The 54525-nt window shown below is 66.0% G+C and carries 59 protein-coding genes (1 of these 59 only partly in view); 17 read left to right on the top strand and 42 right to left on the bottom strand.

What is annotated here, in order from left to right; genetic code table 11:
• From atpD to MRBLST15_RS10545, 8 genes are all read right to left on the bottom strand, one after another.
• Nucleotides 1-1345, bottom strand: the 5' portion of a protein-coding gene (atpD, locus tag MRBLST15_RS10580; RefSeq protein ID WP_089237045.1) for a F0F1 ATP synthase subunit beta. 62 nt of this gene lie to the left of the window's left edge; only the first 1345 of its 1407 coding nucleotides appear in the window; it begins with the start codon at nt 1343-1345; its stop codon lies off the left edge, out of view.
• A 38-nt stretch (nt 1346-1383) separates the two neighbouring features.
• Nucleotides 1384-2247 (bottom strand): F0F1 ATP synthase subunit gamma, encoded by an 864-nt coding sequence (atpG, locus tag MRBLST15_RS10575; protein WP_089237047.1) that lies wholly within the window; start codon nt 2245-2247, stop codon nt 1384-1386.
• 95 nt (nt 2248-2342) lie between these two features.
• Complete coding sequence (gene atpA / locus MRBLST15_RS10570) at nt 2343-3890, bottom strand: F0F1 ATP synthase subunit alpha (protein WP_223496668.1); 1548 nt, start codon at nt 3888-3890, stop codon at nt 2343-2345.
• 44 nt (nt 3891-3934) lie between these two features.
• Entirely contained in the window at nt 3935-4462 is a 528-nt protein-coding gene (locus tag MRBLST15_RS10565; protein WP_230111829.1) for a F0F1 ATP synthase subunit delta, read from the bottom strand.
• A 2-nt stretch (nt 4463-4464) separates the two neighbouring features.
• Nucleotides 4465-4935 carry a F0F1 ATP synthase subunit B gene (locus MRBLST15_RS10560; protein WP_025877365.1) on the bottom strand — a complete coding sequence of 157 codons (471 nt, stop codon included), beginning with the start codon at nt 4933-4935 and terminating at the stop codon, nt 4465-4467.
• A 114-nt stretch (nt 4936-5049) separates the two neighbouring features.
• Nucleotides 5050-5352, bottom strand: a complete 303-nt coding sequence (gene atpE, locus MRBLST15_RS10555; RefSeq protein WP_025877367.1) for a F0F1 ATP synthase subunit C — start codon at nt 5350-5352, stop codon at nt 5050-5052.
• 64 nt (nt 5353-5416) lie between these two features.
• The gene (gene atpB / locus MRBLST15_RS10550) at nt 5417-6205 is read right to left on the bottom strand and encodes a F0F1 ATP synthase subunit A (RefSeq protein ID WP_025877369.1); all 789 of its coding nucleotides are present in this window, start codon (nt 6203-6205) and stop codon (nt 5417-5419) included.
• Between the two features lie 31 nt (nt 6206-6236).
• The gene (locus MRBLST15_RS10545) at nt 6237-6569 is read right to left on the bottom strand and encodes a hypothetical protein (protein WP_032952006.1); all 333 of its coding nucleotides are present in this window, start codon (nt 6567-6569) and stop codon (nt 6237-6239) included.
• Nucleotides 6570-7065: 496 nt separating this feature from the next.
• Between MRBLST15_RS10545 and MRBLST15_RS10540 the strand changes: the two genes are divergently transcribed.
• A complete protein-coding gene (locus MRBLST15_RS10540; RefSeq protein ID WP_089237057.1) occupies nt 7066-7884 on the top strand; it encodes a hypothetical protein in 819 nt (272 codons plus the stop codon).
• A 452-nt stretch (nt 7885-8336) separates the two neighbouring features.
• Here the strand turns inward: MRBLST15_RS10540 and lpdA are convergent, their stop codons facing one another.
• The 3 genes from lpdA to MRBLST15_RS10525 form a co-directional block, all read right to left on the bottom strand.
• The gene (gene lpdA, locus MRBLST15_RS10535; RefSeq protein ID WP_265952363.1) at nt 8337-10145 is read right to left on the bottom strand and encodes a dihydrolipoyl dehydrogenase; all 1809 of its coding nucleotides are present in this window, start codon (nt 10143-10145) and stop codon (nt 8337-8339) included.
• Nucleotides 10146-10252: 107 nt separating this feature from the next.
• On the bottom strand, nt 10253-11977 hold the full coding sequence (gene aceF, locus MRBLST15_RS10530; protein WP_367785875.1) for a dihydrolipoyllysine-residue acetyltransferase: 1725 nt from the start codon (nt 11975-11977) through the stop codon (nt 10253-10255).
• Between the two features lie 113 nt (nt 11978-12090).
• Nucleotides 12091-12660 carry a DNA-deoxyinosine glycosylase gene (locus tag MRBLST15_RS10525; RefSeq protein WP_312705845.1) on the bottom strand — a complete coding sequence of 190 codons (570 nt, stop codon included), beginning with the start codon at nt 12658-12660 and terminating at the stop codon, nt 12091-12093.
• 186 nt (nt 12661-12846) lie between these two features.
• On the opposite strand from MRBLST15_RS10525, the gene MRBLST15_RS10520 reads away from it, so the two are divergent.
• The 3 genes from MRBLST15_RS10520 (at nt 12847) to glpK (ending at nt 16633) form a co-directional block, all read left to right on the top strand.
• A complete protein-coding gene (locus tag MRBLST15_RS10520) occupies nt 12847-13482 on the top strand; it encodes an OmpW/AlkL family protein (protein WP_049464294.1) in 636 nt (211 codons plus the stop codon).
• A gap of 103 nt (nt 13483-13585) precedes the next feature.
• Nucleotides 13586-15070, top strand: coding sequence for a glycerol-3-phosphate dehydrogenase (glpD, locus tag MRBLST15_RS10515; RefSeq protein ID WP_367785874.1), 1485 nt, complete (start codon nt 13586-13588; stop codon nt 15068-15070).
• Nucleotides 15071-15133: 63 nt separating this feature from the next.
• Complete coding sequence (gene glpK, locus MRBLST15_RS10510; protein WP_367785873.1) at nt 15134-16633, top strand: glycerol kinase GlpK; 1500 nt, start codon at nt 15134-15136, stop codon at nt 16631-16633.
• A 141-nt stretch (nt 16634-16774) separates the two neighbouring features.
• Here the strand turns inward: glpK and MRBLST15_RS10505 are convergent, their stop codons facing one another.
• A complete protein-coding gene (locus MRBLST15_RS10505; RefSeq protein ID WP_367785872.1) occupies nt 16775-17569 on the bottom strand; it encodes a MetQ/NlpA family ABC transporter substrate-binding protein in 795 nt (264 codons plus the stop codon).
• A gap of 26 nt (nt 17570-17595) precedes the next feature.
• Nucleotides 17596-18567 (bottom strand): helix-turn-helix transcriptional regulator, encoded by a 972-nt coding sequence (locus tag MRBLST15_RS10500; RefSeq protein ID WP_025877388.1) that lies wholly within the window; start codon nt 18565-18567, stop codon nt 17596-17598.
• 81 nt (nt 18568-18648) lie between these two features.
• Here MRBLST15_RS10500 and MRBLST15_RS10495 point away from each other — a divergent pair, with 81 nt between their 5' ends.
• Nucleotides 18649-19251 carry a LolA family protein gene (locus tag MRBLST15_RS10495; protein ID WP_367785871.1) on the top strand — a complete coding sequence of 201 codons (603 nt, stop codon included), beginning with the start codon at nt 18649-18651 and terminating at the stop codon, nt 19249-19251.
• Nucleotides 19252-19358: 107 nt separating this feature from the next.
• A complete protein-coding gene (locus tag MRBLST15_RS10490) occupies nt 19359-20135 on the top strand; it encodes a DUF481 domain-containing protein (RefSeq protein WP_367785870.1) in 777 nt (258 codons plus the stop codon).
• A gap of 71 nt (nt 20136-20206) precedes the next feature.
• Here MRBLST15_RS10490 and hemC read toward each other — a convergent pair whose 3' ends face one another.
• From hemC to mdoH, 5 genes are all read right to left on the bottom strand, one after another.
• Nucleotides 20207-21118 carry a hydroxymethylbilane synthase gene (gene hemC / locus MRBLST15_RS10485; RefSeq protein WP_367785869.1) on the bottom strand — a complete coding sequence of 304 codons (912 nt, stop codon included), beginning with the start codon at nt 21116-21118 and terminating at the stop codon, nt 20207-20209.
• A gap of 559 nt (nt 21119-21677) precedes the next feature.
• On the bottom strand, nt 21678-22406 hold the full coding sequence (locus MRBLST15_RS10480) for a LytR/AlgR family response regulator transcription factor (RefSeq protein WP_025879008.1): 729 nt from the start codon (nt 22404-22406) through the stop codon (nt 21678-21680).
• Nucleotides 22407-22416: 10 nt separating this feature from the next.
• Nucleotides 22417-23433, bottom strand: coding sequence for a sensor histidine kinase (locus MRBLST15_RS10475; RefSeq protein WP_132826433.1), 1017 nt, complete (start codon nt 23431-23433; stop codon nt 22417-22419).
• Nucleotides 23434-23463: 30 nt separating this feature from the next.
• Complete coding sequence (locus MRBLST15_RS10470; RefSeq protein WP_265953523.1) at nt 23464-24123, bottom strand: alpha/beta hydrolase; 660 nt, start codon at nt 24121-24123, stop codon at nt 23464-23466.
• A 50-nt stretch (nt 24124-24173) separates the two neighbouring features.
• Entirely contained in the window at nt 24174-26099 is a 1926-nt protein-coding gene (mdoH, locus tag MRBLST15_RS10465; RefSeq protein ID WP_312705661.1) for a glucans biosynthesis glucosyltransferase MdoH, read from the bottom strand.
• Nucleotides 26100-26592: 493 nt separating this feature from the next.
• On the opposite strand from mdoH, the gene MRBLST15_RS10460 reads away from it, so the two are divergent.
• Complete coding sequence (locus tag MRBLST15_RS10460; RefSeq protein WP_367785868.1) at nt 26593-28629, top strand: TonB-dependent receptor domain-containing protein; 2037 nt, start codon at nt 26593-26595, stop codon at nt 28627-28629.
• Nucleotides 28630-28686: 57 nt separating this feature from the next.
• Here MRBLST15_RS10460 and MRBLST15_RS10455 read toward each other — a convergent pair whose 3' ends face one another.
• On the bottom strand, nt 28687-28857 hold the full coding sequence (locus tag MRBLST15_RS10455; RefSeq protein ID WP_162887695.1) for a hypothetical protein: 171 nt from the start codon (nt 28855-28857) through the stop codon (nt 28687-28689).
• 217 nt (nt 28858-29074) lie between these two features.
• On the opposite strand from MRBLST15_RS10455, the gene MRBLST15_RS10450 reads away from it, so the two are divergent.
• A complete protein-coding gene (locus MRBLST15_RS10450) occupies nt 29075-29461 on the top strand; it encodes a DUF2628 domain-containing protein (protein WP_025879013.1) in 387 nt (128 codons plus the stop codon).
• Between the two features lie 72 nt (nt 29462-29533).
• Here the strand turns inward: MRBLST15_RS10450 and MRBLST15_RS10445 are convergent, their stop codons facing one another.
• The 4 genes from MRBLST15_RS10445 to MRBLST15_RS10430 all read right to left on the bottom strand — a co-directional run bounded on the left by MRBLST15_RS10445 (nt 29534) and on the right by MRBLST15_RS10430 (nt 35230).
• Entirely contained in the window at nt 29534-32068 is a 2535-nt protein-coding gene (locus MRBLST15_RS10445) for a methyl-accepting chemotaxis protein (protein ID WP_367785867.1), read from the bottom strand.
• A gap of 235 nt (nt 32069-32303) precedes the next feature.
• On the bottom strand, nt 32304-33197 hold the full coding sequence (locus MRBLST15_RS10440; protein ID WP_089237087.1) for an NAD-dependent epimerase/dehydratase family protein: 894 nt from the start codon (nt 33195-33197) through the stop codon (nt 32304-32306).
• Between the two features lie 141 nt (nt 33198-33338).
• Nucleotides 33339-34112, bottom strand: a complete 774-nt coding sequence (locus MRBLST15_RS10435) for a LytR/AlgR family response regulator transcription factor (RefSeq protein WP_089237089.1) — start codon at nt 34110-34112, stop codon at nt 33339-33341.
• Nucleotides 34109-35230, bottom strand: coding sequence for a sensor histidine kinase (locus MRBLST15_RS10430; RefSeq protein WP_367785866.1), 1122 nt, complete (start codon nt 35228-35230; stop codon nt 34109-34111). Before MRBLST15_RS10430 ends, MRBLST15_RS10435 begins: the two co-directional genes overlap by 4 nt.
• 177 nt (nt 35231-35407) lie before the next feature.
• On the opposite strand from MRBLST15_RS10430, the gene MRBLST15_RS10425 reads away from it, so the two are divergent.
• Together MRBLST15_RS10425 and MRBLST15_RS10420 are read left to right on the top strand one after the other, a co-directional pair.
• A complete protein-coding gene (locus MRBLST15_RS10425; RefSeq protein WP_265953527.1) occupies nt 35408-35740 on the top strand; it encodes a hypothetical protein in 333 nt (110 codons plus the stop codon).
• Nucleotides 35741-35869: 129 nt separating this feature from the next.
• A complete protein-coding gene (locus MRBLST15_RS10420) occupies nt 35870-36166 on the top strand; it encodes a KGG domain-containing protein (protein ID WP_265953528.1) in 297 nt (98 codons plus the stop codon).
• A 46-nt stretch (nt 36167-36212) separates the two neighbouring features.
• On the opposite strand, the gene MRBLST15_RS10415 is transcribed toward MRBLST15_RS10420, so the two are convergent.
• From MRBLST15_RS10415 to MRBLST15_RS10395, 5 genes are all read right to left on the bottom strand, one after another.
• Nucleotides 36213-36563 carry a VOC family protein gene (locus MRBLST15_RS10415; protein ID WP_367785865.1) on the bottom strand — a complete coding sequence of 117 codons (351 nt, stop codon included), beginning with the start codon at nt 36561-36563 and terminating at the stop codon, nt 36213-36215.
• Between the two features lie 100 nt (nt 36564-36663).
• A complete protein-coding gene (locus MRBLST15_RS10410) occupies nt 36664-36864 on the bottom strand; it encodes a hypothetical protein (protein ID WP_099820555.1) in 201 nt (66 codons plus the stop codon).
• A gap of 83 nt (nt 36865-36947) precedes the next feature.
• Nucleotides 36948-37514: a Rossmann fold nucleotide-binding protein gene (locus MRBLST15_RS10405; protein WP_367785864.1), complete on the bottom strand. Its 567-nt coding sequence runs from the start codon at nt 37512-37514 to the stop codon at nt 36948-36950.
• 40 nt (nt 37515-37554) lie between these two features.
• Nucleotides 37555-38772 (bottom strand): CmlA/FloR family chloramphenicol efflux MFS transporter, encoded by a 1218-nt coding sequence (gene cml / locus MRBLST15_RS10400; RefSeq protein WP_367785863.1) that lies wholly within the window; start codon nt 38770-38772, stop codon nt 37555-37557.
• Nucleotides 38773-39002: 230 nt separating this feature from the next.
• On the bottom strand, nt 39003-39908 hold the full coding sequence (locus tag MRBLST15_RS10395; RefSeq protein ID WP_367785862.1) for a LysR substrate-binding domain-containing protein: 906 nt from the start codon (nt 39906-39908) through the stop codon (nt 39003-39005).
• A gap of 76 nt (nt 39909-39984) precedes the next feature.
• Between MRBLST15_RS10395 and MRBLST15_RS10390 the strand changes: the two genes are divergently transcribed.
• The gene (locus MRBLST15_RS10390) at nt 39985-41484 is read left to right on the top strand and encodes an MFS transporter (RefSeq protein WP_367785861.1); all 1500 of its coding nucleotides are present in this window, start codon (nt 39985-39987) and stop codon (nt 41482-41484) included.
• A gap of 87 nt (nt 41485-41571) precedes the next feature.
• Here MRBLST15_RS10390 and MRBLST15_RS10385 read toward each other — a convergent pair whose 3' ends face one another.
• The 5 genes from MRBLST15_RS10385 to MRBLST15_RS10365 all read right to left on the bottom strand — a co-directional run bounded on the left by MRBLST15_RS10385 (nt 41572) and on the right by MRBLST15_RS10365 (nt 44963).
• Complete coding sequence (locus MRBLST15_RS10385; protein ID WP_049466788.1) at nt 41572-42024, bottom strand: PA2169 family four-helix-bundle protein; 453 nt, start codon at nt 42022-42024, stop codon at nt 41572-41574.
• Nucleotides 42025-42231: 207 nt separating this feature from the next.
• Nucleotides 42232-42729 (bottom strand): Ohr family peroxiredoxin, encoded by a 498-nt coding sequence (locus MRBLST15_RS10380; protein ID WP_312705650.1) that lies wholly within the window; start codon nt 42727-42729, stop codon nt 42232-42234.
• Nucleotides 42730-42779: 50 nt separating this feature from the next.
• Nucleotides 42780-43547: an SDR family oxidoreductase gene (locus MRBLST15_RS10375; RefSeq protein WP_367785860.1), complete on the bottom strand. Its 768-nt coding sequence runs from the start codon at nt 43545-43547 to the stop codon at nt 42780-42782.
• 115 nt (nt 43548-43662) lie between these two features.
• Nucleotides 43663-44688 (bottom strand): LysR family transcriptional regulator, encoded by a 1026-nt coding sequence (locus tag MRBLST15_RS10370; RefSeq protein ID WP_265951961.1) that lies wholly within the window; start codon nt 44686-44688, stop codon nt 43663-43665.
• Entirely contained in the window at nt 44685-44963 is a 279-nt protein-coding gene (locus MRBLST15_RS10365) for a sigma factor-like helix-turn-helix DNA-binding protein (protein ID WP_367785859.1), read from the bottom strand. The genes MRBLST15_RS10370 and MRBLST15_RS10365 overlap by 4 nt, the downstream gene beginning before the upstream one ends.
• A gap of 123 nt (nt 44964-45086) precedes the next feature.
• Between MRBLST15_RS10365 and MRBLST15_RS10360 the strand changes: the two genes are divergently transcribed.
• The 3 genes from MRBLST15_RS10360 (at nt 45087) to MRBLST15_RS10350 (ending at nt 46973) form a co-directional block, all read left to right on the top strand.
• A complete protein-coding gene (locus tag MRBLST15_RS10360; RefSeq protein WP_367785858.1) occupies nt 45087-45566 on the top strand; it encodes a carboxymuconolactone decarboxylase family protein in 480 nt (159 codons plus the stop codon).
• Nucleotides 45567-45600: 34 nt separating this feature from the next.
• Nucleotides 45601-46008 carry a cupin domain-containing protein gene (locus tag MRBLST15_RS10355; RefSeq protein ID WP_367785857.1) on the top strand — a complete coding sequence of 136 codons (408 nt, stop codon included), beginning with the start codon at nt 45601-45603 and terminating at the stop codon, nt 46006-46008.
• Between the two features lie 83 nt (nt 46009-46091).
• On the top strand, nt 46092-46973 hold the full coding sequence (locus MRBLST15_RS10350; RefSeq protein ID WP_265951957.1) for an RNA polymerase sigma-70 factor: 882 nt from the start codon (nt 46092-46094) through the stop codon (nt 46971-46973).
• A 101-nt stretch (nt 46974-47074) separates the two neighbouring features.
• Here MRBLST15_RS10350 and MRBLST15_RS10345 read toward each other — a convergent pair whose 3' ends face one another.
• From MRBLST15_RS10345 to MRBLST15_RS10315, 7 genes are all read right to left on the bottom strand, one after another.
• Nucleotides 47075-48028, bottom strand: coding sequence for an alpha/beta fold hydrolase (locus MRBLST15_RS10345; protein ID WP_265951956.1), 954 nt, complete (start codon nt 48026-48028; stop codon nt 47075-47077).
• 91 nt (nt 48029-48119) lie between these two features.
• The gene (locus MRBLST15_RS10340) at nt 48120-49040 is read right to left on the bottom strand and encodes an MBL fold metallo-hydrolase (RefSeq protein ID WP_367785856.1); all 921 of its coding nucleotides are present in this window, start codon (nt 49038-49040) and stop codon (nt 48120-48122) included.
• Nucleotides 49041-49359: 319 nt separating this feature from the next.
• The gene (locus MRBLST15_RS10335; RefSeq protein ID WP_265951954.1) at nt 49360-50424 is read right to left on the bottom strand and encodes an alpha/beta hydrolase; all 1065 of its coding nucleotides are present in this window, start codon (nt 50422-50424) and stop codon (nt 49360-49362) included.
• Between the two features lie 77 nt (nt 50425-50501).
• The gene (locus MRBLST15_RS10330) at nt 50502-50801 is read right to left on the bottom strand and encodes a hypothetical protein (RefSeq protein WP_025879032.1); all 300 of its coding nucleotides are present in this window, start codon (nt 50799-50801) and stop codon (nt 50502-50504) included.
• Nucleotides 50789-51004, bottom strand: a complete 216-nt coding sequence (locus MRBLST15_RS10325) for a hypothetical protein (protein ID WP_117311982.1) — start codon at nt 51002-51004, stop codon at nt 50789-50791. Before MRBLST15_RS10325 ends, MRBLST15_RS10330 begins: the two co-directional genes overlap by 13 nt.
• Nucleotides 51005-51047: 43 nt before the next feature.
• Complete coding sequence (locus MRBLST15_RS10320; protein WP_367785855.1) at nt 51048-51305, bottom strand: hypothetical protein; 258 nt, start codon at nt 51303-51305, stop codon at nt 51048-51050.
• A 97-nt stretch (nt 51306-51402) separates the two neighbouring features.
• Nucleotides 51403-51630, bottom strand: a complete 228-nt coding sequence (locus MRBLST15_RS10315; RefSeq protein WP_367785854.1) for a hypothetical protein — start codon at nt 51628-51630, stop codon at nt 51403-51405.
• Nucleotides 51631-51797: 167 nt separating this feature from the next.
• On the opposite strand from MRBLST15_RS10315, the gene MRBLST15_RS10310 reads away from it, so the two are divergent.
• Nucleotides 51798-52100: a hypothetical protein gene (locus MRBLST15_RS10310; protein WP_089237115.1), complete on the top strand. Its 303-nt coding sequence runs from the start codon at nt 51798-51800 to the stop codon at nt 52098-52100.
• A gap of 17 nt (nt 52101-52117) precedes the next feature.
• Here the strand turns inward: MRBLST15_RS10310 and MRBLST15_RS10305 are convergent, their stop codons facing one another.
• A complete protein-coding gene (locus tag MRBLST15_RS10305) occupies nt 52118-52438 on the bottom strand; it encodes a hypothetical protein (protein WP_367785853.1) in 321 nt (106 codons plus the stop codon).
• Between the two features lie 195 nt (nt 52439-52633).
• Between MRBLST15_RS10305 and MRBLST15_RS10300 the strand changes: the two genes are divergently transcribed.
• Nucleotides 52634-53275 (top strand): glutathione S-transferase family protein, encoded by a 642-nt coding sequence (locus tag MRBLST15_RS10300; RefSeq protein WP_367785852.1) that lies wholly within the window; start codon nt 52634-52636, stop codon nt 53273-53275.
• A 170-nt stretch (nt 53276-53445) separates the two neighbouring features.
• Nucleotides 53446-53766, top strand: coding sequence for a hypothetical protein (locus tag MRBLST15_RS10295; RefSeq protein WP_312705639.1), 321 nt, complete (start codon nt 53446-53448; stop codon nt 53764-53766).
• Nucleotides 53767-53784: 18 nt separating this feature from the next.
• Here the strand turns inward: MRBLST15_RS10295 and MRBLST15_RS10290 are convergent, their stop codons facing one another.
• Nucleotides 53785-54390, bottom strand: coding sequence for a hypothetical protein (locus MRBLST15_RS10290; protein ID WP_367785851.1), 606 nt, complete (start codon nt 54388-54390; stop codon nt 53785-53787).
• Nucleotides 54391-54525: the final 135 nt, after the last annotated feature.

Genomic DNA, 54525 nt, shown 5'->3' with positions numbered 1-54525 from the left:
AGAACGCCTGCTCCGGCAGGTGGTCGTACTCGCCATCGACGATGGCCTTGAAGCCACGGATGGTGTCCTTCAGCGACACGTACTTGCCCGGCGAGCCGGTGAACACTTCGGCCACGTGGAACGGCTGGCTGAAGAAGCGCTCGATCTTGCGGGCGCGCGACACGGCCTGCTTGTCTTCTTCGGACAGTTCGTCCATGCCCAGGATGGCGATGATGTCCTTCAGTTCCTTGTACTTCTGCAGGGTCTGCTGGACGCGCTGGGCGGTGTCGTAGTGCTCGTGGCCGATGACCAGCGGGTCCATCTGGCGGCTGGTGGAATCCAGCGGATCGACCGCCGGGTAGATACCCAGCGAAGCGATCGAACGCGACAGGGTCACGGTCGAGTCCAGGTGGGCGAAGGTGGTCGCCGGCGACGGATCGGTCAAGTCATCGGCCGGCACGTAGACGGCCTGGATCGAGGTGATCGAACCATTCTTGGTCGAGGTGATGCGCTCCTGCAGGACGCCCATTTCCTCGGCCAGGGTCGGCTGGTAGCCCACTGCCGACGGCATACGACCCAGCAGTGCCGACACTTCGGTACCGGCCAGGGTGTAGCGGTAGATGTTGTCGACGAACAGCAGCACGTCCTTGCCCTTGCCGTTCTCGTCCTTCTCGTCGCGGAAGTACTCGGCCATGGTCAGGCCGGTCAGGGCGACGCGCAGACGGTTGCCCGGCGGCTCGTTCATCTGGCCGTACACCATCGCGACCTTGTCCAGGACGTTGGAGTCCTTCATCTCGTGGTAGAAGTCGTTGCCCTCACGGGTACGCTCACCCACGCCGGCGAACACGGACAGACCGCTGTGCGCCTTGGCGATGTTGTTGATCAGTTCCATCATGTTGACGGTCTTGCCGACGCCGGCGCCGCCGAACAGGCCGACCTTGCCGCCCTTGGCGAACGGGCACATCAGGTCGATGACCTTGATGCCGGTTTCCAGCAGCTCGGTGGCCGGGGACTGGTCTTCGTACGACGGAGCAGCACGGTGGATTTCCCAGGTGTCGCTGGCGGCGACCGGACCGGCTTCGTCGATCGGGCGGCCGAGCACGTCCATGATGCGGCCCAGGGTGCCAGCGCCGACCGGCACGGAGATGCCGCGCTCGGTGTTGGTGGCCACCAGGTTGCGCTTCAGGCCATCGGTGGAGCCCAGCGCGATGCAGCGGACCACGCCGTCACCGAGCTGCTGCTGCACTTCCAGGGTGATTTCGGTGTTGTCCACCTTCAGCGCGTGGTACACCTTCGGCACCGACTCGCGGGGGAATTCGACGTCGACGACGGCGCCGATGATCTGAACGATCTTGCCCTGACTCATTGCTGCATCCTCTAAATGTGTGCTTTTAACGAACGCGGTCAGACTGCTGCCGCGCCGCCGACGATTTCGGAGATTTCCTGGGTGATCGCTGCCTGGCGGGCCTTGTTGTAGACCAGCTGCAGGGTTCCGATCAGCTTGTTGGCGTTGTCACTGGCCGACTTCATCGCCACCATGCGCGCGGCATGCTCGGAAGCGACGTTTTCCAGCAGCGCCTGGTACACCAGCGACTCGATGTAACGCGTCATCACGTGCTCGAGCACGGTCGCGGCATCGGGTTCGTACAGGTAGTCCCAGTCGTGGTGCGCAACCTGCTTCTCGGCGGCCGGCAGCGGCAGCAGCTGATCGAAGCTGGCCTTCTGCACCATCGTGTTGACGAAGCGGTTGTAGACCAGATACACGCGGTCGACCTTGCCTTCGGTGAAGGCGTCGAGCATGACCTTGATCACACCGATCAGCGATTCCAGCTTCGGCGTATCGCCGATGTGGGTCACCGTGCCGACCATGTTCACCTTGACCCGGCGGAAGAAGGTCGATGCCTTCTGGCCGATGGTCACCAGGTCCACTTCGGCGCCCTTGTCCTGCCAGGCCTTGGCTTCGCCAAGCATCTTGCGGAACAGGTTGTTGTTGAGGCCGCCGGCAAGACCGCGATCGGAGGAGATCACGATGAAACCGACCCGCTTGACCTGCTCACGCTCGACCAGGAACGGATGCTGGTAGTCGGTGCTGGCCTGCGCCAGGTGGCCGATCACCTGCTTCATCGCCTGCGCGTACGGACGCGAGGTCTTCATCCGATCCTGCGCCTTGCGGATCTTGGAGGCCGAGACCATTTCCAGGGCGCGCGTCACCTTGCGGGTGTTCTGCACGCTCTTGATCTTGGTTTTGATTTCGCGTCCGCTTGCCATCTTTTATTCCCGTGGCGCGGGGCCTGGGCCCCGCGTTGTTCAACCGTTTGATCGTCTGGTCCAGCGGAGCATCGCTCCGCTCTACAGGACCTCGATTACCAGCTGCCGGTGGTCTTGAACTCGACGATGCCCTTCTTGAAGGCACCTTCGATGTCGTTGTCCCAACCGCCGGTGGCGTTGACCTTGCCGATCAGTTCGCCCTGGGTGTTGGCGAAGTGCGCGTGCAGGCCTTCTTCGAACGCCAGCAGCTTGCTGACCGGCACGTCGTCGAGGTAACCCTCGTTGACGGCGTAGATCGACAGCGCCTGGTTGGCGATCGACATCGGCGCGTACTGCTTCTGCTTCATCAGCTCGGTGACGCGCTGGCCGCGCTCCAGCTGCTTGCGGGTGGCTTCGTCCAGGTCCGAGGCGAACTGCGCGAACGCAGCCAGCTCGCGGTACTGGGCCAGCGAGATACGGATGCCGCCAGACAGCTTCTTGATGATCTTGGTCTGTGCCGAACCACCGACGCGCGACACCGAGATACCGGCGTTCACGGCCGGGCGGATGCCGGCGTTGAACAGATCGGTTTCCAGGAAGATCTGACCATCGGTGATCGAGATCACGTTGGTCGGAACGAACGCGGAGACGTCGCCGGCCTGGGTTTCGATGATCGGCAGCGCGGTCAGCGAACCGGTCTTGCCGGTGACCTTGCCTTCGGTGAACTTCTCGACATATTCCTCGGACACGCGGGCAGCGCGCTCGAGCAGACGGGAGTGCAGGTAGAACACGTCACCCGGGTAGGCTTCACGGCCCGGCGGACGCTTCAGCAGCAGCGAGATCTGGCGGTAGGCCACGGCCTGCTTGGACAGATCGTCGTACACGATCAGTGCGTCTTCGCCGCGGTCCATGAAGTACTCGCCCATGGTGCAGCCCGAGTAGGCGCTGATGTACTGCATCGCGGCCGATTCGGACGCGGTGGCAGCCACCACGATGGTGTGCGCCAGGGCGCCGTTCTCTTCCAGCTTGCGCACGATGTTGGCAACGGTCGAGGCCTTCTGGCCGATCGCTACGTACACGCACTTGATGCCGGTGCCCTTCTGGTTGATCACCGCGTCGATGGCCAGCGCGGTCTTGCCGGTCTGGCGGTCACCGATGACCAGCTCGCGCTGGCCACGGCCGATCGGGATCATCGAGTCGACCGACTTGTAACCGGTCTGCACCGGCTGGTCGACCGACTTGCGCCAGATCACGCCCGGAGCAACGCGCTCCACCGGAGCGGTCAGCTGGGTGGCCAGCGGGCCCTTGCCGTCGATCGGCTCGCCGAGCGCGTTGACCACGCGGCCCAGCAGTTCCGGACCGACCGGCACTTCCAGGATGCGGCCGGTGGTCTTGGCGACGTCACCTTCGCGCACATTCTCGTAGCCACCCAGGACCACGGCGCCGACCGAGTCGCGCTCCAGGTTCAGGGCCAGGGCGAAGGTGTTGTTCGGCAGTTCGATCATTTCGCCCTGCATCACGTCGGCCAGACCGAAGATGCGCACGATGCCGTCGGACACGCTGGTCACGGTGCCTTCGTTGCGCGATTCCGCGGCCAGCTTGACCTTCTCGATGCGGTTCTTGATCAGTTCGCTGATTTCGGAGGGGTTGAGCGTGGTTGCCATCGTCAAGTCCTAGTGCCGGCAGCGGGGCCGGACGTTAAATGAATTCAGTTAGCGAGCGCGGTCTGCAGACGGGCCAGCTTGCCCTTCAGCGAACCATCGATGACCACGTCGCCGGCATCGATCACAGCGCCGCCGATCAGCGAGGCGTCGACCGCGGTAGTCACTTCGACCTCGCGGTTGAAGCGCTTGCGCAGCGCAGCCTTGATCGCGTCCAGCTCGGCAACCGACAGCTCGGCCGCGGACGTCACCGTGGCCTTGACCACGTGCTCGGCCTCGGCGCGCAGTGCGTCGAACATGCCAGCGATTTCCGGCAGCAGCGGCAGACGATGCGATTCGGCAAGCACAGCCAGGAAGCGCGAGTAGGTCTCGCCGCGGGACTCCGGCGCCAGCAGGGCGACGGCGTCATCGCGACCCAGCTCCGGGTTGGCGAGCAGGGCCGCCACGCGCGGGTCGGCGGCGACGTGGGCGGAGAACGCCAAAGCGTCCGACCACGGCGCGAACGCGCCTTCGTCACGCGCGGTCGCGAAGGCGGCGCGGGCGTACGGGCGGGCAAGCGTGAGGGCCTGGCTCATCCTTAAATCTCCGAGGCCAGCTCGTCGAGCAGCGCCTTGTGGGCGTTGGCGTCGATTTCGCGCTTGAGCAGCTTTTCGGCACCGGTCACGGCCAGCGCGGACACCTGCTTGCGCAGATCTTCACGGGCACGGTTGGCGGCGGCGTCGATTTCGGCCTGGGCCAGGTCCTTCTGACGGGTGGCTTCGGCAACAGCTTCGTTGCGGGCCGCGTCGACGATCTGGTTGGCACGCGCGTGGGCCTGGTCGATGATCTCGTTGGCCTTGGTGCGGGCTTCCTTCAGCGCTTCATTGACCTTGTCCTGCGCCTGGGCCAGATCTTTCTGGCTGCGGTCGGCAGCAGCGAGGCCTTCAGCGATCTTCTGCTGGCGCTCTTCGATCGCGTTCATCAGCGGCGGCCAGATCTTGGTCGCGATGAGCCAGATCAGGGCGGCAAAGGCCAGGGCCTGGGCGATGAGGGTAAAACCGATATCCATGGGGTTCGCTCAGTCGGTTGTGACGGGATGGATGCGCCGCCACACGGGCGGCGCCTCCGAACCTTCATCCGCGACCAGGCGCCTGCGGCGCCCGGTCGTTTCGCTTTCGCTGGATCAGCCAGCGATTGCCGGCAGGCGCGAGACGAACTCGCCGACCAGCGGGTTGGCGAAGGCGAACAGCAGGCCCACGGCGACCGAGATGATGAAGGCGGCGTCGATCAGGCCGGCGGTGATGAACATGCGGACCTGCAGGACCGGGATCAGTTCCGGCTGGCGCGCGGCCGACTCCAGGAACTTACCGGCCATGATGGCCAGACCCAGACCGGCGCCCAGCGCGGCCAGGCCGATCATGATGCCGACGGCGAGGACGGTGGAGCTCTGAACTTGGGCGAGATTGGTCAGGACGGCGAAGTACATGGTTTTCTCCAGGAACTTGATTGCTAAGGGTTTAGAAACAAACGGATGAAGGGTGAAGCGAAACTCAGTGAGCGTCTTCCGACAGGCTCAGGTACACGATGGACAGCATCATGAAGATGAAGGCCTGCAGCGGAATCACCAGAAGGTGGAACAGCATCCAGCCGAAGCCGGCGAACGCGCCTGCAAACATGCCGGCGATACCTGCACCGCCCAGCACCCAGATCAGCAGGAACACGATTTCACCGCCGAACATGTTGCCGAACAGTCGCATCGCCAGCGAAATCGGCTTGCTCAGCCACTCGACGATGTTCAGGATCAGGTTGAACGGCATCATCCACTTGCCGAACGGTGCGGTCAGGAATTCCTTGGTGAAACCACCAATACCCTTGGCGCGCAACGCGAAGAACAGCATCAGGAAGAACACGCTGATCGACATGCCCAGGGTGGCATTGACGTCGGCGGTGGGGACCGGCTTCCAGTACGGCACGCCCATCAGTTCGAGCGGCTTGGCGATGAAGTCGGCGGGGATCATCTTGATGAGGTTCATCAGGAGGATCCAGAAGAAGATCGTGATCGCGATCGGGGTCACCAGCTTGCTGGTGCCGTGGTAGGTGTCCTTGGCCTGGCGGTCAACGAACTCCAGGCAGATCTCGACGAATGCCTGCCACTTGCCCGGCACGCCGGAGGTGGCCTTGCGGGTCGCCATCCAGAAGGCGACGACCATCACCAGGCCCATCAGCAGCGAGGTTACCAGCGTATCCACGTGGATCGCCCACGGGGTGCCATGACCTGCAGTCAGATTGTGCAGGTGATGCTGGATGTAGGAGGTGGGTGTAAGCGCCTCGCCTGCCATGTGTCCGGAACCTTAAGTTAAATGAATTCGATTAGCGCCTGGCCATGGCCAGGACCTGGAACATCAGCCCGACGGCGATACCGGCCAACAGCGCCAGTGCAGGCAGCTTGAAGACCAGGAACCCCACCATCAGGACACCAAAAACGAGCGCCCACTTGGCAACGATCGCAACGATCAGGCGTGCCATGGCCGAACCGGCCCCCAGCGCACCACCACCCAGCGCCATCCGTGCCGCCACCCAACCACCGGCCGAAACCGCCACACCGGATGCCAGAGCACCAAGGGCATACTTCGGCCCTACCAGCAGGAAGGCCAGAGCCAGGACAGCCACCGCGGCCAGCGGGTAGACCGCGGCGCGCAGCATCAGTCGCCGACCCGTTTCTACGGAGTTCAGCACAGGACGTCCCGCGTGGTTACAAGTGGATGGCTGAGGCGACTACAGCAGGGGGGCCTCTTCGAGCCGCCAAATTATAGCAATGGGACAATTTGCGAGACAACCGGTGCCTGTTCATATCGGATCAGCGCACGTTGCGGTAAGGGCTGCGGTTTTCCAGCCCACCACGGGGACAATGACATGTGCGCGATGTTGCGCCGCAACGTATTGAACTTTGGTCGCAGGCGACGGAACTTTCCGCCGACGGCGTGGGTCCGATCCTGCGACCTGCCTGCAGCTACCTCGTCGACGCTCCGCCTGCAGGTCCCCATGATGGCCCCGAAGCGCCGCTCCGGGGCCATCTTTTCGCACGGCACCGACAGCGCTGAACCGTCCACATCGCGTGGACCATACCTTCACGAATGGTGGACAGCGACGTCCGGCAAAGTGGCCTTCATTCCGATGAACCACTGCAAGGACTCTTTCGATGCGCTCCGTTCCCACCCTGCTCGCCCTCTCGCTTCTCGCCGCCGGCGCGTCGTTCGCCTCCGCCGCTCATGCCGCCGAAGGCGATGACCGCTTCGCCCTGCGCCTGGGTGCGATGAACATCGATTCGGACAACACCCTGCGCGGCAACACCAACGTCGCCGGCCAGGACATCGGCTTCTCCGAGGACTTCAAGCTGGGTGGCAAGGAATGGGAGCCGCGCATCGACGGCATGTTCCGCATCAGCAACCGTCAGCGCCTGCTGTTCAACTACTTCAAGTACGACAAGGACCGCCGCGAGACGCTGGGCCAGGATATTTCCTTCGGCAACGTCAACGTGCCGGCCGACAGCTTCGTCAAGGCTGAGCTGAAGTACCAGGTGGCCAGCCTGGTGTATGACTACTCGGTGGTGGACACCGAGAAGTTCGACCTTGGCCTGCAGCTGGGTGCGGAATACGCGAAGGTCAGCACCAAGGGCTACGCCGATCTGGGCACGGTGTACGAAGGCCAGTTCCTGGACGAGAAGACCGACGGCGTGGCGCCAGTGGTGGGTGCGCGCCTGAGCTTCACCCCGTCCGAAAAGTGGATGATCACGCTGCAGGGCCAGTACCTCAACACGCGCTGGGGCAGCTTCGACGACTACAAGGGTGACCTCAGCCGCGCCAACGCGATCGTCGATTACCGCTTCACCGACAACTTCGGCGTGTTCGCCGGCTACGACTGGTTCAAGCTGGACGCGGACAAGAAGGGCAGCGACGGCACCATCGGCCTGAAGCAGGAATTCAAGGGCCCGGTGGCTGGTATCAGCGTCACCTTCTAAGCCCTGCTCCCCTTCCACAGTACTCTCTCTCCTGGCGCGGCCTCCGGAACATCGGGGGCCGCGTTTTTTGTGGGTTTCTGACAGAAGAGCAGAAGCGGGTTGGTCGAGCGCTGGAGGGAGAGGGGGCTGCGTGCGAATGTCCCCCGGCGCCGGCCTGCGGCCGTCACCTCCTCCTTTACTTCGCACCCAGCCCCCTCTCCCTCCGCGTGTCAGGCATCCGGGCGGCTTTGGCACTGGCTTCTCGACTATCCGCAAGCCGAGCCGCTGCGCGGGCGGCAGGCGTTTGGACAAAGTAAAGGAGGAGGCGACCGCCGCAGGCGGGCGACGGGGGACATTTGTCGAAATGCCTGCCGCCCGCGCAGCGGCCCCACCGTTCGCAATCAGATTGATCGACACCCAACAAAAAAACCCCGGCAATGCCGGGGCCTTTTATTCGCAAAGGCGCGGACGCCTTATTTCTTCTTCGGCATGTACAGATCGGTGATCGTGCCGTCGTAGATTTCCGAGGCCATCGCCACCGATTCGCTCAGCGTCGGGTGCGCATGGATGGTGTGGCCGATGTCCTCGGCCTCAGCACCCATTTCGATGGCCAGGCCGATCTCGGCCAGCAGATCACCAGCATGCACGCCGACGATCGCGCCACCGATGATGCGATGGCTGTCCTCGTCGAAGATCAGCTTGGTGAAGCCCTCGGTGCGACCGATGCCAATCGCGCGGCCGCTGGCAGCCCACGGGAACTTGGCCACGCCGACCTTCAGGCCCTTGGCCTTGGCTTCGGTCTCGGTCACGCCGACCCAGGCGATTTCCGGGTTGGTGTAGGCCACCGACGGAATCACGCGGGCCACCCATTCCTTCTTGTGGCCGGCAGCCACTTCGGCCGCCAGCTTGCCCTCATGCGTAGCCTTGTGGGCCAGCATCGGGTTGCCGACGATGTCGCCGATGGCAAAGATGTGCGGCACGTTGGTGCGCATCTGCCGGTCGACCGGAATGAAGCCGCGGTCGGTGACCTGCACGCCCGCCTTGTCCGCGTCGATCTTCTTGCCGTTCGGCGAACGGCCCACGGCCACCAGCACACGGTCGAAGGTGCCCTGCGCCAACGCCGGCGTCTGCCCTTCCTCGGCAGCCTCGAAGGTCACGGTGATGCCCTTGGCATCGGCGGTCACGCCAGACGCCTTGGTCTTCAGGTGGACCTCGATGCCCTGCTTCTTCAGGCGGTCGGCCAGCGGCTTGACCAGGTCCTTGTCGGCGCCCGGCATCAGCTGGTCCATGAACTCGACCACGGTCACCTTGCTGCCCAGCGCGCCATACACGGTGGCCATTTCCAGGCCGATGATGCCGCCACCCACGACCAGCAGCGAACCCGGCACTTCGGCCAGTTCCAGTGCGTCGGTGGAGTCCATCACGCGCTTGTCGTCCCACGGGAAATTCGGCAGCTTCACTGCCTGCGAACCGGCGGCGATGATGCACTTCTGGAAGCGCAGCAACTGGGTGCTGCCGTCTTCAGCCGTGATCAGCAGTTCGTTGGCCGACACGAACGTGCCCACGCCCTGCACGTTGCGGACCTTGCGCTGCTTGGCCATGCCGGCCAAGCCCTTGGTCAGCTGGTTGACGACCTTTTCCTTGTACTGGCGCAACTTGTCCAGGGTGATGGTCGGCTTGCCGAACTCGACGCCGAAATCACCGGCGTGGGCGACTTCGTCGATCACCGCAGCGGCATGCAGCAGCGCCTTGGACGGAATGCAGCCCACGTTGAGGCAGACGCCGCCGAGGCTGGCATAGCGCTCGACCAGCACCGTATCCAGGCCGACGTCGGCGGCGCGGAAGGCGGCGGTGTAGCCGCCCGGGCCCGAGCCCAGCACGACCATCTCGCATTCGATGTCGGCGGCCTTGCCACTGGCCAGCGCCGGCTTCGGTGCTGCAGGCTCGGCCGGGGCGCGGTGCGACGGCGTCACCGGCGGCTTGCTGGCTGGAGCAGCCGCAGTCGGGGCCGGCGCGGCAGCCTTGGCCGGCGCTTCAGCGGCGCCCTCGGTCTCCAGCAGCACGACGACAGCGCCTTCGGACAGGGTGTCGCCTAGCTTGACCTTGATTTCCTTGACCACGCCGGCAGCCGAGGACGGCACTTCCAGGGTGGCCTTGTCCGACTCCAGGGTCACCAGACCCTGGTCTTTCTTCACCGTATCGCCAACGGCGACCAGCACTTCGATCACCGGTACATCGCTGTAATCGCCGATGTCGGGAACCTTGATTTCAATCGTGGCCATGGTGGGTTTTCCTCGTGCCCGACCGGCGTGGCCGGTGGGCTGTCACTGCGTTTCGACAGGCGGCCGCGCCAGGGGCTGCGGCCGCACGGTGGGGGCGAAGCGGTGCCTTACAGCAGCACGCGGCGCATGTCGGCCAGCACCTGCGACAGGTACGTGGTGAAGCGTGCGGCCAGGGCGCCATCGATGACGCGGTGGTCGTAGCTCAGCGACAGCGGCAGCATCAGCTTCGGTGCAAATTCCTTGCCGTTCCAGACTGGCTGGATGGACGACTTGGAGACGCCGAGGATGGCCACTTCCGGTGCATTGACGATCGGGGTGAACGCGGTGCCGCCGATGCCGCCCAGCGAACTGATCGAGAAGCAGCCGCCGCTCATGTCGGCCGGGCCCAGCTTGCCGTCGCGCGCCTTCTTGGCCAGCTCGCCGGTTTCCTGCGCGATCTGCACCACGCCCTTCTTGTCGACATCGCGGATGACCGGAACGACCAGGCCGTTCGGGGTATCGGCCGCGAAACCGATGTTGAAGTACTTCTTCAGGGTGAGGTTCTCGCCGCTGGCATCCAGCGAAGCGTTGAACTCCGGGAACTGCTTCAGCGCCGCAGCGCTGGCCTTGATCAGGAAGGCGAGCATGGTCAGCTTGATGCCGGCCTTCTCGTTCTCCTTGTTCAGCGCCACGCGCAGGCCTTCCAGGTCGGTGATATCGGCCTGCTCGAACTGGGTGACGTGCGGGATCATCGCCCAGTTGCGGGCCAGGTTCGCACCGGAGATCTTCTTGATGCGCGACAGCGGCTGCACTTCAACGTCGCCGAACTTGCTGAAATCGACCTTCGGCCACGGCAGCAGGTTGAGGCCACCGCCGGCAGCCACGGTGCCACCGGCAGCCGCCGGAGCGCCGCCGCTGAGCGCGGCCTTGACGAACTTCTGCACGTCGGCCTTGGTGATGCGGCCGCCCTTCTCGCTGCCGCTGACCTGCAGCAGGTCGACACCCAGCTCACGGGCGAACACGCGCACCACCGGCGATGCATAAGGCACCTTGGCCGGCAGCACGCCATCAGCGTTGAACTGCACCGGCGGGCTGCTCGGCGCACCGGCCGAGGGGGCGCTGGCGATCTCGCGGGCAGCCAGCTTGTCCGGCTGGGCCGGCACGGCGACCGGCTCGACCTTGGTGGCCGTCTCGGCGGCCGGGGCCGCAGCAGCGGCGGCCTTGCTCGGGGCCGGGGCGGCAGCGCCTTCGGCTTCGATGATGGCGACCACATTGCCCTGCGACAGATTGTCGCCGACCTTGACCTTGATTTCCTTGACCACGCCAGCGACCGACGACGGCACTTCCATGGTGGCCTTGTCGCTTTCCAGCGTGACCAGGCCCTGGTCCTTCTTCACCGTATCGCCCACGGCGACCAGCACTTCGATGACCGGAATGCCGCTGTAGTCGCCGATATCCGGCACCAGCGCTTCAACCGCACCACCGCTGGCAGCGGGGGCGGCCGGAGCCGGAGCGGCAGCGGGAGCCGCCTGGGTGGCAGCGGCCGGAGCAGTGGCCTTGGCCGGAGCCGGAGCCGGCGCAGCGGCAGCGGCCGGCTGCGCAGCTTCGCCGTCGGCCACTTCGATCAGTGCCACGACCTTGCCTTCGGACAGGCTGTCGCCCAGCTTGACCTTGATTTCCTTGACCACGCCGGCCACCGAGGACGGCACCTCCATGGTCGCCTTATCGCTTTCCAGCGTGACCAGGCCCTGGTCCTTCTTCACCGTATCGCCGACGGCAACAAGCACCTCGATTACCGGGATATCGCTGTAGTCACCGATATCGGGGACACGTGCTTCCTTGATTTCGGCCATGGGGAGAACTCCGGCAATCTGGTGTAGGGAAACGTCTATTGTGCGGCCAGCGGGGGCCTGCGCCAACCGTTACAGGTGTTTTCAGTACGCACGCAGCCGGGACACGCTGTTGCTCATGGCTCGCCGGCGCCTCCAGTCGGTAGCGTATTGTCCTGTCGATGTCCGCTTGATGTCGCCAGCGCGACGGCCACCGGCTGCCAGGCCTGGCGCAGGCGCGGCAGGGACCATGCTGCATTGGCCGGGCTGGTGGACGGCAGCGCCAGCACTGTCGGCGAGGCGGTCAGCAGCGGCTGCACCCAGCGCTGGAAGGCCTGCATCGCCGCGCCACCATTGCAGCCGATCAGCTGCAGGTCAGGCAACGCGGCGATCAGTGCGGGAAGTGCATTGGCCACTTCCGTGCCACGCACGATGTCCACATCCAGGCTGCCGCGTCGTTCGCAGCGGCCGATCACATCCCACAGGCCAACACCATTGGCCGCCAGCGCCTGCAGGCGCTGCGCATACGGCAACGACGGATCGAAGCCGCACAGGTCCCCGAGCAATGGCCAGAAGCGATTGCGTGGATGCGCGTAGTAATGCTGTGCCTGCAATGACGCGATACCGGGCATTGAACCCAGCAGCAACACCCGGCAATCCGGGTTCACCTGCGCAGGCAGGCCGATGCACAACGTTGCGGCGCTCACATCTTCTCCAACTGCATGAATATTCCGGAATGGCAGAAACCACGTGAAAACAAGCGTTTCGCGCTGTTCGCTGAACAATGCGAACTAATTTTTAACGCGCGTCGGACTCGATTCATGTTGGGGCGACTACGGTGTGCTCGCCCCGCAACCGGGGGCCCAAAACAAGAAACATTAGGAGATTCCCCCATGCGCTCCATCCGTATCCTGAGCCTCGCCCTGCTGACCTCCGCCGCGTTCGCACCGGCTGCCTTCGCGCAGGACAGCAGCACCACCGACACCGCTTCGGGCAAGCATTTTGCCGTGGTTGGCGGCGTCTCGCTGCTGCAGCCGAAGAATGACCCGATCGACGGCATCAAGAAGGTCGATGGCGGCCCGGCACCGACCGTCAGCTTCAGCTACTACATCAACGACAACTGGGCCGTTGAACTGTGGGGCGCTGCAGACAAGTTCGACCACAAGGTGAAGGGCCCGGGCAATGCCCGCCTCGGCAGCGTCGAGCAGCAGCCGGTCGCACTGAGCGGCCAGTACCACTTCGGCCAGGCTGACAACGTGTTCCGTCCGTTCGTGGGCGTGGGCTACTTCCAGTCGGCCTTCAGCAATGAAACCCTGGCAGACGGCAGCGACTCCGACATCCGCCTGAAGGATGCCAAGGGCGTGATCGGCACCGTCGGTGTGGACATGAACATCAACTCGACCTGGTTCGCCCGTGCCGACGCCCGTTACATGCGCTCGCGTCCGGACGTGAAGGTCGGCGGCGAGAAGATCGGCGAAGCGAAGATGGATCCGTGGACCGTCGGCTTCGGCATCGGCGCCCGCTTCTAAACGCTTCTGCGTCATTAGTTGTACCGCGACGGGCCCTTCGGGGCCCGTCGTCGTTTCCGTCACCCGCATTAGGTAGAGTCGACAAACCGGATGCGGAGGCGCGATGGACGAGGTCGACCTGCTGGTGATCGGCGGTGGCATCAACGGCGCGGGTATCGCCCGTGATGCCAGTGGCCGTGGCCTGAAGGTGCTGCTGTGCGAACAGCACGACCTGGCAGCGCATACCTCCAGCGCCAGCAGCAAGCTGATCCATGGCGGCCTGCGCTACCTGGAGCAGAGCGAGTTCGGCCTGGTGCGCAAAGCACTGGGCGAGCGCGAAGTGGTGCGCCGGCAGGCCCCGTTCCTGGTGCGGCCGCTGTGCTTCGTGCTTCCGTGGCAACCGCATCTGCGGCCACGCTGGATGCTGCGCCTTGGGCTCTGGCTGTACGACCACCTGGGCCGGCGCAGCTCCGCCTTCCCTGCGTCGCGCGGCGTGGATCTGCACGACGATCCGCTCGGCGCGCTGCTGTCGCCGCAGCTGCGGCAGGCCTTCAGCTATGCCGATGCGCAGGTGGATGATGCGCGGCTGGTCATCCTCAACGCGCTCGACGCCGCGCAACGGGGTGCACGCATACTGACCGGCACGCGCTGCGTGGATCTGCGACGCGAGCACGGGCGCTGGCGCGTTGTTCTGCAAGGCGCGTCCGGCGATCAGCAGACCGTGCAGGCACGGGCGGTGGCCAACGCCGCAGGCCCGTGGGCTGGCGGCCTGCTGGAGCGCATGCACGCCCGCAGCGGCGGACCTGCGCTGCGCCTGGTGCAGGGCAGCCACATCGTGCTGCGCCGCCCCTGGCCGAACGACAGGGCCTGCCTGCTGCAGCAGCCCGACGGCCGCGTGGTGTTCCTGCTGCCCTTCCACGACCATCTGCTGATCGGCACCACCGACACCGACTATCGCGGGGACCCCGCACGCTGCACGGTGCTGCCTTCGGAAGTGGACTACCTGTGCAGCGCTGCCAATGGCTACCTGCGCGATCCGATCGCAGCGGCCGAGGTGGTCTGGCAGTTTGCCGGCGTGCGCCCGTTGCTGGCCGCCCCCGACCCGCGCGCGGCGAAACTGAGCCGCGACTACCGCCTGCAACTGGACGCCGACGGTGCGCCTGCGCTGCACGTGCTGGGCGGAAAGCTGACCACGTACCGGGTGCTGGCCGAGGAAGCACTGGACCTGCTGCGCCCCCATCTGCCGCACGCAGGCCCGGCCTGGACGGCGGCAGGGGATCCGTTGCCCGGCAGCGACTGGGGTGATGCCGGGCAGGCCCGGCAGCACCTGCAGCAGCAGGCCCCCTGGCTCCCCGAGGCCACACTGCGGCGCTGGGCGAGCGCCTATGGCAGCCGCAGCGTCGATCTGCTGCACGGCGCGAACGCCCTGCTCGATCTGGGCGAAGACTTTGGCGCGGGCCTGCACGCACGCGAGGTGGCGTTCCTGTGCGACCACGAGTGGGCCCGCAGCGCCGAGGATGTACTGTGGCGACGGAGCAAGCTGGGGCTGCAGATGGATGCGGCGCAGGCGGCACGGCTGCAGGCGTGGATGGGTTCACATTGCCGGTAGTGCCACGCGCAACCCGGCACCGCCGATGCATTACGATTTCAACATCGCCACCGGAGACGCTGCATGACGCCCCGCTACGTGCTGGCCATCGACCAGGGAACCACCAGTTCGCGTGCGATCCTGTTCGATCGTAGCGGCGACATCGTCGGCAGCGCGCAGCGCGAGTTCGCCCAGGTGTTTCCACAGCCGGGCTGGGTCGAGCATGACCCGCGCGAGATCCTGACCAGCGTCTACGCCACGATCACCGAACTGCTCAGCCGCGAACAGATCGATCCCCGCCACATCGCGGCGCTCGGCATCACCAACCAGCGCGAAACCACCGTGGTCTGGGACCGTGCCAGCGGCCAGCCGATCCACAACGCCATCGTCTGGCAGTCGCGGCAGAGCCAGGCGATCTGCGAGCGGTTGAAGTCCGGCGGCCACGAAGCGCTGATCCGCGAGCGCACGGGCCTGCTGATCGACGCCTATTTCTCGGCCACCAAGATCCGCTGGATCCTCGATCACGTCGAAGGCGCGCAGCAACGGGCCGAACGTGGCGAGCTGCTGTTCGGCACCATCGACAGCTGGCTGGTGTGGAATCTCAGCGGCGGCCAGGCGCACGTGACCGACTACAGCAACGCCGCGCGCACGCTGCTGTTCAACATCCATACCCTGGAATGGGACGATGACCTGCTGGCACTGCTGGACATCCCGCGCGCGATGCTGCCGCAGGTGCGGGATTCCAGCTCGGTGTATGCGCACACGCGCCCGCAGTTCTTCTTCGACCACCCGATCCCGATCGCCGGCATCGCCGGTGACCAGCAGGCTGCGCTGTTCGGCCAGGCCTGCTTCCAGCCGGGCATGGTCAAGAACACCTATGGCACCGGCTGCTTCATGCTGATGCACACCGGCACGCAGGCCGTACGCTCGCGCAATGGCCTGCTGACCACCGTTGCCTGGGGCCTGGACGGAAAGGTGGAATACGCGCTGGAGGGATCGATCTTCGTCGCCGGCTCGGTGGTGCAGTGGCTGCGCGATGGCCTGCGCATGATCGATCGCGCCGCCGAGAGCCAGGCCTTGGCCGCACAGGTGCCGGACAGCGCGGGGGTGTATCTGGTGCCGGCCTTCGTCGGCCTGGGTGCACCGTACTGGCGCAGCGATGTGCGCGGTGCGATGTTCGGCCTGACCCGTGGCACCCGCAAAGCCCACTTCGTGCGGGCGGCGCTGGAGGCGATGGCCTACCAGACCCGCGACGTTCTGGATGCGATGCAGTCCGATGCGGGCATCTCGCTCAGTGAACTGCGCGCCGATGGCGGCGCGATCGGCAACGACTTCCTTGCCAGCTTCCAGGCCGACATCCTCGGCGTACCCCTGCTGCGACCGCGGGTGACCGAGACCACCGCGCTGGGTGCGGCCTACCTGGCCGGGCTGGCGGTCGGCTTCTGGGAGAGCCGCGAACAGATCGCGGCACAGTGGGGGCTGGATCGCCGCTTCGAACCGCAGATGGCGGTGGCCCGGCGCGAGAAACTCTACGCAGGGTGGCAGCAGGCCGTGGCCGCGACCCTCGCCTTCCACGTCGATTGACATTGTAGAGCCGAGCCATGCTCGGCTGCCGTTGGTGGAATGCCGAAAACAGCAGAGCCGAGCGTGGGCTCGGCTGTACAGGAAGGGCGGTGTCGACCAAGGTCGACACTCACCACGGGCATCGTCAGCGGATCAGCGCGGTCAGAACGCCGGCAGCACCGCGCCCTTGTACTTGGTCTCGATGAAGGTCTTCACCTGCGAGCTGGTCAGCGCCTTGGCCAGCTTCTGCACGCGGGCATCGTCCTTGTTGTCCGGGCGGGCAACCAGGAAGTTCACGTACGGCGAGTCCTTGCTCTCGATCGCCAGCGCGTCCTTGGTCGGGTTGAGGCCGGCATCCAGCGCATAGTTGGTGTTGATCAGGGCCAGGTCGACCTGGTCGAGCACGCGCGGCAGCATGGCCGAATCCAGCTCTCGGAACTTCAGGTTCTTCGGGTTGGACACGATGTCGCGCTGGGTGGCCAGCGCATTGGTCGGGTCCTTCAGCTCGATCACGCCGGCCTTGTGCAGCAGGATCAGCGCGCGGCTGTTGTTGCTCGGGTCGTTGGGGATCACCACATCGGCCCCGTCACGCAGCTCGGCCAGCGACTTGATCTTGCGCGAGTACGCACCGAAGGGCTCGATGTGCACGCCCACCACCTTGGTCAGGTCGGTCTTGCGATCGCGGTTGTAGGCGTCCAGGTACGGCTCGGTCTGGAAGTAGTTGGCATCCACCTGCTTCTGCACCAGCTGGTCGTTGGGCTGCACGTAGTCGTTGAAGACGCGCACGTCCAGCTCCACGCCTTCCTGCTTGAGGATCGGCTTGACCACTTCCAGGATCTCGGCGTGCGGCACGGCGGTGGCGGCCACCACCAGCTTCTGCGAAGGCTCGCCGGACTTGCCGCAGGCGGTCAGTGCCAGCGCAGCGGCGAACAGGGGCAGCAACAGGGTCTTCTTCATGGGCGCAATCGATCTCGGGGGAGGTGTCAGGATTTTTCGTAGTTGGTCAGGGCCAGTTCCAGCAGTGCCTTGGCCTGCTCGCGCAGCATCATCGGCTCGACGATCTCGGCATCGGACCCGTAATGCAACACGTCCATCAACAGTTCGCGCGACACGCTGTAAGGCACTTTCAGTTCGTAGCGGCCATCGGCGAGGAAGCGGCCCTGCTGCTTGGAGTGCCAGTGTTCGTCGGCCACCCAGCGCGCGGCCTTGGCGCTGAACAGGATGGTTGCCCAGCCCTTCGGCGCACCGGAGAAGATGCCGTAGCTGGCGCCCAGCTGCTCGTCCAGCTCGCTGTCGGCGACATCGCGGGCGGTGCTGTCGATCACCCGCGCCTTGTAGATGCGGTCCACCGCGAAGCTGCGCAGGGCCTCGCGATCATGGTCCCAGCCGTCCAGATACCAGTTGTCGCGGTAATGGGTCAGCCGCTGCGGCGATACCGTGCGCTTGGTCGCTTCGTCGGTCGAGCGGGCACGGTATTCAAAGCCCAGCTGCTTGCGCTCCAGCACCGCCGAGGCCACCGAACGGAAGCTGGCTTCATCGAACTTGCGGCCACGGTGCGGAATCACCCGGACCCGGTCCACCGGCCAGCTGGAAACACCGGCCTGGGCAGCCAGCAGGCTCTCGATGCGCTGCTGCAGCGGTGCCAGCACCGAGGACAGCACGCCGCCGCCGGTACGCGCCAGCAGGTGCTGCGAGGCCAGCAGGGCGTGCAGCTCCTCCGAGCTCAGCCACAGGCCGGGCAGCTCGAAGCGGTCGCTCTCGTCGGCCAGGTAGCGGAAGCCGGCCTCGCCATCGCCCTCGATCGGCGCCATCAGCGCATCGCGCAGGAACGCCAGGTCGCGGTAGACGGTGGCCCGGGAGCAACCGAGCTTGTCCTGCAGGGTCGCCACCGTCACCGGATAGCGTGCGGACTTGAGCAGACGATGCAGGGCGGTGATGCGTTCGTATCGGTCCATGCCCCCGATTATGTCCGAGTCTCGGGCGTTGTGGCGGACGATTGGGCTATCGTGGGCGCCCCCTGCCCTGCGGAGCGCCCGATGCGCCGGTTGTCTGTCCTGCCCCTGCTGGCCTGCCTGCTGCTGGCCGCCTGCGACCGCGCACCGTCGCCCACCGAGGCGGCGACGCCTGTCCCCGCTGCCGATCCGGCACAGGCGGTACTGTCTGCCAGCCAGCGGTTTGCCGCCCTGCGCAGCTTCCATGCCGAGCTGGAGGTGCTGGGTGCGCAGCGGCCGGTGCGCACCGCGATGGACTTCGTCGCCCCGGATCGCTTCCGGGTGCAGACCCCTGCCGGGCCGCAGGTGATCATCGGCGACACCATGTTCCTGCAGGCCGACGATGCGATCCGCCAGGTGCCGACCCCGCCGGGGCTGCTGGAACAATGGCGCAGCCCGCTGCCCGCCGATATCCCCGCCCAGGCCCTGCAGGCCGAAGACCTGGGCGAGCAGACGTTGGATGGCGTCAGCACGCGCCACTACGGCCTGCGTGGCGCCACCGCCGGTGAACGCCTGGAGTACTGGGTGGATGCGCAGGGCCTGCCACGGCAGATCGTGCGCAGTGGCCACAACAACGGCAAACCCTTCCAGCTGCGGCTGCGCTACTCGCGCTTCAACGATCCGGCCCTGCGGGTCGATCTGCCCTGAACGGGGCTCGCCGGCAACGCCTGCTGAAGCAGGCGGGACGGGCGATTCGGACGGTCATCACGCTTCCAGTATCATCACCGGCTGCCAACCGCTTCGGAGAAGCCTCGATGTCCCTGCGCGTGTCCCTGCTGGTCCCCTTGCTGCTCTGCGCCCCGCTGGCGTATGCGCAGGATGCCTCCGAACTGGCGGCGATGTCCTCGCCGTGGAGTGGCAGTGGTGGCGAACTCGGCTTCGCGTCGGCACGTGGCAACAGCAGCACCGAAAGCTTCAACGGCCGCCTGCGCCTGCGCTACACCGATGGCGACTGGGTACACAGCATGGACCTGTTCGGCCTGCGCTCCAGCTCCAAGGTGACCGAAACCAGCGACGATGGCACCACCACCCGCCGCAACAACACTACCGCCAACCGCTACACCGGCAGTGCAGGCAGCGCGCTGCAGCTGGGCGAACATCGCCAGCTGACCGCCACGGTACGTACCGAGCGTGATGATTTCGCCACCTACGATCGCCAGAGCTCGTTCGGTCTGGGTTACGGCACCCGGCTGTGGAACACCGAGCGCTTCTCGTTCGACGCGCAGATCGGCCCCGGTGTGCGCCGCACCCACAGCACCGAAGACGACCGCACCCGCACCGGCCTGATTGGTCGTGGCCTGTTCGACCTGAAGTACTCGCTGACCGACAACACCGACCTGATCAACACCCTGCTGGTCGAATCCGGTTCGTACAACACCTTCGGCCAGAACGATTTCGGTGTCTCGGTGAGCATGAACGAGCACCTGGCGCTGAAGGCCGGCTGGCAGGCCCGTTACAACAGCGACGTCGCCGTGGACAAGCGCAAGACCGATACGTTGACCACGATGAACGTGGTCTACAAGTTCAAATAAGCGAAACGGGCGCCAGGCGCCCGTTTTCTTTTCCGGTAGGTGCCCACCTTGGTGGGCACGATCCAGCGAACTCAGACGTTCAGCAGCTCGCCGGCGCCCGCCTCCAGCAGCATCTTCGCCACGCGCTGGCCCAGCGCTTCCGGGTCGCTGGCCGGGCCCACGGCGTCGGCACGCACCGCGCGGCCATCACTGGCGCTGCCGACCAGACCCTGCAGGCGCAGATCCTGCCCCTGCCACTGCGCGATTGCCGCCACCGGCACATGGCAGCTGCCGTGCAGCGCGCGGTTCATCGCCCGCTCCGCTTCCACACAGGCGCGCGTGGCGGCGTCATCCAGGCCTGCGAACAGCGCCATCAGCGCGGCGTTGCCGCCATCGCACTCCACCGCCACCGCGCCCTGCGCCGGCGCCGGCAGCCACTGCGGCGGCTGCAGGCGGGCGACGATGCGATTGCCCAGGCCCAACCGCTCCAGCCCGGCCACGGCCAGCACGATGGCGTCGTAGCCACCGTTGTCGAGCTTGGCCAGGCGGGTGTTGACGTTGCCGCGCAGGTCCAGCAGTTCCAGGTCCGGGCGCAGCGCGCGCAGCTGGGCCTGGCGGCGCAGTGACGAGGTACCGACGCGCGCACCGATCGGCAGCGCATCCAGCGACGCATACAGGTTGGAGACGAAGCCGTCTGCCGGATCGTGGCGGGTCAGCATCGCCGGCAGCGCGAACGGCGCATCCAGTTCCATCGGCACGTCTTTCAGCGAATGCACCGCGCAATCGGCCTCGCCCCGCAGCATGGCCAGTTCCAGTTCCTTGAGGAACAGGCCCTTGCCACCGATGGCTGCCAGCGAGCGATCCAGCACTTCATCGCCGCGGGTGCTCATCGGCACCAGTTCCACGTGCAGATCGGGATGTGCCTGGCGCAGGCGGTCGGCGACGTGTTCGCTCTGCCAGAGGGCGAGCGGGCTCTTGCGGGTGGCGATGCGGACGGTTTCCATCCGGTCATTATCGCGCCTATCGGCGGGATACGGCCAACGGCGGAGCCCCTCGTGGCTGAGAGCAACAGCCGGGCTTGGCCGGGCGGGGTGGGGCCGCGGGGGACGCCGTAAACCCATCCCTGGGGGCTTGGCCGCGGCATCCATGCCGCGGACACCCCCGCGCACCCACCCCGCCCGGCCTCTGACAGTTTCCGTGTGCGTCAGCCACGGAAGATCAGAAGAAAAAAGAAAAAAGCAGAAGCAGAAGCAACAGCCGGCGGCGTCCGGGGTCAGATCCCTCTTCCGCAGGAAAAGGGATCTGACCCCTCCTTCCCGCCCGATAACAACAATGCCTTTGCCGTCCGTCACCGGGAAATTCGCGAGGGTGAGGCGGGATGGGCGGGCGGGACCGTTGGCGCCATGGATGGCGCCATCGAGCCCCCAGGGATGGGTTTACGGCGTGTTCCGCCCGCCCATCCCGCCTCACCCAACACGCAACAACACAGAGCCGACAACCCGCTGTTGCTGTGCTGTTGCTTTTGATTTCGAAGCAGTCGCGGCCGCAGGCCGCGCGGAACACTCACAGATGCCGCAATTCCTGCTTCAGCGTCGCCACGCAGCGCCGACTCACTTCCAGCGGCTGCTTGCCATGCCGCAGCACGGCCTGCACCTGGCCACCACTGCCACGCCGCAGTTCCACCAGCTCATGGCGCGCCACCAGGCAGTTGCGGTGGATGCGCACGAAGCGGCTGGCGAATTCTTCCTCCAGCGACTTCAACGATTCCTCGATCAGGTCCTCGCCACGGGCGTGATGCACCACCACGTACTTCTCTTCGGCCTGCAGGTAGTGGATGTCGTCCAGCGGAATCAATCGCAGGCTGCCGCGCAGGCGGGCACACAGCATGCTGCGGGCCTGGCCGCCGGTGTGCTGGGGTTGGCCGTCGCGGCCAGCCAGGAACGTGCGGGCGCGGGCGATCGCCGCCGCCAGCCGTTCGGCGCGTACCGGTTTCATCAGGTAATCGATGGCCGCTGCCTCGAACGCCGACAGCGCGTGCGCATCGTAAGCGGTGCAGAACACCACGGCCGGCCTCGGCTCGAAACTGGCCAGATGGCGGGCCGCTTCCAGCCCGTCCAGGCCGGGCATGGCGATGTCCAGCAGGACCAGGTCCGGCTGCAGTTCGGCGCACGCGTGCAAGGCCTGCTCGCCGTTGCCAGCCTCGGCCACCACATCCACCCCTTCCTGCGCGGCCAGCAGGCTGCGCAGGCGCTCGCGCGCCAGCGGTTCGTCATCGGCGATGACTACCCTCACGATCGTCCCCTCACTGGATCGGCACTGTCACCTGGCAGGCATAGTAGCCCTCGCTCCAGCCAGCCGTCATCCGCGCGGCGCGGCCGAAGCGCCAGGTCAGGCGGTGGCCGATGCTGTGCTGGGCATGGCCCGCTCCCTGCGCCAGGGCCAGCCCGGGCACCTGCGGATCCGGTGCAGGATTGCGTACGCGGATCTGCAGCTCGCTGCCCACACAGGCCAGATGCAGCTCGATGGTGCCGCCTTCAGGCAGGCGCGAGATGCCGTGCAGCACCGCATTTTCCACCAGCGGCTGCAGCACCAGCCGCGGCATCGGCAGATCCCAGGGCAGGGGTTCGTCGCGCTGCCAGTGCACCCGCAGGCGGTCGCCCAGACGCAGCGATTCAATCGACAGATAGCGCTCGGCCAGTTCGCACTCATCGCGCAGGGTCGAATCGCCCTCGCCCGCCCCCAGCGCGGCGCGGAACAGATCGGACAGGTCGAGCACGGCACGCTCGGCCACCGCCGGGTCGCGATGCAGCAGGCTGGCGATCAGGTTCATGCTGTTGAACAGGAAATGCGGGCGGATACGCGCCTGCAGGGCGTCGGCCTGCGCGCGGGCATTGGCCTGCACCTGCGCCGCCCAGCGGTCGCTGACATAGAAGTAGCGCAGCGCCAACGCAGTGATCAGTGCCGTGGTGGCCGCGCTGCCCAGGGTGAAGCGCCAGAAGCCGATGCCGCGGGCGAAGTTGTCGCCCAGCACGCCATACAGGGCATGGATGATGCCCGCGCACAGGATGGCGATCAGCGCGGCCAGGCCGACGGCGGCGACGGCACCCAGCAGTTCCGGCAGCTTCGACAGCGCCTGCCGCAGCAGGCACAGGCTGGCGGTAACCGCCAGCGCCAGCCACAGTGCGAAGCCGCTGGCCGAGGCCAGTTCACCCATCGTCCAATGACGGCTGCCATCGGGCGCCAGCGCCAGCACCACCACCACCAGTTCGGCCAGGCCAAGCATCGCTGCCAGCCGCGGCAGGCGGCACAGTTCCGGCATCCACGGGGTGGCGGCGCTCGCGGCCATGGCTCAGGCGACGCCCAGGCGTGCCTGCAGCCAGTCGCCCAACGCGTCGATTTCCTCGGCGCAGACCTGGTGGGCCATCGGGTAGCTGTGCCACTGCACGTCCAGCCCGAGCGTGCGCAGCGTCTCGGCGCTGTGCGCGGCCACCGGCTGCGGGATCACCGGATCGCTGCTGCCGTGGGCCATGAACACCGGCACGTCCACCGCGCCATCGACGCGCGACGCGCTTTCCGCATCCGGCAGGTAGGTCGACAGTGCGATCAGGCCGGCCAAGGGTGCAGTACGCGCCAGTGCGGCACTGAGGATCACCGCCCCGCCCTGCGAGAAGCCGGCCAGGAAGATGTGATCGGCGGCGACGCCGCGTTCGATCTCGCGGGCGATCAGCGCATCCAGCTGTACCACCGACTCCTGCACGCCGGTCATGTCGGCGCGCGAGCGGAAGTCCATGCCGACGATGTCGTACCAGCCGCGCATCGGCACGCCGTTGTTGATCGTGATCGGCCGCACCGGTGCGTGCGGGAACACGAAGCGCAGCGCCGGCCAGTGCGGGCGCACCAGTTCGGGCACGATCGGCGCGAAGTCGTGGCCGTCGGCACCGAGGCCGTGCAGCCAGATCACCGACCACTGCGGCGAGGCGCCGGTTTCCTGTTCCACCGTTTGCAGCATGTTGCGGCTCCTGTACGTTCGAGCCGCATTATGCCGCTGGCACGGTGCGATCAGTACAGCGGCGGTTGCTCGGCCGCTTCCCGGCGCAGCTGTGCGGCCCGCACCAGCACCGGCGGTGGGATGTTCTCTTCGGGAATGTCGAGCAGGCCGAGACGATGCAGGAAGGCACCCGGCCCGCGCAGCGAGGTCAGTGCCACCACCGGCACCGCCAGCACCATGCCGATCACCACCGGCGCCATCCAGGCTGCCAGCGACGGCGACACCGCCCACGCCAGCACGCCCATGAAGGCGCCGAACACGCCCAGGCCGCCGTAGCCGCGCACCAGCGAAATCCACGAGATGCCACCGTCGTCGCGCTGCTGTGCATCCCAGCCCGAGTCACGGCCGGACAGCACTTCAGCCACGCCGCGCGACTGCACGTACATCACCACCGGCGCCATCAACGCGGCCAGCACGGTTTCCACCAGCATCGACAGGAACGCCCGGATCGCACCACCGCAGCCACGGCGTTCAACCGGGTCGAGCAGCATGGCCAGGTACCCCAGCACCTTGGGCATCAGCAGCACCGCCATGGTGGCGGCGAACAGGCGCACCACCTGTTCTTCATCCTGCGCGCGCCAGTACACGCTGGGCGACAGGTGCAGCAGGGCATTGAAATCGATGCCTTCCTGGAACAGCGGGATGGCGATGCCGATCAGCATCAGCATGGCCCACATCGGTGCGGTGAAGTAATGGCCGATGCCGATCATCATGTGCACGCGGCTGATCCAGTGCAGGCCACGGCTGCCCACCACCTTGCCATGCTGCAGGTTGCCCTGGCACCAGCGGCGATCGCGCACCAGCAGGTCGGTCAACGTCGGCGGGCCTTCTTCGTAGCTGCCGCCCAGGTAGGGCACCATGTGCGCGGCCCAGCCACCACGGCGCATCAGCGCGGCTTCCACGAAATCGTGGCTGAGCACATGGCCGCCGAACGGCTTGCGCCCCGGCAGCTCCGGCAGGCCGGCGTGGTCGGCGAAGGCACGGGTGCGGATGATCGCGTTGTGGCCCCAGTAATTGCTTTCAGCACCGTGCCACCAGGCCACGCCACGGGCGATCACCGGGCCGTACACGCGCCCGCCGAACTGCTGCATGCGCGAGAACAGGGTGCGCCCGCCGATCACCGATGGCAGGGTCTGGATCAGGCCGACGTCGGCGTTGTGCTCCATGCCGGCCACCAGGCGCACGATGCTGTCACCGGTCATCAGGCTGTCGGCATCCAGGATCAGCATCTGCGGGTAGGCACCGCCGAAGCGGCGTACCCAGTCGGCGATGTTGCCGGCCTTGCGCGCGCTGTTGTCACCCCGGCGGCGATAGAACAGCCGTGCCTGCCCGTCGGGCACCAGCTCGCGCAGCTCGGCGAACACCTGCTCTTCGGCACGCGCGATGTCCTCGCGGCGGGTATCACTCAGCACGAAGAAATCGAAACGCTGCAGCTGGCCGGTGGCCGCCACCGATTCGTAGATCGCGCGCAGGCCAGCCAGCAGCCGGCGCGGGTCTTCGTTGTAGGTGGGCATCAGCAGCGCGGTGCGGCTGTGCACGGTCGGCAGCGGCTTGTCCGGATCGATGCCCAGGCGGTAGCCGCGGTCGAACACGGCCGTCAGGAAGCCGGCCACGGCACTGGCGAAGGACAGCGCGATCCACGCGAACAGGCCGACGAACAGCACCAGCAGGCACGCCTCCAGCACGCTGATGCCGTTGCCGGACAGCACCCGCCACATCATCCGGGTGGCCACGGCGGTCATCGCCACCGTGCCGCCGAGGATGTACAGGCGGCGCAGCCCGATCATGCGCGGCGAGGTGCGATGGCGCCGGACTTTCAGCGCACCCTGGCGCAGCGTCTGTTCGGGCATCAGCAGCGGTGCTTCCGCCGGCAGCAGGGCCCAGCCCGCGTCGGGACCGGCCGTGACCGGTTCCGCGTCGATGGTTTCACTCCCCATGCCCGCCTACTCCCTGCAGGCCGCAGGACCGGCCGTCCCGGCCGGGCTGCATGCACCAAGGTTCCTGGCACGCATTCCCGGCGTCCGCACTTGTCCTGTCTGCCACGGCGTCACGCCGCGCAGTCGATGTCTGTCACTACCGGAACCCACACGATCTCCAACGGGCGGAATCGAAAAATGCGGCTCAGTCTATGGCCCCGAATGTAAGCCGGGTGCGAAGGTCTACGCCGGGAAATCTCCCCATTCAGCAGTCAGCAGGCGAACCCCGGCACGCAGCACGGGAATGTCGATTCATCCCGGGAAGTACTGGATCGTAACAAACGAGAACGGTTATCATTCCGTTAACCAGGCAGGTCGCCGCGCACCGCGCACCGGACCCACCCAGCTGCGCCGGACCTACCGCGCGCCCGACGACCCAGGGAAGGGGTGGCTGCCTGCTGTCTGCGTGCGCCTGCTGCTTCCACCGGGTCTCTCCTCTCCCTTGGAAGCCGTCATGTCCCCTTTCCGTTCCGCGCGCCTGTCGCGCACCCGACTGGCCAGCGCCCTGGCCACCGCCTGCCTGCTGACCCTGCCTGCCCTCGCCGCCGCTGAAGCCAGCGCTGACGCCTCGACCAAGGACCTGGATACCGTGGTCGTCACCGCCTCGGGCAACCAGCAGTGGATCAAGGATGCCCCGGCCAGCATCAGCGTGATCAGCCGCGAAGACATCGAACGCCAGCCGGTGCACGACCTGGCCACCCTGCTCAGCCGCATTCCGGGCGTGACCGGCGGACTCAGCGCGGTCGGTGAGCAGTCCAAGATCAAGCTGCGTGGCATGCCGTCCAACTACACGCTGGTGCTGGTGGACGGCAAGCGCATGGGCAGCTCGGCCTCGACCAACTACCGCCCCGACCTGGGCCGCCAGGACCTGAACTGGATTTCGCCCGATCAGATCGAGCGCATCGAAGTGGTGCGCGGTCCGATGTCCTCGCTCTATGGCTCGGACGCAATGGGCGGGGTGATCAACATCATCACCAAGCGCATCGGCGACAGCTGGAACGGCAGCGCCACCCACAGCTACACCCGGCCGCAGGATGGCGACCGTGGCGACACCCAGCAGATCGGCGCGACCTTCTCCGGCCCGCTGGGCGAGCGCTTCGGCCTGCGCATCGGTGCCAACAGCATGCGCCGCGATTCGGACCGCTCCAACGGCGGGGTGTATGGCAACGCCTACGCCGGTGAGAAGGACCGCAATGTCGACGCGCTGCTGCAGTGGAAGCTGAGCGAGGCACAGGAAGTGTCGCTGGAAGCGGGCCACGGCGTGCAGCAGGCCTTCATCGCCCAGGCGCTGGAAAAGCAGGACGAAGGCGCATGGGGCGCCAGTGAACTCAAGCGCAGCTCGCTGGCATTGAACCATGACGGCAAGTGGGATTTCGGTACCTCCAAGCTCAGCGCGTACTGGACCGAGTACAAGAACGATATCGGCCCGACCGGCCGCTCCGAGGCGACCGACAAGATCATCGAAGGCAGCCTGAGCACGCCCTTCACCCTGGGCGTGGACCACCAGTTCGCGGTAGGCGGCCAATGGAAGCGCCAGGAGCTGACCAACACCGACACCATCGGCCAGGCACCCATCGACTACGCCGGCAAACCGGTGGTCGGCTCCACCCTGGAAGTGGATACCTGGGCGCTGTTCGTCGAAGACGAGCTGAAGCTGCACCGCACCCTGGCCCTGACCCTGGGCGCGCGCCTGGACCACCATGAGCAGTTCGGCAGCCATGTCAGTCCGCGCGCCTACCTGGTCTGGCACCCGAGCGAGCAATGGACGATCCGTGGCGGCGTCTCCAAGGGCTTCCGCGCGCCGAGCCTGACCGAGAATTCGCCCAGCGCGGCGACCCAGTCCGGCGGCCGCGGCTGCACTTCGCTATACCCGCTCGGCTACGTGCGTGGCGGCTGCTACATGGCCGGCAACCCCGACCTGGACCCGGAAACCAGCACCAACCGCGAGATCGGCGTCAGCTTCGACAACGATCTGGTCGACGCCGGCCTGACCTACTTCCATACCGACTTCAGGAACAAGATCGAATACGAAGCGCTGGGCTTCTTCAACGGCTACTGGTGGACGCGCATGAGCAACGTGCAGCGCGCGCGTACCAGCGGCATGGAAGGCAACCTCAACTTCCGCTTCGGCGATCACTGGCGCTGGCGCACCTCGGCAACCTGGATGAAGGAAGCCAAGAACCTGACCACCGGCCGCAACCTGATCGACACCCCGGAGTTCTCAGGCTACTCGTCGCTGGACTGGACGCCGAACACGGTGTTCTCCAGCAGCCTGTCGGCGCAGTACACCGGCAAGCAGACCGGCGTGGTCAATACCTTCCTGAAGGCCTACACGCTGTATGACCTGACCGCTGCCTGGAACGTCAACGAGGTGCTGACCCTGCGTGGCGGCGTCAGCAACCTGGCCGACAAGAAGCTGTACGCCGACGGCGCCACCGACTACTTCGTCGCCGGCCGCAGCTACTTCCTCAGCATGACCGCGCGCTTCTGATGCGCACGGTGATCGCGCTGGCAACAGGCCAGCGCGATCGCGGGGGATTTCCCAGGCTCAGTCGTTTTCCAGCACCGCCGGCGCCGCATCGCGGCTGGCCGCGATGCGTGCACGGTCCATCGCCACCGCCAGTTGCTGGCGGGCGAGCAGTTGTTGTGCCTGCACCACTTCGGGTGTCGGCAGGAGCACCGGTCCGGGTGCGTTTTCCGGTGTAGCAGGTGTGGTCATGCAACCTCCATGGACATACCGCTGCTACCCATGAACGCCGGGATGGCAGCGGAACTGCGCACCCTATCCTAAAAACAAGGCGGATGGGTGACGGTGCGGCACCGGGACGCAAGCCCTTTGCCGTAGGAACGTCACATTTTTGACGCTCCAAGCTGGCTTGCTGAATGCGACTCACTTATCATGAAAACGTTTTCCTAACAGGGAAGTCCCTACTCACATGAATACCGTCGACCTGACCCGCTTCAGCCCGAAGTGGCAGTTCCGCTTCAACTTCTTCCAGCAGCACGGCGCCCCCAAGGAGCCCGGCTTCAAGCAAGCCTGGAAGGCGCTGTCCTTCGGCGACCGCCTGAAGATCAACCTCAACTTCTTCGCCTTCTTCTTCGGCGCGATCTATCTGTTCATCCTGGGCATGTGGCGCAAGGCGCTGGTGGTGATCGGCATCAACATCGTGTTGATCGCGGTCAGCCTGGTGCTGCCGGACATCGTGGCCCGTGCACTGTTCATCGCGATGAACTTCCTGGTGGCGTCGAGCACCAACTACAGCTACTACCTGGAACAGGTGAAGGGCAACACCAGCTGGAACCCCTTCGAAGGCATGTTCTAAGCCGCAGCGCTCGACAGCGCAGCAGCACATCGACGCCCGGCCTTGGCCGGGCGTCTTCGTTCACGGCCCCGGTCAGGCAGCGCGCAACGTGGCCGTCGGGCGGGGATCGGCCTGCAGGCGGAAGCGTGACACCGCCACCGCCAGCTGCTCGGCCTGTTCTTCCATCGCCCGCGCCGCAGCGGTGGCTTCTTCCACCAGCGCAGCATTCTGCTGGGTGGTCTCGTCCATCTGCACCACGGTCTGGTTGACCTGTTCGATACCGGCCGACTGTTCGCGCGAGGCGGCCGAGATCTCGGCCATGATCTCGTTGACCCGGCCGACCTGGCCGACGATCTCCTGCATCGTGCGGCCGGCGCCATGCACCAGCTGCGCACCGGCGCCGACATGGCCGACCGAGGCGTCGATCAGCTCCTTGATCTCCTTGGCTGCGCCCGCCGAGCGCTGTGCCAGCGCGCGCACTTCACTGGCGACCACCGCAAAGCCACGGCCCTGTTCGCCCGCGCGCGCCGCTTCCACCGCCGCGTTCAATGCCAGGATGTTGGTCTGGAAGGCGATGCCATCGATCACCGAGATGATCTCGGCGATGCGCTGCGAAGAGGTCTCGATCTGCTCCATGGTCTGCACGACCTGGCTGACCACCAGCCCGCCTTCGCTGGCAACGCCTGCGGCCGAGGCCGCCAGCTTGTTGGCCTGCAGGGCGTGATCGGCGTTCTGGCGCACGGTGGAGGTGAGCTCCTCCATCGACGCGGCGGTCTCTTCCAGATTGGCCGCCTGCTGCTCGGTGCGGCGTGACAGGTCGCTGTTGCCTGACGCGATCTCGCCTGCGGCCAGGCGGATGCTGGACGCGGACTGCTGGATCTGGCCGACGATCTGGGTCAACTGCTGCACGGTGCTGTTGGCATCATCGCGCATCACCGCGAACACCCCGTGGAAGTCACCTTCCATCCGCGTACTCAGGTCACCGGCGGCGATGGCGCGCAGCAGCGTCGACAGTGCGGCGAGGTTGTGGTCACTGACCTGCATCATCGTGTTCAGGGTTTCCACCATGCGGCGGAAGTCATGCTCGAAGCGCTGTACATCGCCGCGCACCGCGAAATCACCCGCTGCGGCGGCGGCGGCCAACTGCTGGATCTGCTCGTTGATCGCCGCCAGGTTGCTCTTGGTTGTTGCCATCGCAGCGGTGAATACCGCCTTTTCGCCTGGCAGTGCCTCCATGTCCACGCTCAGGTCGCCCACCGCGTAGCGCTGCATCACTTCGACCAGGCGCTGGGTGACCGCGTTGCTGTCGGCCACCAGCTGGTTGCTGTCGGCCACCATGCGGCCGTATTCGCCCGGGAACACCGAGGCGTCCATGCGGTAGCTGATTTCACCGGCATCATGGCGACGCGCCATCTCCGCCTGTGCGGCCATCACTGCCTGCAACTGGCCGCGCATGCCCTGCATGGCGTCCAGCAGGCGGCCCACTTCATCGTTGCCCAGCGCCGGCATGGCAGTATCCAGCTTGCCCGCGGCCACGTCGCCGGCGATACGCACCGCCTGCGCCAGCGGCCGCACGGCCAGCCGCTGCAGCAGCAGGTAGACACCGCCACTGAGCACCAGCGCGGCCACCACACCGACCAGCAGGATGATCCACAGCAGCTCGCGAGCCTGCGCGATGATCACCGCATGCGGCACCACCACGCCCAGCGCGAAACGCTGCGGCGCGTCACCCACCTGCAGCGGCACGTACAGGCGGACGTTGCCGGCAGCGTCGGGCTCGAACGCTTCATACGTCTTGTCGGCGGCGATCTGCGCCAGCATGCCGAGGGTGGCGGCATCGGTGCGCGGCTTGCCGATCTCGGCAGCATCGGCCGAGGCCAGCACCACGCCCTTCGGCGACAGCAGCTCGACACGGCCAGCACCCATCGGCGTCAGCGTGGCCAGGTGCTTCTGCAGCGCGTCCAGCGAGAAGTCGACGGTGAACACACCGAGGAAGGTACCGTTCTCTACGATCGGCGTGCTGAGCGTGCTCATCAGCACCTGCTTGCCGCCTATATCGTAGGCATACGGTTCACTGACCAGCGGCAGCTTGTCGCGGCTGGGCACCATGTACCAGTTGCCCGAGCCGCTGGGCATCTCGGTGTAGTCGGTCATCGTCGACTGCTGCGGCTTGCCGTCCTGCCAGGCCCAGTAGCTCATGTAACGGCCGGTGGCGTCGTGCGCCTCGCTGTTGACGAACTCGGCATCCTTGCCGTCGAAGGCATTGGCCTCCCACATGGTGCTCTTGCCCAGCCATTCCGGGTGCGCGTGCAGCTGCTCGCCGATGACATTGGCCAGGCTGGCGCGATCAGGCGCATCACCGCGGGCACGCTGGGCCAGCACGGTTTCCACCATCGCATCGTTGCTGGCGAAGGCCGTGCCCAGGTCGGCAGCCACCTGGCGCGCCTCGGCACGGGCTTCGCTGGCCATGGTCTGCCGCGAGGACGATACCAGCGCCGAACTGGCCTGGTTATAGATCAGGAACGCGGTCGCGCCGAAGCACAGCAACGCGATCACCGCGGTGCCCAGCATCAGCTTGTGGGCGATGCTGCCGGGGCGACGGGCAGCGACGGAACGGGAAGGAGGCATGGAAGGATCCGCAGGCAGTTCAGGTCGACCGGTGCCACCAGGGCACCGCGCAGATGCGCGATCCATCGCGCGGGCCGCCTGCCCCGCCGGATCGGAAGCCGGCGCGGGAAGGCGCGCACCGGGTTAGCGGCCATGGCCGGGCGAGGTTGAGGCCCACCGCACGGACAAACCTGAACCTGCTCAGCTGCGGCCGTCGACGCAGGCCTGTGCTGCTCGCCTGTTCTATTCGGCGACTCTATTCGGCGACGCGGTCGCGGATCCACTCCGCACGGGGCAGGACCTCGATGCTGCCCGCGGCGTACTGCTGCAGAACGTCCTCCGGACCGAAGCGCGGCTGCCAGCCCAGCGCTGCGCGCATCCGGCTGCTGTCATAGACCCGGTCGATGCTGAGCGGCAGCGGCCAGCCACGGCGCTCGAACTCGGCCAGCAGCTGCGGTGCGCGGCGTGCCAGCACCTGGCGCGGATCGGCGGCCAGCTGCAGGCAGTCCTCGCGCCGGAAGGGCGTCGGCGCACAGGCGAGGTAGCGCTGGAAGGGCGCGCCTTCATCGTGAAGCAGCGCGGCATGCGCGCTGGCCACGTCGCGTGCGTCGATACCACGGTGCAGGCGGAACATCGCCATACGGTCGGGCGGCTCGGGGAAGCAGCGTGCCATCCGCAGCACGCGCACGGTGAACGTTGCACTGGCCGCCGCTTCGGCAGCGGCCTCGGCCTGCAGCTTGGTGCGATGGTAGATGGTGCGTGGCAGCGGCTCGGTGTCCTCGTCGATCCAACGGCAGCCGCCGGACACCACTGCATGGCCGTACAACGCCGTGGTGCTGGTCAGCACGAAGCGCTGCACGCCAGCCTCGCGCGCAAGCTGCAGCAGGTTCGCGGTGGCCTCCACGTTGATCTGCTGGAACACCGCGTCAGGCACCAGGCCCACGTGCGGCGCGTGCAGTGCCGCGGTATGGATCACGGCGTCGACGCCCTGCACAGCGCGTTCCAGCGCCCGGCGATCGGTGACATCGGCAATCACCCGCGTGGTGGCGAAGGGACTGCGATCCAGCCCCACCACTTCATTGGCTCCCGCCAGCGCACCGAAGATCGCGCGCCCTATCCGCCCGGAACTTCCGGTCAACAGAATCTTCATTGAATCCATTCACTCGACAGCGCCCGGGACCTACCGGGATGCCTCGATTCTAGGCAAGCCCGATGGCATCGGCGATAGGAACCGATGACATTCTGCATGCCATCGCCGTCGGGTCGGCCGCGCTGGCCCGGCAGCAGGCACTCACGCCTCCGAGCGGGCCGACACCAGCCGCAGGAAAGCGTCGTGCTGGTAGCGGCTCATGCGCAGCTGCTGGCCGTTCTCCAGAGTGAGTACGTGATGGCCGTTGAACCAGGGATGGATCGTCCTGACCCGCGCGATGTTGACGATGGCCGAGCGATGCACCCGGGCGAAATGCCTGGGATCGAGCCGTTCAGCCAGGTTGTTCATCGTTTCGCGAAGCTCATGCACGCGATCGGCCAGATGCAGCTGCACCGTATTGCGATTGGCGCGGATCCAGAGGATGTCCTGCACCGCCAGCAGCAGCATCGCCTCGCCATCACGTACGGCGATCCGCTGCAGATGATCCTCGCGCCTGCGCAGCACATCGAGCGCCTGCAGCAGGCGCGTGTTGTCGGCGGCATTGGCGGCCTGGGCCAGCCGGGACTTCGCGCGCAGCAAGGTGGCCGCGAAACGCTCGCGACTGAAGGGCTTGACGAGGTAATCCAGTGCATTGGCCTCGAATGCGCGTACCGCATACTGCTCGTAGGCGGTGACCAATACCGTGGCCGGCATCTGCGCGGCGCCGATGGTGGCCAGCACGTCCAGACCGGTGATGCCAGGCATCTGCACATCCAGGAACACCAGGTCCGGCGACTGCGCGCGGATGGCTGCCACGGCAGACACTCCGTCACCGCACTCGGCTACCTGGTCGATGTCTGCATCGCCGTGCAGCAGGCGCGTCACCGCGCGCCGGGCGATCGGCTCGTCGTCCACCACCAGCACGCTCAGCCTCATGCGGCACTACCGTGCAGGACAAACTCGGGAGCGTCATCGGCATCGTCCAGCATCCGCAGTGGCAACCGGACCCTGCAGGCCACACCCTGCGGCCAGAGCAGGTCCAGGCGCACCTCGGCCGCATCGCCGTACAGCTCGCGCAGGCGCAGCCGCGTATTGGACAGGCCGATGCCATGACCACCTGGCGCCCCGGGCTGCTGCAGCGTGCTGTTCTGGTTGCGCACCTCGATACACAGCATGTCACCGTCGCGGCGGCCCTCGATCTCGATGGTGTCCTCACCGAGGTTGCGGCCGATGCCATGGCGCAGCGCGTTTTCCACCAGCGGCTGCAGGATCAGGCTTGGAACAGCGCCATCAAGCAGATCCGGTGCAACATAGATGCGGCTGTGCAGGCGATCCTTGAAGCGCATGCGCTGGATGCCGAGGTACAGCTCGATCAACTTCAGTTCCTGGCGCAGGCTGATTTCCTGGCCGTCGTAGTCTTCCAGAAAAGCGCGGAGCAGCTCACTCAGACGCAGCAGCATGTCTTCGGCACTGGCCTTGTCTTCGTCCAACAGGGTGATGATTGCGTGCAGCGTATTGAACAGGAAGTGCGGCTGCAGCTGCGACTTCAACGCCAGCAACCGCGACTGCGCCAGCTCGGTCGCCAGCCTGCTTGCCTCGACCTCGCGGCGCACCTTTTCCTGCTGGAAATGCAGCGCCTGCTGGATCGCGAAAAGTGCCCAGTAGGTCAGCAGGCCCAGCGCGAAATGCTGGGCAATGAAATACCACAGCTGCTCGCCAAAACTGCTGGGCTCGAACCAGGTGGATACCAGGGCACCCACCACCATCGCCAGCCCGGTCACCCCCACGCTGGCCAGCAGCTGCACCCCCAGACCGGCCAGCCTTCGCTCCGGCCGCAGCGGATAGCGTTCGCCCAGGGCAAACACCAGCGGCGCCAGCGCCGCCCAGGTGAACCACTGGATCATCGACCAGCGCAGGTAGACCTCAAACGGGAATGACTGGCCCTGCAGGCTGTGGCTCAAGACCTTCTGCAGGGTGAAGGCGAACGCAACCGCCAGCCACAGCAGCAGGTAACGCAGCACGTCGATCTGGGTATGGCCAAGGCGGATCTTCATCGTGTGCGTCCCGGTGCCCGGAGCGGGCCAGCGCCATCTTAGGCACAGCGTGGCCGGCAATGAAGCGCGGCGAGGGCCGATTGCGATTGGTCCCGCTGTCGCGACGATTCGTCCCGGATCGATTGCGGGCGCGGAGCCTCCACCGCCAGATGGCGATGTCCCCAATGGAGATACCGCATGCACCTGTCCCGCCCCCTGCTCGCTGCCAGCCTGTTCTGCATTGCCGCCAGCGCGCCTGCTGCGCCGCTGCACTACCTGACCCTGATCAACCGTGCCCATGCACCTGCCACGTCTGTGGAAGTTGCGGCGAGTGAAACCGACGCATTCCATGCCTTGGCATTGGCCGGGCCCATCGCAGGAGGTGGCGGCCAGGCGACCGTGGCACTGCGCGGGACCGGCTGCCGCGTCGATCTGCGCATCACCTTCAACGATGGGCGCCGCATCCTGTACAGCAGCACCGATGTCTGCCGCGGTGATCGGCTGCTGATCTCGGCGCTTCCCGCGCGGTAACCGGTTGTCAAACGAATGCGCAGGGCATGTGAGTCCAATGCCGCCAACGTCCACCTGCCGTTAGCCTGCGATGTGGAGCATGAAGTCGTCGCTGATGGCGGCATCCCATTCCACCTCCGGAGACCGGCAATGGCCAACTCACGCACTGGCACCAGCAACCGTGGTTTTGCCTCGATGGACGAGGACAAACAGCGCGCGATCGCGTCGAAAGGGGGGCGCGCCGCCCACGCATCCGGCAATGCACACCAGTTCAGCCCGGATGAGGCCCGCGTAGCGGGCCGCAAGGGTGGTGAAGCAATCAGCCAGGATCGCCAGCATATGGCCGCGATCGGGCGTGAAGGTGGCCATGCCCGGCATGCCGCCACCCGTCAGCAACAGCAACAGCAGGAAATGCCCGGCAACCCTGACGGCAGCCAACAGGGTTGAGCGTTCACTGCCAGCGTCGAAGGGCGGATTAGCCGCGGTATTCCAGTCAGCCGTGGGCGAGGATGTTCAACAGGCGCCCGAACGGATCGCGTACGTAGAAGCGGCGCACGCCCCATGGTTCTTCGGCGGGGCCATATTCAAGAGCGATGTTCGCGCGTCGCAGGCGTTCGAGCACGCCCTCCAGATCATCCACTTCGATCGAAAGATCCGGCACCGCCGTACCCGATCCACCTTCGCTGGCAATGCTGAGCTGTGCCAGCGCAGTGCCCTGCCCGCCGTAGGTGACGATCCAGCCGTGGTCCATCACGATGCCCATGCCGAGGATGTCGCCGTAGAACGCGGCCGCCTGCGCGGGATCGACACTGGCGATGTTGGCGACGACGCGTTTTACAGCCATGTAGCGGCTCCAGACGATCACGACCGCGGATCACGTGCCTGCGGCCGGGTGGAAAGGGGGCCCTTGGATCGGGCCCCCCAATGCGAACGGTATGCAGGCCTCAGACGGCGCCGCACCTGTCCATGACGCAGCGATCGTATTCGAACTGGCACTCCATGGCATCACCGCCGCCGGAAACGCAGGCCTGGTAAGCCTTCCAGCACGGGAAGTCGCACGGCTGCACCGGACCGGCCACTGCCACCGAACCGGTACACGCAAGTGCAAACACTGCAGCAGCGATCACTTTCCTGATGACTCGCATCGATATCACTCCCTGATAGGCCTGGTGACTCCAGGCCGGATCACCCTACCCGCGTGTGCGGGAGAGGAAGTGAAAGCGCCAGTTCAGCCTGCCAGCAGCTGTAGATGGCGCAGCTGCGCGCGCAGCTCCGCGATGTCGTGCCACGGCAGTATCGGCGAGTTCCCGCGCTCATCGGGAGGGTTGCCGGGAAGACCATCCGACCAGCCACCCGCGCCCACCAGCGGCAGCAACGGCCGCTTGTGCAGCCAGGCCAGACATACCTCAGAAATCGTACCTGCGCGCCCGCCGATGACGATGCAGGCATCGCCGGCCAAGGCCATGATCAGGTTGCGGGCGTCGCCCATGCCGCAGGGCACCACCACCGTTGCCGGCCAGTCCGCTGCGGGCATGCTGCCTTCCGGAATCACACTCAGCACCGTGCCGCCAGCTGCGACTGCATGCTCGGCTGCCACCCGCGTGGCCGGGCTGCCGCAGCCGCTGACCAGGGTGATCCCACTTTCGGCGAGGAATCTCCCCGCCTGTGCAGCAAGGTCGAATGCCGGTGAGCCGGGGTCGGCACTACCAAGGATCGCGATCTGGGGCTTGCGGAAGGATGGTGTCATGGCGCGACCTGGCAATGGGAAGAGAAGCAGGGAGGCAGAGTCGATCAACACAGCGCGCTCGATTGCCCGAGGCAGGACAGTATCACGCTCATCCATCCCTCTCTGATGCTGGCTGCTCACTCCACGACCGTCGCAGCATCGCCAAGCCAACCAGGCTCAGCGCCGGCAGCAGCAGTCCATAGGCCACCAGCGGCCAGACCGTGTCGCCCGGCAGCAGCAGCGTCGCGAGCGTGCCAAGCGTGGCCACGATCAGACTCTGCACGGCGTAGTACAGCGCCACCGCCGTGCCGGAAGCATCGGAAAAATCGCGCAAGGCACCGTTGGCCGCAACCGCAACGACCATCACGATGCCGATGGCGACCAGCCACATCGGCAGCACGACACTGGCAGATGACGGCGGCAGCATCGCCGCCATCGCCATGACCAGCACGCCGCCGATCATCACCATCAACCCACGCAGGAAGCTGCCACCCATGCCCCATCGCCCGATGAACCAGGCGGCGAAGCGCGAGGTGACGATCATCACCAGCGCAACGGTCGCGAAGGCCAGGCTGAAGCCCATCGACGAATAGCCTGCGCGCCCCATCAGCACTCGCGGGGCGATCGAGAAGAACACGAAGAACGTGCCCATCGCCGCACTGAATCCCAGTGCATGGACCCAGAACCCGGCATTGCCGAGGATGCGTGCGAAGGCTGGCGATGCGTGGCCGTGCCGTGATGGCCGCGTTTCCTGCCAGCCGCAGCATGCGCGTACACCCGCCAGCAGTCCCAGCACACCCAGCGCGATGAAAATGGCCCGCCAGCCCAGCGCATAGGCGATCAATGCGCCGAGGATCGGACCGAGTGCCGGTACGAACGCCAGCATCGAGGCGAACAGACCATAGAGGGTCGCACCCTCGGCCGTATCGGCATACACGTCGCGCACCGTGGCGAAGGTAGCCACCAGTGCGGCCGACGCCCCAACCGCTTGCACGCCGCGCCACGCAAGGAATGCCCCACCACCACTACACCCGGCCAGCGCGAACGACGCCAGCGTGAACAGCAACGCGCCCATCAGCAGCACAGGCCGTCGCCCGATCCGGTCCGACAGCGGGCCGAAGATCAGCTGGCCCAGACCGAGTGCGAGCATGTACAGACTGAGCGTCAACTGGATGATGGCAGGCGATGTGCCGAGTGCATCCGGCATGGCCGATACAACAGGCAGGTAGATATCCATGGCCAGCGAGGCCAGGAGGTCGAAGGGAGCCATCAACGCGATGGCGGCCGGCAGGGAACGGGCCCAGCGAAGGGCCTTTCGATCAGACATGGGGAAACATCCGCTCAGGAGGAAATCCGGCGGTGATCAACCCAGTGCGTGGAATCCGCAGGAAAAGACCACCGCAACAACGTGCGTACCGTTGTTGCGGCTCAGCGGACTGTCTGCGGACCGTTCCCGTTGTTCATCTGATGATCCGGTGGAAGATCGAATACGGCCAGTGTAGCAAGGCCATTGCGCGGTAACCGGCGACGGCGTCCGGCACGGCGTCCGGCACGGCGTCAAGGCAAGGGCAGCATGTCGATGCGCCTGGATGGCGTGCGACGCACCTGCTCGATGAGCCGACGCACCACCGGCGAGGTTTCCTGTTCGCGGTACAGCGCAGCGATGGTCGAGGCGATGACCGGCCCGGCGATCGGCAGGTACACCACGCCCGGCAGCAGCAGCGTCCGCTGCAGTACCGACGGTACGATCGCCACCGCCCCATCGCCCACCGAGACCTGCGCGAGCACGGCGGCAAGATGGCCGGGACGGGAGCGGATGTCCGGCACGAATCCGCCACGGCGGGCGACTTCCAGCGTGCCTGCGGGCTGCTCCGGCATGATGAACGCCTCCTTCGCCAGCAGCGCCGGCTGCACCGGCAACGCCGCGCGGGCCAGCGGATGCGATGCCGGCAACGCCACGCAGAACTGATCTTCAATCAGGGTGTGCGAAGCGAGCGCATCGGGAACCTCCATCGGAAGACGGCAGAACACCATATCGATACGACCGTCCAGCAGCAGGTCCGGCAGGTCGGCCATCGGCCATTCGCCCACCTGCAGGTCGACATCGGGCGAGGCGCTGCGGAACCGCTGCAGCTGCTCCTGCAGTGCGCCCGCATGGACCGCCGAACCCACATAGCCGATCTCGATCCTGCCGATCTCGCCGCGACCGGCGCGGCGGCCCACGGCTTCTGCCTGCTCGAACTGGCGCAGCACGTTGCGCGCTTCGGCCAGGAAGATCGCGCCGGCCGAGGTCAGGGTGACCTCGCGTCGGCTGCGATCGAACAAGGGCGTACCCAGGCGACGTTCGATCTCCTGGATCTGCACGCTCAGCGTCGGCGTAGCGATGCCCAGGCGCATCGCGGCGCGTCCGAAATGCAGCTCCTCGGCCAGTGCGACGTAGTACTGCAGATGTCGACGTTCCATACGCGCCCGGTCGTTAGTTTGGGCCTAACGTACTTCAAGAACACGGGCAATGAAACAAACGATCGGAGCTGCTTGAATGAGCGTTGTTCTCCCACCCGAGTCCCTGGTGCCCCTCTCCCCTCCCCGCCGCAGGCCGCCCAACTGGATCCTGATCATCGCCTCGCTCGGTTGCACGATGACAGTGCTGGAAACCAACGCCGTGGCCGTAGCGCTACCGACCATCGCGCGGGATCTGCAGGCTGATTTCGCCGACATCGAATGGGTGATCAGCTGTTACATCCTGTCCTTCACTTCACTGCTTCTCCCCGCCGGTGCCATCGCCGACCGCCATGGTCGCAGGCGCGTGCTGCTGATCGGCATCGCGCTGTTCGCCATCTCATCGCTCACCTGTGCGCTGGCACCCACGGCCAGCGCCCTGTATGTGGCCCGCGCGTTCCAGGGCGTGGGTGCCGCCTTCCTGCTGGCGCCGTCACTGTCGGTGATCGGCCACGAATTCCACGAGGGCAAGCAACGCGACGACGCCTGGGCCTTCTGGGGTACGGCAATGGGCATGATGATGGTGCTCTCGCCGCTGATCGGCGGGCTGTTGTCCTCGCTGTGGGGATGGCGTTCGGTGTTCATCGCGATCCTGCCCTTCCTCGCCTTCCTGGCCTATGGTGCGATCCGCTGGGTTCCCGACTCCGCCGACACGGTGGTACGCCCGCTCGATCCGCCCGGCATTATCACCTTCAGCATGGCGATCTTCGGCATCGTGTTCTTCCTCGTGGAAGGACTCGCGCAGGGATGGACTTCGGTAGTGGCACTGGCCGGCCTGGGCCTTGGCATCGCAATGGGCGCGCTGTTTGCCTGCATCGAACTCAAGCGTCGGCATCCGATGGTCGACCTGCGGCTGTTGGCCAGCCCCCGATTCGTCGGTGCACTCATCGCCATGATCGGCTACGCGGTCAGCGCCCAGGTGATGGCCTCGATGCTGCCGCAGTACCTGCAGAACGGCGTCGGCCTGAGTGCCCTGGCCACGGGTGCAGGCATGCTGCCGTTCGCCGCGGCGATGCTGCTGTTCCCAAGCGTGGGCAGGCGCCTCGGCCGTCGGTTCTCGAGTGAGATGGTGCTGGCCATCGGCCTGTCCATCACTGCCGCTGGCAACGCGCTGGCCGGTATCGGCGCGTGGCACCATATGCCGGCGCTGGCTCTGCTGGCGATGCTCATCATCGGGGCGGGCGGTGGCATCCTCAACGGCGAAACCTCCAAGGCCATCATCGGCTCGGCACCCCGGGACCGTGCAGGCATGGCCTCGGGTATCAGTGCGACGACGCGCTTCGTCGGCATCCTGCTCGGCTTCACGGTTCTCTCCAGCGCCTTGACCGTCGGCATCCGCGCCGGACTGTCAGCACAGGTTCCCGCAGGCGACGTCATGCGGCTGGCCGACAGTATTGCCACGGGTGCGCTGACCAAGGGAGCCTCGATCGATCTCGCACGAGCGATCTACAGCCAGGGGTTTGCCGCATCCCTGTGGACCGCCGCGGCTGCGGCGACGCTGGCCAGCCTGGCTGTTGCCCTGCTCAGGAAACGCGCCTGACCGCGGGTGGTGACAGACGCAGAAACGGCCAGGGCAGCACAAAGCTGCCCTGGCCGTGACGATGTGGGGGATGATCGCCAGATGCGATCAGGCAGCCTTCATCGCATGCTTGCGCGCGCGCATCACCGAGTGGCATTCCTGCACTTCCGGCAGCCACTGGGTCACTTCCTGGCGCACCGCCGGCGGCAGGTCGTTGTCCTTCAGCACGTCCTTGAACGCGCCCAGCAGGCGATCCTCGGACTCTTCAAGTTCGGCCACGTAACCGTAGTTGGTGTCACCGAAGGCAGCGCGCACCTTGCCGTAGAACTGCTGCATGGAACCAACCATGGTGCCGTGCTCGGCCGGCTTGCCACCGGTGGCGGCCACCGAGCTGCTCAGGGAGGACACGATGCGGCCCTTCACCCCGGCAATGCGGACGAACAATGCCGACAGCTCGGCATCCTTCACCTTGGTTGCGGCTTCCTCGTAGAAGGACTTGCCATCACGTGCGATCTCGATCAGGTCGTTGAGGCGATGCTCGATGGTGGACTGGGTGCTCATGTGTAGTCTCCTCGTTGGGGAAAGGACAACAGTGGTATCCGTTGCCTGCCACACCAGATTGGCCGAACACGCGTGGTTCGCGGGTGAGCACCGATTGATGCGGCGATCATGCTGCCCAACGGCACCCCACTGGATCACGCGGGCGACGCGGCGTCTTCACTGCATCTGAATCCCACAAGCAGCTGCACGATATTCCCGACAGGATGTCTAGTCCACAGCCACCCTCACCACATGGCTGATGCCACGATGGAACATCTTCGCGTAGGGGCAGACCCGCTCGGTGTTGCGCACCAGTTCGGCTGCACGTATCGGGTCCATGCCAGGCAGGCACACCACGATCTCGGCCGACAGCAGGTACAGACCGTCCGCGGGATCGCGTGCGAACGTAACCGCTACTTCGATGCTCGGGTCGACCAGTTCCAGCCCCGCACGCGCAGCCACCAGCACCATCGCGCCGTGGAAGCAGCCGGCGTAGCCGGCCGCCAGCAGCTGCTCGGGATTGGTACCGCCACCGGCTCCCCCCAGCTCGGCAGGCAACCGCAGGTCCACCGACAGCGCGCCATCATCCGACCGCACCACGCCCGACGCGCGGCCGTGGCCGGCCGCGCCACCGCAGACCCGCACCCGTCCGGTATACAGCGGGCGCACCTCATCACCGCGGTACTTGTCGAGCACGCTGGTCGAAGGAGGCTTCAGCTCGGTCATTGCAGGCTCCTGCAGCGGAAGACACACATGAAACGCGCATCCACCACGGATCAGGCCGGCTGACCCTGCGCCGGCCCGGACTGCTGCAACCAACGCTCGAAGCCGATGGTGCCGAGCCATGCCTGTCCCACCGGTACCAGGGTGTCCTGCTGCAGCTGCGCACCGAAGTAGCGCGCTTGGGTATCGCCGATCACCTCGCGTGCATCACCGGTCGCCTGCAGGAAGCGATGGGCCAGCGCCGCCATCGATTCGCGCTCCGGCCCCGCGATCTCCACCACGCCATTGACCGGCGCCTGCTGCGCGATGCGCGCAACGGCATCGGCCACATCCTCGGCAGCGATCGGCTGCACTGCGGCGGTAGGCAGATGCAGGGTCTGGCCATCACCGGCGGCCTGGATGATGCCCGGCAGGAACTCGAAGAACTGCGTCGAGTGGATGATCGTGTACGCCAGGCCCGAATCACGGATCAAGCGCTCCTGGGCGATCTTGCCGCGGAAATAGCCGCTGGCGGCCAGCTTGTCGGTACCCACCACCGACAACGCAACATGGTGGCGCACGCCGGCCTGCACCGCGGCCGCCAGGATGTTGTGGCCGGCAGTCACGAAGAACGACAACACCGCGGCATCTTCGAACGAGGGCGAGTTGGCAAGGTCGACCACGACCTCGGTGCCTTCCATCGCAGCGGCCAGGCCCTCGCCGCTCAGCACATCGATGCCGGTGGAAGGTGCAGCGACGACGATCTGATGGCCGGCCGCATGCAGGCGATCAACCACCTTGCTGCCGATGCGGCCGGTGCCACCGATGACGACAATCTTCATGACAGGTCTCCTGGAACGTGGGCGGTGCGGATGTGGCTGCATGCTAGGAACGCGTTGGCCTGCGCAGTAGATCCGCAGCGGGCCACGCACTGTTGTCACATCGGCACCAATACGCTCATGCCCATGCCGCATCGCGCTGTACCGCCGCCTGCTGCCGCGCTTCCCAGTGCGAGAACACATCCAGATCCAGCGAACGTATGCGTTGGGTACTGAAGTCGATGAACGCGCGGATCCGCTTGGGCAGCTGGCGTCGGCTGAGATAGCACAGGTAATGGCCACGATCGTGGGGCGCGTAGCGATCCAGGCAGGTCAGTACAGCGCCTGTGCGCAGCGCAGCACTTACCTGGTAGCTGGGCAGCTGGGCGATCCCCAACCCGTCGATCACTGCCTGCAGGACAAGATCGGCATCATTGAACACCACCTCCGCCGGCGGCTGCAGATTCACATCCTGGCCCTCCACACGGAAGTCCCAGCGCTGCAGGCGCCCACCGGGAAGGCGTCGACCGATGCACGCGTGGGCGGACACGGCCTCGACTTCTTCCGGCAGGCCATGCGCTTGTGCGTATGCAGGCGACGCACAGATCACCAGCTGCATCGGCACCAGCTGCTTGGCGATCACTTGGCTGTCTTCCAGCACGCCATCGCGGAACGCCACATCGATGCGATCGGCGGCCAGGTCCGGCGCCTGCTCGTCCAGCAGCAGCTCGACCGAGACCTGCGGATACTCCGCGCGGAACGCAGACAGCAGCGGGGCGATCACCCGCCGTCCGAAACCATGGGTCGCACTGATCCGTAGATGCCCGCGCGGTGGTCCCTCGCGCAGGTCGCGCATCTCGTCCAGCGCCTGCAGGATGCTGGCAACGCCCGGGCTGCAGCCCTCCAGGAACAGCTCGCCTTCGCGGGTCAGTGTTGTCGAGCGCGTGGTGCGCAGGAACAGGCGCACGCCCAGTTGTCCCTCCAGCTTCTGCACGCTGCGGCTGACTGCCGAACGACCGATGCCGAGGCGATCACCGGCGCGGGCGAAGCTGCCCTCGGCGGCTACCGCGATGAATGCCAGAACCCCGGCATAGCTGGCGGAGAAGGACGCCGTGAGGGAATCGCGGCCGTCGCTGGCCAGACAGGACTGCGGCATGACATTCATGGTGTTCCGGGCTCCTGGAAGTCGCGTCGGGCAAGCAGGTGGGCGCGTGCATGCTCCAGGCGCTGGCGGCATGTCGTCAGGTCCAGCCCCAGCAGGGGCACGATGTCTTCGACGCCCGCACCCAGCACGTCATGCAGCAACAGCACGGCCCGCATGTCCGGTGGCAGTTCGTGCAATGCGGCAAGGAAGGCCTGCCAGACCCGCTCGCTGGCGGGGCAGGCTGCTGCACGGTTCGGGGCAGATGGGGTGTCCATGCCCGGCAGACGGGTGAGCATCCGCCCCTGTGACAGTCCATTGGTGTTTTTCGTGCAACACCGTGCAGCCCCGCCCTCGCCTACCGCCCCGCGCGCAGCGGGCCTAGCCTCACTGCATCCCTCAACTCCCATCGGAACACCGTCATGAACCAACGCCTGGACTACGCCGCGCAGTCGCCCGAACTTTTCAGGAAGCTCGGCACCTTCTCCCATGCCGTGCACAACAGTTCGATCGAAGCGGCCATCATCGATCTGGTCAACATCCGCGCCTCGCAGCTCAACGGCTGCGGGTTCTGCCTGGACATGCATGTGAAGGAAGCGACGATCCGCGGCGAGCGCGCACTGCGCCTGCACCACGTCGCGGCGTGGCGCGAATCGAACCTGTTCAGCGCGCGCGAACGTGCCTGCCTGGCGTGGACCGACGTACTCACCCACCTGCCTGCGCAAGGTGTTGCGGACGACGTGTATGAGCGCGTGCGTAGTCAGCTGTCCGAACAGGAAATCGTCGATCTGACCTACGCGGTGATGGCGATCAATGCCTGGAACCGCGCCAACGTCGCCTTCCGTACGCAACCCGGCTCGCTGGACCAGGCCTTTGGCCTGGACAAGGCCGGTCTGGCCTGACTTCGACTGCATACGTCCCCGCTGGAGACCTGCCATGCGTTCTCTCTGTTCCCTCGCCCTGCTGGCCCTGCTGCCGTTGACCAGCATCGCCGCCACACCGCCGCCCACCGCACCCGAGCCCATCGTGCGCGAGGTCATGACCCGTCCGTTGCCGGAACAGCCGGGCAAGGAAGCACTGATCCTGACGGTGCAGTACCCACCCGGCGGCGCCGATCCCGTGCACCGGCACGACGCCAACGGTTTCGTCTATGTGCTGCAGGGCCGCATCGTGATGGGCGTGGCCGGCGGACGCGAGGTTACGCTCGGCCCCGGGGAGGCCTTCCATGAAGGCCCGGACGATCTGCACACCGTCGGCCGTAATGCCAGCCAGACCGAACCGGCGACATTCGTCGTGTTCCTGATCAAGGACATCGGCAAGCCAGCGGTACTGCCACCACGCTGACCGCCACCGGTCCGGGGCAATACCAGCCCCCTTCACAGGTCCGCCGATGTCACAATCGGCGGACCTGTCCCGTCTCTGCTGGCATGGACGACCCCACTGCCCTGTTCACCCGACTACGCCCGCGCCTGTTCGGCGTGGCCTACCGCATGCTTGGCTCCTCGCATGAGGCCGAGGACGTGGTGCAGGATGTCTGGCTACGCTGGCATGGCGCCAACCAGCAGGACATCGAGAACGCCGAAGCCTGGCTGGTGGCCACCACCACCCGCCGCGCCATCGATGGCCTGCGCCTGGCCCGGCGCACGCGCGAGCACTATGTCGGCATGTGGCTGCCCGAGCCGTTGCTCACTGAAGACACCGGCACACCCGAGTACATGCTGGAAACGGCCAGCGACCTGTCGGTGGCATTCCTCAACGTGCTGGAGCGGCTGGCGCCGGATGCACGTGCCGCGTTCCTGCTGCACGATGTGTTCGACCAGGATTATGACGTGGTGGCACGCACGCTGGACAAGACCGAAGCCGCCTGCCGGCAGATCGTGCACCGCGCACGCCTGCAGCTGCGGCAGGACCGCCCGCGTTACAACGTGCCGCAGGACGTCCACCAGAAACTGATGCGGCGTTTCGCCGAGGCCATCGCCAATGGCGACTTCAGGACGATGAAAGCCCTGATGGCCGAATCAGCAGTGCTGATCGGCGATGGCGGCGGCATCGTCACCAGCTTCCCGAAACCGATGGTCGGCGGCGCACGCATCGCGCAGCTGCTGTATGCGCCACACCTGCGCCGCAAGGACCAACTGCGGATGGTCCCGAGCGTGATCAATGGACGACTGGGGCTGCTGCGCTACTTCGATGGCGTGCTGGAATCGGCAATGGCCTTCGATACCAACGGCGAGCAGATCGTGCAGATCCTGGTGCAGCGCAACCCACACAAGCTGCAGGGTCTGAACCAGCCAACCTCGATCCAGTAGATCCACGCCATGCATGGATGCGGTTGCTCTCATGCACGGCAAAAGCCACGCATGGCGTGGCTCTACTGATTCTCCGTGCTGCCTGACGGCTGCCCTTGTGGTTACTTCTGCTGCAGGAAGGCCAGCAGGTCCTGGTTGACCTTGTCCTTGTGGGTCTCGGTCAGACCATGCGGCGCACCCGGGTAGACGATCAGCCTGGCGCCCTTGATCAGCTTGGCGGACATCCGTCCCGCCACGTCGATCGGCACGATCTGATCGTCGTCGCCGTGGATCACCAGGGTCGGCACATCGAACTTTTCCAGGTCACCGCGGAAGTCGGTCGCCGAGAACGCGGCGATCGAGTCGTAGGTGTTCTTCTGCCCACCCAGCATGCCCTGCGCCCACCATGCATCGACCATCGCCTGGTTGACCTTCGCGCCCGGTCGGTTGAATCCATAGAACGGACCGGACGGAATGTCCCTGTACAGCTGCGAACGGTTCTCCAGCTGCGCCTTGCGGATGCCGTCGAACACTTCGATCGGAACGCCACCGGGGTTGTCTGCGGTTTTTAGCATGAACGGCGGCACCGAACTGATCAGCACGGCCTTCTTCACCCGTCCCGTGCCATGGCGACCGATGTAGCGCGCCACTTCGCCGCCGCCGGTGGAGAAGCCCACCAGTGTGACGTCCTTCAGGTCCAGCGTATTGATCACCGTGGCCAGATCATCGGCGTAGTGATCCATGTCGTTGCCATCCCAGGGCTGGCTGGAACGACCGTGGCCACGGCGGTCGTGTGCGACCACCCGGTAACCGTGGTCCGCCAGGAACATCATCTGCGATTCCCAGCTGTCCGAATCCAGCGGCCAGCCATGGCTGAAGGTCACCACCGGCCCGTTCTTCGGGCCCCAGTCCTTGTAGTACAGCTGCACACCATCGGCGGTGGTGATGGTGCTGGCGGTGCGCGTGACAGCGCTGGGTGCGGACGGGTGTGCCGGCGCGGCGGCCTGGGCGGACAGGCCCGCCTGCATCGACAGGGCCAGGGCAGTTGCAGCGAGGGTGCGGGTAACGGTGTTCATGGTGGACCTCCAGCGGATGGGTGGGTTTCGACAGGGGCTACTTTGCGCCCCTGTCCGGGACCATTGGTGACGTGAAGTCCAGAAAACTTGATCAAAAATCCCAGAACGCCGGCACCCAGCGGAACGCCTCGCCGTCGCGGGACACGCGGCCCACCGACGGGAACGGCAGGTGCGTGGCCACCAGCATCTCGCCGGTGCCGGCCAGCGCATTGAGCAGTTCAATGCGCACCCGCGCCGCTTCCTCCGGGTCGTGCTCGAAACCGTTGTGCCAGTTCGGTTGATCAAAACCGACCGCGAACACCGCATCACCCGCAAAGGTCAGCGCCTGGCCACCCGAGGCAACGCGTACTACGCAGTGGCCCGGCGTGTGGCCACCGGTGCGGCGCGCGACCACACCCGGTGCGATCTCCTGCTCGTCCTCGAAGGTATGCACGAAGCTGCCGTACTCGGCCCAGAAATGCGTGGCGGTCGACCGCAGCGCGTCCGGGAACCCTTGCGGCATGTTGGTGCGGGTAAAGTCGGGCGATTTCCAGAACGCCACTTCCGATGCCGCGACGTGGATCTTCAGGTCCGGCCGCAGCTGCGCCTTCACCCCGTCCACCAGCAGGCCGCCGATGTGATCCATGTGCATGTGGGTGATCACCACATCGGTGATTTCGCGCAGGTCGATGCCAGCGGCGCCGAGGCGACGGATCAACTGCCCAGCGCGGGGCAGCTGCAGGTCCGGGTCCATGCCTAGGCCGGCGTCGATCAGGATGGTGCGCTCACCGCTGTGCACCACCATCACGTTCAACGCCCAGTCGAACGCATCCTGCGGCAGGTACATCTCGTCGAACCATTCAGCACGCTCGGATGCCTGCACGTTATGGCCGAGCATCTGCGTCGGCAACGGCAGCACGCCGTCGCTGACCACGAGCACGTCGATGTCACCGACTTTCAGGGCATAGCGCGAGGGAACAAGCTCATCGAGTGCGGGTGCGACAGGAGCAGTGGTGTTTTCCAGGCTGAACATGAGGCGATCTCCACGAAGGTTGGCTGGCGGGCAAACAGGCAGGCAGGGCTGGCTGGCATTTCCGGGCCAGGCCTTCGCGCGGCGCAGGGCAAGGCGCTGCCGGGGCAGCAATGCCCCGCAGCACAGCACCGCGTGGTTCGATTGAAGGCGACGTCCACGAACTGTCGTGGGCCCGGAGCACGGCAAGGGCCGTGTGGGATCAGCGTAGGCAACGCAGGGAGCGGGCAGTAGACCCGCAGGCGGGCTCGCGATGTTGCCTTCCGGGAAGCAGTGGGCGGCGTGGTTCCCCACCTGTCGACTGCCGCACGGTGAGCTGTGCTCAGCCGTCCTTGCCCATCAACCAGCGAATGGCCTGTGGGAACGAGGTCTTCCAGTCGTCCGGATAGAAATGGCCACCCTCATGAGTACGCGACCGGAGCTCGTTGCCGTCACTGAACAGCGCGCGGAAGTCCGCACTCATCTTCTGGTTGGCCGGCCCTTCCTGCTCGCCGTTGATGACGAACACCCGCTTGCCGTGCGCGCTGCTCTGCGTGGGCACCGGCTGGCGCCAGCCACCCGGCGACACCAGCAATGCGCCGGCATAGTCATCCGGATGCTGCGCCAGCAGCGCGCCGGCATGCTGCGACCCCTGCGAGAAACCCATCAGGTAGACCTGCTTGCGGTCGATGCACTGGCGCGCGGCCAGTTGCTCCAGGCCCGCCTGCACCACCTTGTGCGTGCCTTCATAGGGGCCGGTCCAGCTGAAGCTGTCGAACGACTCGCGCATCTCCGTACCGTTGATGCCCAGCAGCACCACACCGGCATCGGCCAGTGGCTGCTTGCTGCTGTCCAGGTGTCCGTTGATGCCGTAGCCGTGCAGCCACACCAGTACCGGCGCACAGGCCGGCATCGCAACACCCTTGGAAGGGGGCAGTACCGAGATGGCGCCCACCTTGCCGGCCGACACCTGCGCGTAGCGTGCCTGCGTGTTGGCCAGCACCTGCTTGAAGAACTTGGTTCCGCGCAGGTGCTCGAAGTCATCGTTGTCAGCCAGCGCGGGCGCGAACCACATGCCACGCTCGTCGGCTTCACGCAGATAGCGCTCGGCAAGCGCATTGTCACCGCGGCGAGCGAACAATGCCGCTGCATGGTACGGCGCGTGCGCCAACGTGGGGTCTTCGCGGGTTGCGGCCAGATAGAGCGCCAGCGACTGCAGCAGCGTGGCGTCCTCTTCCTCGGCCTTCTCCATCAATTCCTGCGCATCATCGGCATTGATCAAGGCATTCAGCACCGGGCTGATCGATTTGAACGCGATGGTCGAGGCGCTGTCCTGTTCCTCGGCGTGTGCGGTTGGCGCGCAGACAGCGAGCGCCAGGAAAACAGCAAGAGCAGACAGCTTCGGCATGGGGAATCTTCCGTGATTGCGGCAACGCGCGGGGCGCGCAGTCTAGCAACCTCCGGGCCGATCAGATCACCCTGCGCTCAACCGTAGGCCGGATGGCTGCCGGTAAGCACGCCCATCGAAAACGCGTAGCCCGCTTCTTCCAGCAACAGCCGCATGCGCAGTTCCGCGCGACGCGGAACGCACAGCCCGCTGGGGGCGTACAGCGCATAGACGAAGCCGGCGCCTTCCACGTGTTCACGCCGGACCGAGCAGTTGTTGGTCTCGGCGGCATCGGACCACACGGCCCGCAGCTTCTCCGGACCGATGGACTGGCCGTTGCGCAGACGAAATGTCAGCCAGCGCACGCCCAGCGGCGGATGGTAGGTCAGGTTAGCCATTGCGCACCTTCAATACGGCGGCGGAGATGGTTCAGGACGTCTGGCTGCAGATCAGGATGCTCGTTGCGCGTGGACGCCGGCAGATCGATGCGGACAGCGCCGTTGACCAGCGCGGGGGGATCGGTGTGCAGGTCAATCCACCATCCATCGGGAAGGCGAAGCCCGCGTCCGTCCCTGTCATAGAGGTTGATCTGAAAAGACATGACGCTCGCTCCCATTGGACGTCGAGCATACGCCTGCGCAATGTCACTCCAGACTGCGACCCGTCGACGCGTTTTCCTCAACGCGCTTGACGCAGACGAAGACGAACGCCTCGTCCTGCTGCACCTTCAGGAAGGAATCCAGCCATCGTGCCGCTGCGCCGCGGTTACCGATCACGCCACCGAGTTCCTCGGTAAGGCAGCGCGCGCACTCCATCCCACCCGGACTGGGCGCCTGGCAGGCGCGGCAGCGCGCCATCGTCGTCGTTCTCGCCGGCCGGCACTGGTACATGATCTTCGTCATCAGGCTTACCGCACGGGCATGTGATGGCATCAGCGCGCTTCCCGAACGTTGGACAGAGGAAAGCCGCGCAACGCGCGGCCTCTTCTTCGCTTACTGCTCAGCGACGGGCGTCACGGCCCGGTTCGCTCTTCTGTTCCTGCCCGGACTTCTGCTGGACACCTGGCTTTGCATCCTGCTGGACCTGCTGTTCCTGCTGGCGCTGCTTGCCGCCCTGCTTCTGGTCACCGCCCAGTTCGTTGCCATCGGTCTGCCCCTGCTGGGCAGCCTGCTTGGTATCGGTCGAGGCGTTGTTGCGGTCGGTCTGGCCTTGCGTGTTGTTGTTCATGTCTTGCTCCACCGCAGCGATCTGCTGCAACGCCACTGTGTGCGTCGGCCGGTTACGCAGCTGCATCGGATCGCGCCAATAATGAACAGCCGCCATGAACAGCCGTTGATGCACACGGGGTGCTGACACACCGGGGTGTACGGTAGCGTTCCAACAGGAGAAGCCTCATGGAACGCATCACCAACAAGGACTTCGTTGACGTCGAGCGCGAGCTGCAGCACTGGCAGGCCGCGTTCCAGACTGGCGATCTGCCCGCCATCAACTTCCGCCACGAGGTCGCACCGGTCATCCGCCTGGCGTGCGACATCTACGTCCGCAACCCACACGGCACGCGCACGGCGTGGCTCACCGACCTGCAGTCACGGCTCGCACTGCGCACCAGCCTGCGTGGCCACCCGGGCTCGGCGGAAATGGCGATGGGCTGCTGGGCCCGCCTGTCCGGCCCGGCATTGGTCCCACAGGCAGGCTGAAGCACCCTGCGCGCAACTCATTCCTCGCCTGCGTGCAGGTTACCTTCCTGCATCAGCTGATCGTTCAAGCGGTTCACCAGCGCAATGACCGCGTCGGCCAAGGCACGCGCATCGGCGATGGAGCCATGGAAGGCAATGCGGGTGCCCTCCACCTTCACTTCCGCCAATGAAAGCTGCGACGCCAGCGTCGCGCATTGCCGCAGGAAGCGGTCAGTCCACTGCTCATCGGGCGCCTGGTCCAGCAGCGCAGTGATCGCTTCATCGGCAGCGGCATCGACCTGCTGGTGAAGCCGCGGCACGTCGAACCCAACGATCCTCGGCAGTCTGGACGTGCTCACGTACTTCCCCAAGGGTGTGCAGAAGGGCAGTATCGCGTCACCGCGCCCCCCGTGCGAACCATGCCACGTGAACCGTTCATCCTGCCAGCCATGGCCTGCGTGCCCGGAGATCACCTGTGTCGATTCCAGGGGTCCTCGCACGTCGATGGAGAGAAGGCCGGCCAACCAGCTCGGCTATCGCCGATGGACATCCCGATGACCCCGATCCTGACCGCATTCAAGCACTCCCCGGACCGTGGCCAGGGCCTGGCCCGCGACATGCGCGTGCGCTGGGCGCTGGAAGAACTGGGCGTGGCGTACGACGTCCACCTGCTCACCTTCGAGGAGCTGAAGCAACCCGCGCACCTGGCACGGCATCCCTTCGGGCAGATTCCCACCTATGAAGATGGCGAGCTTGTGCTGTTTGAATCAGGCGCGATCGTCCTGCACCTGGCCGAACAGCACCCCGGGTTGCTGCCTGCCGATGCGATCGCGCGCATGCGGGCGATCACCTGGATGTTCGCCGCACTGAACACCGTCGAGCCGCCGATCGTCGAACGCTCGATGGCGTGGGTGCTGGAACGCGAGCAGGCGTGGTATGCGCAGCGGCTGGTGATGCTGGACGAGCGCGTACGCAGGCGCCTGGGCGAGTTGTCCGCGCGACTCGGCGATGCGCAGTGGCTGGACGGAGACTTCAGCGCCGGCGACCTGTTGATGGTGTCGGTACTGCTGCGGCTGCACAGCAGCGGCATCGTCGATGACTTTCCCGTGTTGGCCGCCTACATCGCCCGCGCGACGCAGCGGCCCGCCTACCAGCGCGCGTTCGCCGCGCAGCTGGCGGTGTTCCAGAACCCATAGCGCCACGTCTTTTTCAGTAGCTCCACGCCATGCGTGGAGAACACCATCTGCCCACTGCAACCATTCCTCGGCGAATGGTGAACACCGCGTAAAACCGACGTCGCGCGTGCTGACACGTGCGCTGCACCATCACCTACGCTCGGGTTCCGCCCCCCGCCCGGAACCGGATCATGCCTTTGATTGCCATCGCGCTTGCCTCAGCACTCTCCGCCCTGCCCGACATCGGCTGGGAGCGCGAGCGGGCCGAAGATGCCCACCAGCTCATGCTGTGCCAGATCCACCGCGACCAGCTGGCCGATCGTGGAGAAAAGTCGCAGACCTACCAGCAGGCCAAGGCCGTCTGTGATCTGCTCGCCCGTGAGTACAAGCAGAACTGGGATTTCGACGCCCACGATGCGCTGGCTGCGGAGGCAGTGGATTTCTTCGACCTCCTGCAGCGCGGTGAGGCCACTGCCGTGCCACCGGGCAAGGCCGATCACATTCTCGAGTGATCGCCGCCCGGTTGAAGATCAGAGGATGACGGCAGCAAACAGGCCGACAACCCCTATCGTCGTCAGCAGGAACGAGAGCACTACCGAGCCAAGCGCACGCAGCGCCGATCCGCCATTCAAGGCCACGAAGGCCCGCATGCGGGCCCACAGGTACCACACCACCGCCAGCGCGCCGATGGCGGGTGCGGTGAACGGGCCGGCCTGCATCGGCGAAGCGGCTGCCGCCTGCGCCAGCGCGAGTGCCACCAGGAAGGGGCACGCGATGAAGGCCTGGATGGAAAATGGCTCGCGCAGCGTCTCGCGGTTAACGGGCAGCCGCTGGCGCCGAAGCGTGCCAAGCGCCGCACCAAGTGCGTACACGCAGAACACCGCAGAGCGGGTGAGCAGCAGCCCTTGCTCGCTGCTGAAAAGCAGCTGCCCCACCGGCGTGCTGAGCCGGGGCGAGGACATGCGCAGTGCCATCTCAAGCGCATGGGCGATGGCCACCGACAGGATCAACATCAGCACCGGGCTGATCGCATCGGAAAACCTGTGCTCCAGATCCTTGCCGAGCTCGCGGCGGGTGTAGAGCGCAACCTCGCCGGGGTGAATCAATACCCGCCAGAACATCCGCGGATAGAACACCAGCCAGCCGACGTCCCCCCGGCTTGAGTAGTGGGCGGGTTTAGAGTCCGGTGCTGATGTTATCTTTCTTCGTCGCCAACTGCGCGGCGTACTGGGCGGGCGTTAGTCCGCCAAGCGCTCTTTTGGGCCTTTCTT

This window comes from Stenotrophomonas sp. LST15-1-1.1, assembly GCF_040815575.1.
In the GTDB taxonomy this organism is placed as follows: Bacteria; Pseudomonadota; Gammaproteobacteria; order Xanthomonadales; family Xanthomonadaceae; genus Stenotrophomonas; species Stenotrophomonas lactitubi_B.
The sequence above is the reverse complement of the archived record's forward strand: the minus strand, read 5'-3'. Positions and strand labels throughout refer to the sequence as shown.

Excerpts from the sequence above, each read along its gene's own strand:
- MRBLST15_RS10490 (WP_367785870.1), top strand. The coding sequence starts at position 19,359 with ATGTCCCTGCGCGTGTCCCTGCTGGTCCCCTTGCTGCTCTGCGCCCCG.
- MRBLST15_RS10440 (WP_089237087.1), bottom strand. The coding sequence starts at position 33,197 with ATGAAGATTCTGTTGACCGGAAGTTCCGGGCGGATAGGGCGCGCGATC.
- MRBLST15_RS10345 (WP_265951956.1), bottom strand. The coding sequence starts at position 48,028 with ATGAACACCGTTACCCGCACCCTCGCTGCAACTGCCCTGGCCCTGTCG.
- lpdA (WP_265952363.1), bottom strand. The coding sequence starts at position 10,145 with ATGGCCACGATTGAAATCAAGGTTCCCGACATCGGCGATTACAGCGAT.
- MRBLST15_RS10420 (WP_265953528.1), top strand. The coding sequence starts at position 35,870 with ATGGCCAACTCACGCACTGGCACCAGCAACCGTGGTTTTGCCTCGATG.
- atpB (WP_025877369.1), bottom strand. The coding sequence starts at position 6,205 with ATGGCAGGCGAGGCGCTTACACCCACCTCCTACATCCAGCATCACCTG.
- MRBLST15_RS10310 (WP_089237115.1), top strand. The coding sequence starts at position 51,798 with ATGGAACGCATCACCAACAAGGACTTCGTTGACGTCGAGCGCGAGCTG.
- glpD (WP_367785874.1), top strand. The coding sequence starts at position 13,586 with ATGGACGAGGTCGACCTGCTGGTGATCGGCGGTGGCATCAACGGCGCG.
- MRBLST15_RS10455 (WP_162887695.1), bottom strand. The coding sequence starts at position 28,857 with ATGACCACACCTGCTACACCGGAAAACGCACCCGGACCGGTGCTCCTG.
- MRBLST15_RS10325 (WP_117311982.1), bottom strand. The coding sequence starts at position 51,004 with ATGTCTTTTCAGATCAACCTCTATGACAGGGACGGACGCGGGCTTCGC.
- MRBLST15_RS10350 (WP_265951957.1), top strand. The coding sequence starts at position 46,092 with ATGGACGACCCCACTGCCCTGTTCACCCGACTACGCCCGCGCCTGTTC.
- MRBLST15_RS10520 (WP_049464294.1), top strand. The coding sequence starts at position 12,847 with ATGCGCTCCATCCGTATCCTGAGCCTCGCCCTGCTGACCTCCGCCGCG.
- MRBLST15_RS10425 (WP_265953527.1), top strand. The coding sequence starts at position 35,408 with ATGCACCTGTCCCGCCCCCTGCTCGCTGCCAGCCTGTTCTGCATTGCC.
- hemC (WP_367785869.1), bottom strand. The coding sequence starts at position 21,118 with ATGGAAACCGTCCGCATCGCCACCCGCAAGAGCCCGCTCGCCCTCTGG.
- MRBLST15_RS10320 (WP_367785855.1), bottom strand. The coding sequence starts at position 51,305 with ATGACGAAGATCATGTACCAGTGCCGGCCGGCGAGAACGACGACGATG.
- MRBLST15_RS10360 (WP_367785858.1), top strand. The coding sequence starts at position 45,087 with ATGAACCAACGCCTGGACTACGCCGCGCAGTCGCCCGAACTTTTCAGG.
- MRBLST15_RS10340 (WP_367785856.1), bottom strand. The coding sequence starts at position 49,040 with ATGTTCAGCCTGGAAAACACCACTGCTCCTGTCGCACCCGCACTCGAT.
- atpA (WP_223496668.1), bottom strand. The coding sequence starts at position 3,890 with ATGGCAACCACGCTCAACCCCTCCGAAATCAGCGAACTGATCAAGAAC.
- MRBLST15_RS10435 (WP_089237089.1), bottom strand. The coding sequence starts at position 34,112 with ATGAGGCTGAGCGTGCTGGTGGTGGACGACGAGCCGATCGCCCGGCGC.
- MRBLST15_RS10355 (WP_367785857.1), top strand. The coding sequence starts at position 45,601 with ATGCGTTCTCTCTGTTCCCTCGCCCTGCTGGCCCTGCTGCCGTTGACC.
- MRBLST15_RS10375 (WP_367785860.1), bottom strand. The coding sequence starts at position 43,547 with ATGAAGATTGTCGTCATCGGTGGCACCGGCCGCATCGGCAGCAAGGTG.
- MRBLST15_RS10330 (WP_025879032.1), bottom strand. The coding sequence starts at position 50,801 with ATGGCTAACCTGACCTACCATCCGCCGCTGGGCGTGCGCTGGCTGACA.
- MRBLST15_RS10390 (WP_367785861.1), top strand. The coding sequence starts at position 39,985 with ATGAGCGTTGTTCTCCCACCCGAGTCCCTGGTGCCCCTCTCCCCTCCC.
- MRBLST15_RS10450 (WP_025879013.1), top strand. The coding sequence starts at position 29,075 with ATGAATACCGTCGACCTGACCCGCTTCAGCCCGAAGTGGCAGTTCCGC.
- MRBLST15_RS10300 (WP_367785852.1), top strand. The coding sequence starts at position 52,634 with ATGACCCCGATCCTGACCGCATTCAAGCACTCCCCGGACCGTGGCCAG.
- atpG (WP_089237047.1), bottom strand. The coding sequence starts at position 2,247 with ATGGCAAGCGGACGCGAAATCAAAACCAAGATCAAGAGCGTGCAGAAC.
- MRBLST15_RS10365 (WP_367785859.1), bottom strand. The coding sequence starts at position 44,963 with ATGCTCACCCGTCTGCCGGGCATGGACACCCCATCTGCCCCGAACCGT.
- MRBLST15_RS10505 (WP_367785872.1), bottom strand. The coding sequence starts at position 17,569 with ATGAAGAAGACCCTGTTGCTGCCCCTGTTCGCCGCTGCGCTGGCACTG.
- MRBLST15_RS10335 (WP_265951954.1), bottom strand. The coding sequence starts at position 50,424 with ATGCCGAAGCTGTCTGCTCTTGCTGTTTTCCTGGCGCTCGCTGTCTGC.
- MRBLST15_RS10395 (WP_367785862.1), bottom strand. The coding sequence starts at position 39,908 with ATGGAACGTCGACATCTGCAGTACTACGTCGCACTGGCCGAGGAGCTG.
- MRBLST15_RS10445 (WP_367785867.1), bottom strand. The coding sequence starts at position 32,068 with ATGCCTCCTTCCCGTTCCGTCGCTGCCCGTCGCCCCGGCAGCATCGCC.
- MRBLST15_RS10370 (WP_265951961.1), bottom strand. The coding sequence starts at position 44,688 with ATGAATGTCATGCCGCAGTCCTGTCTGGCCAGCGACGGCCGCGATTCC.
- MRBLST15_RS10430 (WP_367785866.1), bottom strand. The coding sequence starts at position 35,230 with ATGAAGATCCGCCTTGGCCATACCCAGATCGACGTGCTGCGTTACCTG.
- MRBLST15_RS10470 (WP_265953523.1), bottom strand. The coding sequence starts at position 24,123 with ATGCTGCAAACGGTGGAACAGGAAACCGGCGCCTCGCCGCAGTGGTCG.
- MRBLST15_RS10545 (WP_032952006.1), bottom strand. The coding sequence starts at position 6,569 with ATGCTGCGCGCCGCGGTCTACCCGCTGGCCGCGGTGGCTGTCCTGGCT.
- aceF (WP_367785875.1), bottom strand. The coding sequence starts at position 11,977 with ATGGCCGAAATCAAGGAAGCACGTGTCCCCGATATCGGTGACTACAGC.
- cml (WP_367785863.1), bottom strand. The coding sequence starts at position 38,772 with ATGTCTGATCGAAAGGCCCTTCGCTGGGCCCGTTCCCTGCCGGCCGCC.
- glpK (WP_367785873.1), top strand. The coding sequence starts at position 15,134 with ATGACGCCCCGCTACGTGCTGGCCATCGACCAGGGAACCACCAGTTCG.
- MRBLST15_RS10385 (WP_049466788.1), bottom strand. The coding sequence starts at position 42,024 with ATGAGCACCCAGTCCACCATCGAGCATCGCCTCAACGACCTGATCGAG.
- MRBLST15_RS10410 (WP_099820555.1), bottom strand. The coding sequence starts at position 36,864 with ATGCGAGTCATCAGGAAAGTGATCGCTGCTGCAGTGTTTGCACTTGCG.
- MRBLST15_RS10460 (WP_367785868.1), top strand. The coding sequence starts at position 26,593 with ATGTCCCCTTTCCGTTCCGCGCGCCTGTCGCGCACCCGACTGGCCAGC.
- atpE (WP_025877367.1), bottom strand. The coding sequence starts at position 5,352 with ATGTACTTCGCCGTCCTGACCAATCTCGCCCAAGTTCAGAGCTCCACC.
- MRBLST15_RS10500 (WP_025877388.1), bottom strand. The coding sequence starts at position 18,567 with ATGGACCGATACGAACGCATCACCGCCCTGCATCGTCTGCTCAAGTCC.
- MRBLST15_RS10380 (WP_312705650.1), bottom strand. The coding sequence starts at position 42,729 with ATGACCGAGCTGAAGCCTCCTTCGACCAGCGTGCTCGACAAGTACCGC.
- MRBLST15_RS10560 (WP_025877365.1), bottom strand. The coding sequence starts at position 4,935 with ATGGATATCGGTTTTACCCTCATCGCCCAGGCCCTGGCCTTTGCCGCC.
- mdoH (WP_312705661.1), bottom strand. The coding sequence starts at position 26,099 with ATGGGGAGTGAAACCATCGACGCGGAACCGGTCACGGCCGGTCCCGAC.
- MRBLST15_RS10415 (WP_367785865.1), bottom strand. The coding sequence starts at position 36,563 with ATGGCTGTAAAACGCGTCGTCGCCAACATCGCCAGTGTCGATCCCGCG.
- MRBLST15_RS10295 (WP_312705639.1), top strand. The coding sequence starts at position 53,446 with ATGCCTTTGATTGCCATCGCGCTTGCCTCAGCACTCTCCGCCCTGCCC.
- MRBLST15_RS10315 (WP_367785854.1), bottom strand. The coding sequence starts at position 51,630 with ATGAACAACAACACGCAAGGCCAGACCGACCGCAACAACGCCTCGACC.
- MRBLST15_RS10495 (WP_367785871.1), top strand. The coding sequence starts at position 18,649 with ATGCGCCGGTTGTCTGTCCTGCCCCTGCTGGCCTGCCTGCTGCTGGCC.
- MRBLST15_RS10540 (WP_089237057.1), top strand. The coding sequence starts at position 7,066 with ATGCGCTCCGTTCCCACCCTGCTCGCCCTCTCGCTTCTCGCCGCCGGC.
- MRBLST15_RS10565 (WP_230111829.1), bottom strand. The coding sequence starts at position 4,462 with ATGAGCCAGGCCCTCACGCTTGCCCGCCCGTACGCCCGCGCCGCCTTC.
- MRBLST15_RS10475 (WP_132826433.1), bottom strand. The coding sequence starts at position 23,433 with ATGCCGGAACTGTGCCGCCTGCCGCGGCTGGCAGCGATGCTTGGCCTG.